Annotated in this window: 52 protein-coding genes, 1 tRNA gene and 1 rRNA gene (1 of these 54 running past the window's edge); 34 read left to right on the forward strand and 20 right to left on the reverse strand. The window is 65.3% G+C overall.

All coding sequences use genetic code 11. The features are described 5' to 3' along the window. Positions 1-139 precede the first annotated feature (139 nt). The 7 genes from rrf (at position 140) to recN (ending at position 5,959) form a co-directional block, all read left to right on the forward strand. Positions 140-253, forward strand: a 5S ribosomal RNA gene (gene rrf, locus EB75_RS16185). 179 nt (positions 254-432) lie between these two features. Further along, positions 433-1,266, forward strand: coding sequence for a tetratricopeptide repeat protein (locus EB75_RS16190; protein WP_073696384.1), 834 nt, complete (start codon positions 433-435; stop codon positions 1,264-1,266). A gap of 1 nt (position 1,267) precedes the next feature. Next, the gene (locus EB75_RS16195) at positions 1,268-2,287 is read left to right on the forward strand and encodes an HAD-IIA family hydrolase (RefSeq protein WP_073696385.1); all 1,020 of its coding nucleotides are present in this window, start codon (positions 1,268-1,270) and stop codon (positions 2,285-2,287) included. A gap of 8 nt (positions 2,288-2,295) precedes the next feature. After that, positions 2,296-2,466 (forward strand): hypothetical protein, encoded by a 171-nt coding sequence (locus tag EB75_RS29315; RefSeq protein WP_168176052.1) that lies wholly within the window; start codon positions 2,296-2,298, stop codon positions 2,464-2,466. Positions 2,467-2,472: 6 nt separating this feature from the next. Next, positions 2,473-3,282, forward strand: a complete 810-nt coding sequence (locus EB75_RS16200; protein WP_073696386.1) for a TlyA family RNA methyltransferase — start codon at positions 2,473-2,475, stop codon at positions 3,280-3,282. After that, positions 3,279-4,202: an NAD kinase gene (locus EB75_RS16205; protein WP_061007160.1), complete on the forward strand. Its 924-nt coding sequence runs from the start codon at positions 3,279-3,281 to the stop codon at positions 4,200-4,202. Before EB75_RS16200 ends, EB75_RS16205 begins: the two co-directional genes overlap by 4 nt. Next, a complete protein-coding gene (gene recN / locus EB75_RS16210) occupies positions 4,202-5,959 on the forward strand; it encodes a DNA repair protein RecN (RefSeq protein WP_073696387.1) in 1,758 nt (585 codons plus the stop codon). Before EB75_RS16205 ends, recN begins: the two co-directional genes overlap by 1 nt. A 3-nt stretch (positions 5,960-5,962) precedes the next feature. On the opposite strand, the gene EB75_RS16215 is transcribed toward recN, so the two are convergent. Then, entirely contained in the window at positions 5,963-6,799 is an 837-nt protein-coding gene (locus EB75_RS16215; RefSeq protein ID WP_073696481.1) for a pyridoxamine 5'-phosphate oxidase family protein, read from the reverse strand. 50 nt (positions 6,800-6,849) lie between these two features. Then, positions 6,850-7,311: a VOC family protein gene (locus EB75_RS16220; protein WP_073696388.1), complete on the reverse strand. Its 462-nt coding sequence runs from the start codon at positions 7,309-7,311 to the stop codon at positions 6,850-6,852. Between the two features lie 139 nt (positions 7,312-7,450). Here EB75_RS16220 and EB75_RS16225 point away from each other — a divergent pair, with 139 nt between their 5' ends. The 7 genes from EB75_RS16225 to EB75_RS16255 all read left to right on the forward strand — a co-directional run bounded on the left by EB75_RS16225 (position 7,451) and on the right by EB75_RS16255 (position 14,078). Then, positions 7,451-7,972, forward strand: coding sequence for a CGNR zinc finger domain-containing protein (locus EB75_RS16225; RefSeq protein WP_073696389.1), 522 nt, complete (start codon positions 7,451-7,453; stop codon positions 7,970-7,972). Positions 7,973-8,072: 100 nt separating this feature from the next. Next, complete coding sequence (gene steA / locus EB75_RS16230) at positions 8,073-9,257, forward strand: putative cytokinetic ring protein SteA (RefSeq protein ID WP_061007164.1); 1,185 nt, start codon at positions 8,073-8,075, stop codon at positions 9,255-9,257. A gap of 9 nt (positions 9,258-9,266) precedes the next feature. After that, positions 9,267-10,208 carry a copper transporter gene (locus EB75_RS16235; protein WP_073696390.1) on the forward strand — a complete coding sequence of 314 codons (942 nt, stop codon included), beginning with the start codon at positions 9,267-9,269 and terminating at the stop codon, positions 10,206-10,208. A gap of 142 nt (positions 10,209-10,350) precedes the next feature. Next, complete coding sequence (gene pyrG, locus EB75_RS16240) at positions 10,351-12,117, forward strand: CTP synthase (RefSeq protein ID WP_073696391.1); 1,767 nt, start codon at positions 10,351-10,353, stop codon at positions 12,115-12,117. Then, positions 12,110-12,724 (forward strand): NUDIX domain-containing protein, encoded by a 615-nt coding sequence (locus tag EB75_RS16245; RefSeq protein WP_073696392.1) that lies wholly within the window; start codon positions 12,110-12,112, stop codon positions 12,722-12,724. The genes pyrG and EB75_RS16245 overlap by 8 nt, the downstream gene beginning before the upstream one ends. After that, entirely contained in the window at positions 12,724-13,683 is a 960-nt protein-coding gene (gene xerD / locus EB75_RS16250) for a site-specific tyrosine recombinase XerD (RefSeq protein WP_073696482.1), read from the forward strand. Before EB75_RS16245 ends, xerD begins: the two co-directional genes overlap by 1 nt. A 32-nt stretch (positions 13,684-13,715) precedes the next feature. Continuing rightward, a complete protein-coding gene (locus EB75_RS16255; protein WP_073696393.1) occupies positions 13,716-14,078 on the forward strand; it encodes a DUF1622 domain-containing protein in 363 nt (120 codons plus the stop codon). On the opposite strand, the gene EB75_RS16260 is transcribed toward EB75_RS16255, so the two are convergent. Then, complete coding sequence (locus tag EB75_RS16260) at positions 14,066-14,800, reverse strand: O-methyltransferase (RefSeq protein ID WP_073696394.1); 735 nt, start codon at positions 14,798-14,800, stop codon at positions 14,066-14,068. The two genes, EB75_RS16255 and EB75_RS16260, sit on opposite strands and share 13 nt — an antisense overlap. A gap of 156 nt (positions 14,801-14,956) precedes the next feature. Between EB75_RS16260 and EB75_RS16265 the strand changes: the two genes are divergently transcribed. The 8 genes from EB75_RS16265 to EB75_RS16300 all read left to right on the forward strand — a co-directional run bounded on the left by EB75_RS16265 (position 14,957) and on the right by EB75_RS16300 (position 21,642). Continuing rightward, entirely contained in the window at positions 14,957-15,841 is an 885-nt protein-coding gene (locus EB75_RS16265; RefSeq protein ID WP_073696483.1) for a ParA family protein, read from the forward strand. Between the two features lie 56 nt (positions 15,842-15,897). Then, positions 15,898-16,710, forward strand: coding sequence for a segregation/condensation protein A (locus tag EB75_RS16270; RefSeq protein WP_174557684.1), 813 nt, complete (start codon positions 15,898-15,900; stop codon positions 16,708-16,710). After that, positions 16,707-17,489, forward strand: a complete 783-nt coding sequence (gene scpB, locus EB75_RS16275) for an SMC-Scp complex subunit ScpB (RefSeq protein WP_073696395.1) — start codon at positions 16,707-16,709, stop codon at positions 17,487-17,489. Before EB75_RS16270 ends, scpB begins: the two co-directional genes overlap by 4 nt. Before the next feature lies 1 nt (position 17,490). Continuing rightward, complete coding sequence (locus EB75_RS16280) at positions 17,491-18,234, forward strand: pseudouridine synthase (protein ID WP_073696396.1); 744 nt, start codon at positions 17,491-17,493, stop codon at positions 18,232-18,234. Beyond that, positions 18,231-18,914: a (d)CMP kinase gene (cmk, locus tag EB75_RS16285; RefSeq protein WP_073696397.1), complete on the forward strand. Its 684-nt coding sequence runs from the start codon at positions 18,231-18,233 to the stop codon at positions 18,912-18,914. Before EB75_RS16280 ends, cmk begins: the two co-directional genes overlap by 4 nt. Further along, positions 18,911-20,317, forward strand: a complete 1,407-nt coding sequence (gene der / locus EB75_RS16290) for a ribosome biogenesis GTPase Der (protein ID WP_073696398.1) — start codon at positions 18,911-18,913, stop codon at positions 20,315-20,317. Before cmk ends, der begins: the two co-directional genes overlap by 4 nt. Before the next feature lie 88 nt (positions 20,318-20,405). Next, positions 20,406-20,479 (forward strand) — tRNA-Pro (locus EB75_RS16295). 179 nt (positions 20,480-20,658) lie between these two features. Further along, positions 20,659-21,642: an abortive infection family protein gene (locus EB75_RS16300; RefSeq protein ID WP_083612342.1), complete on the forward strand. Its 984-nt coding sequence runs from the start codon at positions 20,659-20,661 to the stop codon at positions 21,640-21,642. Between the two features lie 24 nt (positions 21,643-21,666). Here EB75_RS16300 and EB75_RS16305 read toward each other — a convergent pair whose 3' ends face one another. The 5 genes from EB75_RS16305 to EB75_RS16325 form a co-directional block, all read right to left on the reverse strand. Beyond that, positions 21,667-22,896, reverse strand: a complete 1,230-nt coding sequence (locus EB75_RS16305) for a tyrosine-type recombinase/integrase (protein WP_073696400.1) — start codon at positions 22,894-22,896, stop codon at positions 21,667-21,669. Next, positions 22,896-23,102, reverse strand: coding sequence for a helix-turn-helix transcriptional regulator (locus EB75_RS16310; protein WP_073696401.1), 207 nt, complete (start codon positions 23,100-23,102; stop codon positions 22,896-22,898). The genes EB75_RS16305 and EB75_RS16310 overlap by 1 nt, the downstream gene beginning before the upstream one ends. A gap of 7 nt (positions 23,103-23,109) precedes the next feature. Beyond that, positions 23,110-24,402 carry a replication initiator gene (locus EB75_RS30180; protein WP_308207175.1) on the reverse strand — a complete coding sequence of 431 codons (1,293 nt, stop codon included), beginning with the start codon at positions 24,400-24,402 and terminating at the stop codon, positions 23,110-23,112. A gap of 74 nt (positions 24,403-24,476) precedes the next feature. Beyond that, positions 24,477-25,880 carry an FtsK/SpoIIIE domain-containing protein gene (locus tag EB75_RS16320; RefSeq protein ID WP_073696403.1) on the reverse strand — a complete coding sequence of 468 codons (1,404 nt, stop codon included), beginning with the start codon at positions 25,878-25,880 and terminating at the stop codon, positions 24,477-24,479. A 75-nt stretch (positions 25,881-25,955) separates the two neighbouring features. Further along, on the reverse strand, positions 25,956-26,339 hold the full coding sequence (locus EB75_RS16325; protein WP_073696404.1) for an SCO3933 family regulatory protein: 384 nt from the start codon (positions 26,337-26,339) through the stop codon (positions 25,956-25,958). A gap of 161 nt (positions 26,340-26,500) precedes the next feature. On the opposite strand from EB75_RS16325, the gene EB75_RS16330 reads away from it, so the two are divergent. Both EB75_RS16330 and EB75_RS16335 read left to right on the forward strand, forming a co-directional pair. Next, positions 26,501-27,703 (forward strand): NsdA family TPR-like regulatory protein, encoded by a 1,203-nt coding sequence (locus EB75_RS16330; RefSeq protein ID WP_073696405.1) that lies wholly within the window; start codon positions 26,501-26,503, stop codon positions 27,701-27,703. A 29-nt stretch (positions 27,704-27,732) separates the two neighbouring features. Beyond that, positions 27,733-28,440, forward strand: coding sequence for a creatininase family protein (locus tag EB75_RS16335; RefSeq protein ID WP_073696406.1), 708 nt, complete (start codon positions 27,733-27,735; stop codon positions 28,438-28,440). A 192-nt stretch (positions 28,441-28,632) separates the two neighbouring features. Here EB75_RS16335 and EB75_RS16340 read toward each other — a convergent pair whose 3' ends face one another. The 7 genes from EB75_RS16340 to EB75_RS16370 form a co-directional block, all read right to left on the reverse strand. Continuing rightward, a complete protein-coding gene (locus tag EB75_RS16340; protein ID WP_142239647.1) occupies positions 28,633-29,490 on the reverse strand; it encodes a DUF8453 domain-containing protein in 858 nt (285 codons plus the stop codon). Positions 29,491-29,579: 89 nt separating this feature from the next. After that, a complete protein-coding gene (locus tag EB75_RS16345) occupies positions 29,580-30,473 on the reverse strand; it encodes a hypothetical protein (RefSeq protein ID WP_073696408.1) in 894 nt (297 codons plus the stop codon). Further along, complete coding sequence (locus tag EB75_RS16350; protein ID WP_073696409.1) at positions 30,470-31,006, reverse strand: hypothetical protein; 537 nt, start codon at positions 31,004-31,006, stop codon at positions 30,470-30,472. The genes EB75_RS16345 and EB75_RS16350 overlap by 4 nt, the downstream gene beginning before the upstream one ends. After that, positions 31,003-33,099: a UvrD-helicase domain-containing protein gene (locus EB75_RS16355; RefSeq protein ID WP_073696410.1), complete on the reverse strand. Its 2,097-nt coding sequence runs from the start codon at positions 33,097-33,099 to the stop codon at positions 31,003-31,005. Before EB75_RS16355 ends, EB75_RS16350 begins: the two co-directional genes overlap by 4 nt. Positions 33,100-33,117: 18 nt before the next feature. After that, a complete protein-coding gene (locus EB75_RS16360) occupies positions 33,118-37,221 on the reverse strand; it encodes an Eco57I restriction-modification methylase domain-containing protein (protein WP_073696411.1) in 4,104 nt (1,367 codons plus the stop codon). Continuing rightward, a complete protein-coding gene (locus EB75_RS16365; RefSeq protein ID WP_073696412.1) occupies positions 37,218-40,085 on the reverse strand; it encodes a DUF8741 domain-containing protein in 2,868 nt (955 codons plus the stop codon). The genes EB75_RS16360 and EB75_RS16365 overlap by 4 nt, the downstream gene beginning before the upstream one ends. Then, the gene (locus EB75_RS16370) at positions 40,082-45,217 is read right to left on the reverse strand and encodes a DEAD/DEAH box helicase (protein ID WP_073696413.1); all 5,136 of its coding nucleotides are present in this window, start codon (positions 45,215-45,217) and stop codon (positions 40,082-40,084) included. The genes EB75_RS16365 and EB75_RS16370 overlap by 4 nt, the downstream gene beginning before the upstream one ends. A 145-nt stretch (positions 45,218-45,362) precedes the next feature. Here EB75_RS16370 and EB75_RS16375 point away from each other — a divergent pair, with 145 nt between their 5' ends. The 5 genes from EB75_RS16375 (at position 45,363) to EB75_RS16395 (ending at position 51,180) form a co-directional block, all read left to right on the forward strand. Next, positions 45,363-45,974 carry a type IV toxin-antitoxin system AbiEi family antitoxin domain-containing protein gene (locus EB75_RS16375; RefSeq protein ID WP_073696414.1) on the forward strand — a complete coding sequence of 204 codons (612 nt, stop codon included), beginning with the start codon at positions 45,363-45,365 and terminating at the stop codon, positions 45,972-45,974. A 113-nt stretch (positions 45,975-46,087) separates the two neighbouring features. Further along, positions 46,088-47,776, forward strand: coding sequence for a DUF262 domain-containing protein (locus EB75_RS16380; RefSeq protein WP_073696415.1), 1,689 nt, complete (start codon positions 46,088-46,090; stop codon positions 47,774-47,776). Then, entirely contained in the window at positions 47,773-48,990 is a 1,218-nt protein-coding gene (locus EB75_RS16385) for a type II toxin-antitoxin system HipA family toxin (protein ID WP_073696416.1), read from the forward strand. Before EB75_RS16380 ends, EB75_RS16385 begins: the two co-directional genes overlap by 4 nt. A 272-nt stretch (positions 48,991-49,262) precedes the next feature. Next, a complete protein-coding gene (locus tag EB75_RS16390) occupies positions 49,263-50,357 on the forward strand; it encodes a fatty acid desaturase family protein (RefSeq protein ID WP_073696417.1) in 1,095 nt (364 codons plus the stop codon). Positions 50,358-50,361: 4 nt separating this feature from the next. Beyond that, the gene (locus EB75_RS16395; protein WP_073696418.1) at positions 50,362-51,180 is read left to right on the forward strand and encodes an HpcH/HpaI aldolase/citrate lyase family protein; all 819 of its coding nucleotides are present in this window, start codon (positions 50,362-50,364) and stop codon (positions 51,178-51,180) included. 6 nt (positions 51,181-51,186) lie between these two features. Here the strand turns inward: EB75_RS16395 and EB75_RS16400 are convergent, their stop codons facing one another. Then, positions 51,187-51,420: a hypothetical protein gene (locus tag EB75_RS16400; RefSeq protein WP_073696419.1), complete on the reverse strand. Its 234-nt coding sequence runs from the start codon at positions 51,418-51,420 to the stop codon at positions 51,187-51,189. Positions 51,421-51,796: 376 nt separating this feature from the next. Here EB75_RS16400 and EB75_RS16405 point away from each other — a divergent pair, with 376 nt between their 5' ends. From EB75_RS16405 to EB75_RS16415, 3 genes are read left to right on the forward strand one after another with little or no spacing between them, the layout of a single operon-like run. Further along, positions 51,797-52,048, forward strand: a complete 252-nt coding sequence (locus tag EB75_RS16405) for a DUF3297 family protein (protein WP_061007180.1) — start codon at positions 51,797-51,799, stop codon at positions 52,046-52,048. Positions 52,049-52,064: 16 nt separating this feature from the next. Continuing rightward, on the forward strand, positions 52,065-53,237 hold the full coding sequence (locus EB75_RS16410; RefSeq protein WP_073696420.1) for a damage-control phosphatase ARMT1 family protein: 1,173 nt from the start codon (positions 52,065-52,067) through the stop codon (positions 53,235-53,237). 25 nt (positions 53,238-53,262) lie between these two features. Continuing rightward, on the forward strand, positions 53,263-54,012 hold the full coding sequence (locus EB75_RS16415) for an LOG family protein (RefSeq protein ID WP_142239648.1): 750 nt from the start codon (positions 53,263-53,265) through the stop codon (positions 54,010-54,012). A gap of 11 nt (positions 54,013-54,023) precedes the next feature. Here the strand turns inward: EB75_RS16415 and EB75_RS16420 are convergent, their stop codons facing one another. From EB75_RS16420 to EB75_RS16430, 3 genes are read right to left on the reverse strand one after another with little or no spacing between them, the layout of a single operon-like run. Continuing rightward, positions 54,024-54,590, reverse strand: a complete 567-nt coding sequence (locus tag EB75_RS16420) for a dihydrofolate reductase family protein (RefSeq protein WP_073696422.1) — start codon at positions 54,588-54,590, stop codon at positions 54,024-54,026. A 54-nt stretch (positions 54,591-54,644) separates the two neighbouring features. After that, on the reverse strand, positions 54,645-55,289 hold the full coding sequence (locus tag EB75_RS16425; protein WP_073696423.1) for a UdgX family uracil-DNA binding protein: 645 nt from the start codon (positions 55,287-55,289) through the stop codon (positions 54,645-54,647). Positions 55,290-55,349: 60 nt separating this feature from the next. Beyond that, positions 55,350-55,787, reverse strand: coding sequence for an SRPBCC domain-containing protein (locus tag EB75_RS16430; RefSeq protein ID WP_073696424.1), 438 nt, complete (start codon positions 55,785-55,787; stop codon positions 55,350-55,352). Between the two features lie 170 nt (positions 55,788-55,957). Here EB75_RS16430 and EB75_RS16435 point away from each other — a divergent pair, with 170 nt between their 5' ends. Both EB75_RS16435 and EB75_RS16440 read left to right on the forward strand, forming a co-directional pair. After that, positions 55,958-56,530 carry an SOUL family heme-binding protein gene (locus EB75_RS16435; protein WP_073696485.1) on the forward strand — a complete coding sequence of 191 codons (573 nt, stop codon included), beginning with the start codon at positions 55,958-55,960 and terminating at the stop codon, positions 56,528-56,530. Positions 56,531-56,590: 60 nt separating this feature from the next. Further along, entirely contained in the window at positions 56,591-57,079 is a 489-nt protein-coding gene (locus EB75_RS16440) for a TspO/MBR family protein (RefSeq protein WP_073696425.1), read from the forward strand. Between the two features lie 14 nt (positions 57,080-57,093). Here the strand turns inward: EB75_RS16440 and EB75_RS16445 are convergent, their stop codons facing one another. Then, on the reverse strand, positions 57,094-57,671 hold the 3' portion of the coding sequence (locus tag EB75_RS16445; RefSeq protein WP_286150218.1) for an SDR family oxidoreductase. Its footprint extends 922 nt past the window's final position; the window shows 578 of its 1,500 coding nt (coding positions 923-1,500); its start codon lies beyond the right edge, outside the window — the gene reads right to left on this strand; the stop codon is at positions 57,094-57,096.

Below are 57,671 nucleotides of genomic sequence, written 5' to 3' on the forward strand. Positions count from 1 at the left end.
AGTGCGTGTAAACAAGACGAAGAACATTGCACATCGTGCCCGCAACCACATCCACACAACGAGTCAAACAGACCACACCCCACCACCAAATCAACCCAACAGGGTCAAAAGCCGGTGGAGGCGTAAAAATAAATAGAGTTACGGCGGCAACAGCGGCAGGGAAACGCCCGGTCCCATCCCGAACCCGGAAGCTAAGCCTGCCAGCGCCGATGATACTGCCCTGCACGGGCGGAAAAGTAGGACACCGCCGAACACAAATTAGGAATCACCCCCCACATTTATGTGGGGGGTGATTCTATTTGAGGAATTTCCACTTCTCGGCCCTCGAATTTCGCCCTGGGCGGCCCCGATTGGTTCGGTGTGGCCCTCAGATGGCGAGCTTCGCGACTGGGGGCCGTATTCTGACCTGAGATTTCGTAGCGAAAGGTTCTAGTGGTCGACAACAGGCAGGGCGGCGATCGTCGCCCCTCGCGCAGAGACGACGGCGACGCACGGCGGGGACAGCGGCCTCAGCGCGACCGCACGCAGGCACCCCGGCGGCCCGGTTCCGATCGGAACGGCCGGCCGCCTCAGTTCCGTGATGCTGACCCGAATTCGGATCGGCCCGCTGGTCCCCGGCTGCCCGACGATGTCGAAGCAAAGCAGCTCTCGCCCGAGGTCCGTCGTGAACTGACGACGCTGGACAAGGCCACAGCGGACTACGTGGCCAAGCATCTGGTCATGGCCGGCGATCTGCTGGAAGAAGACCCCGAAGCCGCTCTCGAGCATGCGCGTGCGGCCCGGAACCGGGCGTCGCGCATCGCGGCGATCCGAGAAGCCGTCGGCATCGCGGCCTACCACTGCGGTGACTGGGCGCAGGCCCTGTCCGAGCTGCGGGCGGCACGACGGATGGGAAGCAAGTCACCGCTACTGGCCCTGATTGCCGACTGCGAACGCGGCGTCGGCCGTCCGGAGCGCGCCATCGAGTTGGGCCGCAGCCCCGAAGCCGAACAGCTCACCGGTGACGACGCCGACGAACTGAAGATCGTCCTCGCCGGGGCGCGGTGCGATCTCGGTCAGCCGCAACAGGCACTGGCGCTGCTGTCGACCCCGCCGCTGGATTCCACCCGGACCGGCCAGACGGCCGCGCGGCTGTTCTACGTGTACGCCGAGACGCTGCTCGCCCTCGATCGCACCAACGACGCACTTCAGTGGTTCCTGCATGCGGCCGCGGCTGACCTGGAAGGCGTCACGGACGCCGAGGACCGCGCCGCTGAATTGGGCTGACGTGTCCACGCTGGCTCAACTGCACGACTGCTTGCTCCTGGACCTCGACGGCACGGTCTTCCGTGGGCATGAGGCCACAGAAGGCGCTGTTGGCGCACTCGCCGCGGTCTCGGCACGCAAGCTCTACGTGACCAACAATGCGTCGCGCACCCCGGCAGAGGTCGCTGACCACCTCGATGCGCTCGGCTTCTCCGCACACGCCGACGATGTGGTGACCAGCGCTCAGAGTGCGGCACATCTGTTGACATTGCAGCTCCCACAAGGAGCGAAGGTGCTCGTGATCGGAACGGACGCGTTGGCCGGCGAGGTCGCCAATGTCGGCCTGCACCCGGTGCGGCAGTTCTCCGACGATCCGGTTGCGGTGGTGCAGGGACATTCACCGCAGACGGGCTGGGCCGACCTGGCCGAGGCGGCGCTCACCATCCGGGCCGGCGGGCTCTGGGTCGCGGCGAACGTCGACAAGACGCTGCCGTCGGAACGTGGCCTGCTGCCGGGTAACGGCTCGATGGTGGCTGCGCTGCGGACCGCCACCGAACAGGTGCCGCAGGTCGCCGGCAAGCCGCAGCCGACTCTGATGAACGACGCGCTGGCACGTGGCCAGTTCGAGACCCCGCTGGTGATCGGGGACCGGCTCGACACGGATATTGCCGGAGCCAACGCGGCCGGTCTGCCGAGTTTGATGGTGCTGACGGGCGTGAACTCCGCAGCGGACATGGTGCACGCCATCCCCGCGGAACGCCCTGACTACCTGGCTGCCGATCTGCGGTCGTTGGATGCCCCCGCGGAGACGTTGCGCATCGCGCCACACCGCGCCTGGAAGGTGGAGGCCTCGGGCGACGAGGTCATCGTGCACGCCACCGGCGAACCCGTCGACGACGCGCTGTCGGTCGTCCGCGCCACGGCCTGCGCCGTGTGGGCCGCCGCCACCGATGGGCGGGTACGCATCGTGGCCGGGGACGACACGGCACGCTCGGCATTGGATCGGTGGTCGCTGCGCGGCGGCACCGATCCGCTAGCGTGAACATCGCTATGAGTACCGATCCTGACCAGATCCGCGCAGATATCGCGGTCCTGCTGTCCCACCTCCCGGATTTGTCCGGCGAGGGTGACGAGACCCTGGACCTCGAGGCCGTCGCGGCGGGTTTGGACCACGCCCACAATCTGCTGGTCCGGGCGCTGGAATCGGTCGAGAAGGGCTGATCGCACGTGACGCGACGCGCACGTGTTGATGCTGAACTGGTCCGCCGGGGCCTGGCCCGTTCTCGTCAACAGGCTGCCGAACTGATCGAAGCCGGCCGCGTGACCATCGACGGCATGCGGGCGTCGAAGGCATCGACAGCGGTCACCCCCGCCGCCAACCTCCTGGTCGCCGAATCGACCGAACGCAGTTGGGTGTCCCGCGGCGCGCACAAGCTGATCGGAGCACTCGACGCGTTCCATGTCTCGCCGGAGGGTCGTCGCTGCCTCGATGCCGGCGCCTCCACCGGCGGTTTCACCGAGGTGCTGCTGGACCGGGGTGCGCGCGAAATCGTTGCCGCCGACGTCGGCTACGGGCAGCTGGCCTGGTCGTTGCGGTCCGATGACCGCGTCATCGTCATGGAGCGCACCAACGTCCGGGAGCTGACGGCCGAGGCCATCGGCGGGCCGGTTGACCTGGTTGTGGCCGATTTGTCCTTCATTTCGCTGGCGACGGTCCTACCGGCACTGACCGCATGTGCGTCGGACGTAGCCGATATCGTTCCCATGGTGAAGCCGCAGTTCGAGGTGGGCAAGGATCGGGTCGGGGCCGGTGGTGTGGTCTCCGATCCGGAATTGCGTGCCGACGCGGTGTTGACCGTCGCACGGCGGGCCGCCGAACTCGGCTGGCATGCGGTGGACGTCACTGCCAGCCCATTGCCCGGCCCGTCCGGCAACGTCGAGTACTTCCTGCGACTGCGGACCACCACTGATCAGCCGCTGAAGGACGACGCCCTCGTCGCAGCCGTCGGCCGCGCGGTTGCCGAGGGGCCGCAGTGACGCGCGAACGAACCGTCCTGCTGGTGATCCACACCGGCCGCGACGAAGCCACCGAAACCGCGACCCGGGTCGAAAAAGTGCTGGGCGACAACGGAATCGGTTTGCGAGTGCTCGCCGCCGAGGCCGTCGACCGCGGTGCGCTGCACCTGGCACCGGACCACATGCGGGAAATGGGTGTCGACATCACCGTCGTCGATCCGGACAGCCACGCGGCCGAGGGCTGTGAGCTGGTCCTGGTGCTCGGCGGGGACGGCACCTTTCTGCGGGCCGCCGAATTGGCCCGCAATGCCGAGATCCCGGTGGTCGGAGTGAACCTCGGACACATCGGGTTCCTGGCGGAAGCCGAGGCCGAGGCCATCGATCACGTGCTCGAGCGCATCATCAACAAGGACTACCGGGTCGAAGAGCGGATGACGCTCGACATCGGGGTGCGCGTCGACGGCGAGATCGTGCAGCGCGGCTGGGCGCTCAACGAAGCCAGCCTGGAGAAGACCAGCCGGTTCGGTGTGCTGAACGTGGTCCTCGAGGTCGACGGCCGCCCGGTGTCGGCGTTCGGCTGCGACGGGGTGCTGGTTTCCGCCCCCACGGGCTCGACGGCGTATGCCTTCTCGGCGGGCGGCCCGATTCTGTGGCCGGACCTGGAAGCAATCCTGGTGGTACCCAACAACGCTCACGCCCTGTTCGCGCGTCCGATGGTGACCAGCCCCGACGCATCGATCGCGATCGAGGTCGAAGCGGGCAACAATGACGCCATGGTGTTCTGCGACGGCCGTCGCCAGATGGTGGTCCCGGCGGGCGGCCGGCTGGAGGTCACCCGGTGTGACACCTCGCTGAAATGGGTTCGTCTCGACAGCGCCCCGTTCTCTGATCGTTTGGTGCGCAAATTCCGGTTGCCGGTGAAAGGGTGGCGCGGCCAGTAATGCTGACCGAGATTCGCATCGAGGCGCTGGGCGCCATCAGTGCGGCCACTGCCGAATTCGGCCGTGGTCTGACTGTGCTGACCGGGGAGACCGGTACCGGTAAGACCATGGTGGTCACCAGCCTGCATCTGCTGGGTGGCGCGCGCGCCGACCCCAGCCGGGTGCGGTCGGGATCGGCCCGCGCCGTCGTCGAAGGCCGCTTCACCACAACCGAACTCGGCGACGGGGTGTCCGAGCGGGTCGACGAAATTCTGGAGGCCTCCGGCGCGGACCGCGACGATGACGGCAGCGTCATCGCTGCGCGGTCGGTGAGCAAGGACGGGCCGTCGCGCGCGTACCTGGGTGGCCGCAGTGTGCCGGCGAAGTCGCTGGCGACGTTCACCACTGAGCTGCTGGCCCTGCACGGACAGAACGACCAGCTGCGTCTCATGCGCCCGGACGAGCAGCGCGGCGCGCTGGACCGCTACGTCGACGTGACGGGGCTGCTGGCCAAGTACCGCAAGCTGCGGGACGAATGGCTCACCGCCCGAAGGGATTTGATCGACCGACGCAACCGTGCGCGGGACCTCGCCATGGAGGCCGACAGGCTGCAGTTCGGTCTGGGGGAGATCGACGCGGTCGCGCCGGAGGCCGGCGAGGACGACGCATTGGTGGCCGATATCCGTCGGCTGTCCGAATTGGACGCGCTGCGCGACGCGGCGCAGACCGCACGCGCCGCGCTGTCCGGGGAACTCGGCGACGGTCCGTCGGATGACGCGGCGTCGGCGCTCGATGCCGCGGCGCAGGCCAAGTCGGTGTTGTCGGCGACCGACGACGCCGTGCTGCGTGCGCTCGGCGACCGGTTGAGCGAGGCGCTGGCGGTGCTCGGCGACGTGTCCGGCGAACTCGGGGATTACCTGTCCGAGTTGCCCAGTGATGCAAGCACTTTGGAATCCAAGCTGGCGCGCCAGGCGGAGCTGCGCAACCTCACCCGCAAGTACGCCGCCGATATCGACGGGGTACTGCAGTGGGCCGCCGACGCCCGGCAGCGGCTGTCCCAGCTCGACGTCTCCGAAGAGGCCCTGGCCGAACTGCAGAAGCAGGTCGACGAACGGCACGACAAGGTCGTGCTCGCTGCCGCCGAGGTCACCAAGGCCCGCACCAAGGCATCGAAGTCGCTGGCGAAGGCCGTCACCGCCGAGCTCGCCGGCCTGGCGATGGGTGGCGCCGGATTCAGCATCACGGTGTCGCCGTTGGAGGCACGCGCCGACGACAGCGCACCGCTGACGCTGCCCGATGGCACCGCCGTGCACGCCGGCCACGATGGCGTCGACGCCGTCGAGTTCGGTTTCACGCCGCACAGCGGTTCGGACGTGCTGCCGCTGGCCAAGAGCGCGTCCGGTGGTGAGTTGTCGCGCGTGATGCTGGCGCTCGAAGTCGTGCTGTCGGCGTCGGCCGAGGGCACCACCATGGTGTTCGACGAGGTCGACGCCGGTGTCGGTGGCCGCGCCGCCGTGCAGATCGGCAAGCGCCTGGCCCGGCTGGCCCGCACCCACCAGGTCATCGTCGTGACGCACCTGCCGCAGGTCGCGGCGTACGGCGACGTGCACCTGGTGGTGGAGAGCGGCCCGAAGTCGAGCCGCGTGGTGCGCCTCGAGGACGACGACCGGGTCGCCGAGCTGGCCCGCATGCTGGCCGGACTCGGCGACACCGACAGTGGTCGCGCGCATGCCCGCGAGCTGCTCGAGGCGGCGCAGCAGGAGCACGCCGCGCCGTAGACGTCAGGCAGGGTTGGCGGGCGAGAGCTCTGCCTGACCCCACCGCAGCGGACTGACGTCGCTCAGCTCGACCACTTCGTCGACCGTGAACTCGACCGAACACTGTGGGCCGTCGTCCCAGATGATCTCCGCGGTGCCCGTCAGCTGCAGGGCGGTCCCGGTCTGCCAGTCCGGGATCAGCAGTCCACAGCGAGGATTGGCGCTGATGTTGCCCAGCGTCATGAACATCGAGTTGCCGCGGTAGTCCGGCCACCGCAGCCGGTTCGGCGAAAGCACCTGCAGGAACCCGGGATTGCCGCCGCGGTGCGACGCGTCGGCGTTTCCGTCAGGATCGGCCGATCCGATGAAGAAGGTGTCGGTGCGGCCGACGATCTGCTGCAGGCGCTCGTCGAGGATATCGGCGTGGCGGACGGCCGGGCGGTGCGTCGTCTCGGCGACACCGTCGATGTGCCGGCGCGAGATGTACTTCGGGCAGTTCGAGTACACCTGGTCGGGATGGATGCGCAGGCCGTCTCCGGTGGGTCGGGCCTGCCCATTCACCCGCATGCGGCGGCGGGTCTGCGGTTCGATTGCGATCATGCCGACCTGTTCATCCGGCCGGCGGAGAACCTCGTGGAGCGGGTCACCCGGCACCGGCAGAGCGCCGACCGCGATGGTTCCGTCTGCGTCGGCGTGCATGAACCCGGCCGGACCGGTGACCAGGCTGGCCCACACCCGGCCCGCGTCGTCGGTCGCGGCGAGCACGACCATCGGCTGCTCGGCCAGGAAGGCCGCCCCGGCGGCCGGAATCTCCGTACGGATCATCCGGCCGACGCGGACAGCGATCTCCGCCTGGCCCATGCGCCGCTGCACTTCCAGTTCACCGGCGTGGTAGGCAGTCACGGCGCGACTCAGAAGAATCCGCAGGTGGGGGCGGCGCCGCTCGGTGCCGGCGCGCTCTCGGCGCCGTTGGGCGCGTAGATCTCGAGCCGGATGCCGTCGGGGTCGGTGAAGAAGATGCCGCCCGAGGCCGCGCCCTCTCCGTGTGCGACCACGCCGTCGTGCGCGAACGTCACGCCCAGCTCTTTGAGCGCGGCCTCCACGGTCTGGACCTGCTCGATGGTGTCGACCTGGAAGGACAGGTGGTGCAGGCCCGGGCTCCGGGTGGAGAACGCGCCGTCACTCTGCTGCCACAAGGTCAGCCGCAGGGTGCCTTCGGAACCCAGGAAGGCGAAGCGGTGGTCGCCGTCGTCGCTGATACCCAGTTGTTCGAAACCCAAAGCGCGCCGGTAGAAGTCGACGGATCGCGATAGGTCTGTGACGTTGAGCCCGACGTGGCCGGGGGCGAGCTTGGGTGTGATGGCGGTGGTCATCGATTCCTCCGTTGTAACTGGGTATCTGACATTTGAAGGTTAGAATCGGAGTCGCAACGTGTCAACCACTAAAATGAAAATAGACGGTTAGTGGACTATCGGGAGGCTGTCGATGCAGGAGAGGCGGTTAATCTCAGCTATGCGTGATCCGCGCCCGCACGTCGGCGAACCTCTGGCGCTGGACCTGCTGAACACCCGGTGGATGTCAGCGGAGGGGCCGCAGGATCTCCTGATCGACGTGGCAGGACTCCGATGCTGGCTGGTGGCCAACGATCTCGATGACCGTTGCGCAGCCGATGAGAAGACCCGCGCGGCGCTGGTGCGGGCGCGGGAGGCGATCCTGCAGGTGGTCACCGGTGGCTCGGCCGACGACGTGAACGCAGTCCTGGACCGCGGGCGTATCCGGCGTTCGCTCACCGACGCGGGGCCGCAGGATGATGTGGATGTGTCGCGATCCGAATGGTTGCCCGGCTGGCTCGCCGCCGACAACCTCCTGCAACTGCTGGCCGAATCGGCCGGTCGCATCAAGCAGTGCGCGCATCCGCACTGCGTTCTGTGGTTCTACGACACGTCGAAGAACGGCACGCGGCGCTGGCACTCGATGACCACGTGCGGCAACCGCGCCAAGGCTGCTCGGCACTATGCGGCGAAGCGAGACTGAGACCATTCGGCTGTTACGGATGTGACAAAAGAAAACTTCTGAGGCTGTTGTTACGGCGCGCCTCCACCTCTACTTGAGGGTTCATCGACAGAATCGACGCATGAAGATGGCAGCGCTGCTCACCCGAAATGCCGGACCCAAGCCGGGCGTGACTGGAACCGCCCGCGTTGACCGTGACATCGACCGACTGCTGCGACGCGTCGGTCCGGGGGACATCGTCATCCTCGATGCACTCGACCTCGACCGCATCACCGCCGACGCGCTGGTGGAGGCCGAGGTCGCCGCAGTCGTCAACGCATCGTCGTCGATCTCCGGCCGCTACCCGAACCTCGGGCCGGAAGTGCTTGTCGCCAACGGGGTTACGTTGATCGACGAGACCGGGCCCGAGGTCTTCAAGAAGGTCAAGGACGGCGCCAAGGTGCGGCTGCACAACGGCGGCATCTATAACGGAGACCGCCGCCTGGTCCTCGGCAACGAGCGCAACGACGAGCAGATCCACGAGATGATGCACGAGGCAAAGAGCGGCCTCGTCGCGCACCTGGAGGCCTTCGCCGGCAACACCATCGAGTTCATCCGCAGTGAGAGCCCGCTGCTGATCGACGGTATGGGCATCCCCGACATCGACGTCGACGTGAACCGCCGGCACGTCGTGGTGGTGACCGACGACCCGAGCGCCGAGGGCGATCTGAAGGCCATCAAGCCGTTCATCAAGGAGTACCAGCCGGTGCTCGTCGGTGTCGGCGCCGGCGCGGACACGCTGCGCAAGGCGGGCTACCGGCCCGCGCTGATTGTCGGCGATCCCGAGGACATGAGCGCCGACGTGCTGCGGTCGGGCGCCCAGGTCGTGCTGCCGGCCGACGCCGACGGCCACGCCAAAGGCCTTGAGCGCATTCAGGATCTGGGTGTCGGTGCGATGACCTTCCCGGCTGCCGGCTCGGCCGCCGATCTGGCGCTGCTCCTCGTCGACCATCACGGTGCCGCGCTGATCGTCACCGCCGGCCACCGCGCCAACATCGAAGAGTTCTTCGACCGCACGCGGCAGTCGAGCACCCCGTCGACGTTCCTCACCCGCTTGAAGGTGGGGGAGAAGCTCGTGGACGCGAAAGCCGTTGCGACGCTGTACCGCAGCCGGGTTTCCGGCGGCGCCATCGCGCTGCTGGTGCTGGCGATGCTGGTCGCCGTCATCGTCGCGCTGTACGTCGCGCGCGCCGACGCCACCGTGCTGCACCTGGTGACCGACTACTGGAACCGCTTCCTGCTGTGGGCCCAGGGTCTGGTGAGCTAGCTCCGGACGATGATCTCCCTACGCTCGCATGCGATCTCACTGGCCGCGGTGTTCCTGGCGCTGGCCATCGGGGTGATGCTCGGTTCCGGTCTGTTGTCCAACACGCTGCTGTCGGGGCTGCGTGACGACAAACACGAGTTGCAGAACCAGATCAACGGTCTCACCGACGAGAAGAACGCGCTGAACCAGAAGCTCAGTGCGGCAGGCGAGTTCGATGCCCAGATGTCGCCGCGTATGGTGCGCGACGCGCTGGCGGGCAAATCGGTCGTGGTGTTCCGCACCCCGGACGCCGCCACCGACGACGTCGACGCGGCCGCGAAACTGATTGCGGCCGCAGGGGGTTCGGTGACCGGGACCATCGCGCTCACGCAGCAGTTCGTGGACGCCAACGCCTCGGAGAAGCTGCTGTCGGTGGTGAACTCGCCGATCGTGCCGGCCGGGCGCCAGCTCAGCACCCGGACCGTCGACCAGGGCTCGCAGGCCGGTGATCTGCTGGGCATCACGCTGCTGCGGGACCGTAACCCCGCGGTCCTGCCCGTCGACGACATGCAACGCGACACCGTGCTCGCGACGCTGCGTGACACCGGGTTCATCACATATGGCTCTCAGCGCATCGGGGTCGCCGACAGCGCGCTGATCGTCACCGGCGGCGCCCTGGGTGACGACGCCGGCAACCGCGGGGCCACGGTGGCCCGCCTGGCCTCGGGTCTGGCGCCGCATGGCGCGGGCACGGTGGTGGCGGGCCGGGATGGCTGCTCGTCGGGCACGGCGGCCGTCGCCGTCGTGCGCTCCGATGCCGGGCTGTCCGGCGCGGTGGGCACCGTCGACGACATCAACAGCCAGGCCGGCCGGATCACCGCCGTCCTCGCCCTGCAGCAACTCATCGCCGGCGGCCATCCGGCGCAGCTCGGGATCGGTCGCGGCGCCAGCTCGGTGACGGTCCTGCAGTAATCCGAACCGCGGCGAGCCGTGGTGACCGTCACCGGCGCGTCAGTCCCGGCTCGGGCCGGTCGGTGATAGGGTGAAATTCCGTGGGTCGGCAGGCCCCAGGTAGCTCAACCGCTACGTTGCCCCATCACCACGGAGGTCCTTCTTGGCATCGCTACGCAGGCACCCACAGGCCGCGACGAAGCACATTTTTGTCAGCGGCGGGGTCGCTTCCTCGCTCGGTAAAGGTCTGACCGCCAGCAGTCTCGGCCAATTGCTCACCGCGCGTGGTCTGCACGTGACGATGCAGAAGCTGGACCCGTACCTCAACGTGGATCCGGGCACCATGAACCCGTTCCAGCACGGCGAGGTCTTCGTCACCGAGGACGGCGCCGAGACCGACCTCGACATCGGCCATTACGAGCGCTTCCTGGACCGCAACCTGTCGCGGTCGGCCAACGTCACCACCGGCCAGGTGTACTCCGAGGTCATCGCCAAGGAGCGTCGCGGCGACTACCTCGGCGACACCGTCCAGGTGATCCCGCACATCACCGACGAGATCAAGAGCCGCATCCTCGAGATGGCGCTGCCCGACGCCAAGGGCAAGCGCCCCGACGTGGTCATCACCGAAATCGGCGGCACCGTAGGCGATATCGAGTCGCAGCCGTTCCTGGAGGCGGCCCGCCAGGTTCGCCACGACGTCGGCCGCGAGAACGTCTTCTTCCTGCACGTGTCACTGGTGCCCTACCTGGCGCCGTCGGGCGAGCTGAAGACCAAGCCCACGCAGCACTCGGTGGCCGCACTGCGCAGCATCGGTATCACGCCGGACGCGCTGATCCTGCGCTGCGACCGCGATGTGCCGGAGCCGCTGAAGAACAAGATCGCGCTGATGTGCGACGTTGACATCGACGGCGTCATCTCGACGCCCGACGCCCCGTCGATCTACGACATCCCCAAGGTGCTGCACCGCGAGGAGCTCGACGCCTACGTGGTGCGCCGGCTCAACCTGCCGTTCCGCGACGTGGACTGGTCGGAGTGGGACGACCTGCTGCGCCGGGTGCACGAGCCCAAGGAGACGGTGCGTATCGCCTTGGTGGGCAAGTACATCGACCTGTCCGACGCCTACCTGTCGGTGGCCGAGGCGCTGCGAGCCGGCGGGTTCGCCCACCACTCCAAGGTCGAGATCCGCTGGGTCGCCTCGGATGACTGCGAGACCGACCAGGGTGCGGCCGCCGCGCTCGGCGATGTGCACGGCGTGCTGATCCCGGGTGGCTTCGGCATCCGCGGTATCGAGGGCAAGCTCGGCGCCATCAGCTACGCCCGACGTCAGCGGCTGCCGCTGCTGGGCCTGTGCCTCGGGTTGCAGTGCATCGTCATCGAGGCCGCCCGGTCCGTCGGCATCAGCGGCGCCAACTCGGCGGAGTTCGACGAGCACACGCCTGACCCGGTGATCGCCACCATGGCCGACCAGCTCGACGCCGTGGCCGGCGAGGCCGACCTCGGCGGCACCATGCGCCTCGGCGCGTATCCGGCGGTGCTGCAGGCGGATTCGATCGTGGCCAAGGCCTACGACGCGACCGAGGTCTCGGAACGCCACCGGCACCGCTACGAAGTGAACAACGCCTACCGCGACCGCATCTCGGAGAGCGGGCTGAAGTTCTCCGGCACCTCACCGGACGGTCAGCTGGTCGAGTTCGTCGAGTACGACGCCGATCTGCACCCGTTCCTGGTCGGCACGCAGGCGCACCCGGAGCTCAAGAGCCGCCCGACGCGTCCGCACCCGCTGTTCGCGTCGTTCATCGGGGCGGCGCTGGACTACAAGGCTGCCGAACGCCTGCCGCTCGAGGAGATCGACTCCGAGGTGCACGGCGCCGGATCGCATGCGGAGGGTTCGGACGAGGATGCCGAGCAGCTGCAAGAATCCCGTGGCTGATCACGATTTCGCCACGCTGTCGAGCGAAACCGTCTATGTAGGAAAGATTTTCGCGTTGCGGGCCGACGAGGTCGCGATGCCCGGTGGTGGCTCGGCGCGCCGTGAGGTGGTCGAGCACTACGGGGCGGTCGCGGTCGTCGCGCTCGATGAAGACGGCAACCTGGTACTGGTGTACCAATACCGGCACCCGATCGGGCGGCGGCTGTGGGAGCTGCCCGCCGGGCTGCTGGACATGGGCGACGAGCCCGCGCACGTCACCGCGGCGCGGGAACTCGAAGAGGAAGCCGGCCTGGCCGCCGCACACTGGCAGACCCTGATCGACGTCGACTCGACGCCCGGATTCAGCGACGAGAGCGTGCGGATCTTCCTGGCCACCGGGCTGACCGAGATCGGGCGGCCGCATGCGCACGACGAAGAAGCCGACCTGGTGGTCAAGCGGGTGCCGCTGGCCGATGCCGTGCAGATGGTGTTCACCGGTGAGATCGTCAATGCCCTTGCGGTGGCCGGGATTCTGGCCGCCGCGCACCGGCCGGCCGACTTGCGGCCGGCCGATGCGCCCTGGATCGACCGCCCGAATGCCTTCCGTACCCGGCGGGAACAGTGCTGATGACGCCGGCGCCGGCGGGGGTCCGGTCACGGCTGGAGGTGCAGGTCCAGGGCTACCTGAACCACCTCAGCATCGAGCGGGGCGTCGCGGCCAACACGCTGAGTTCCTACCGGCGTGACCTTCGGCGGTACACCGCGCATCTGGCCGGCCGCGGTATCGACGACCTCGGCGCCGTGACCGAGACCGACGTCAGCGAGTTCCTCGTCGCGCTGCGTCAGGGTGATCCGGACAACGGCGTCGCCGCGCTGTCCTCGGTCTCGGCCGCGCGGGCCGTCATCGCGGTGCGCGGGCTGCACAAGTTTGCCGCCGCCGAAGGGCTCGCCGACATCGACGTCGCGCGTGGCGTGAAGCCGCCGACGCCGGGCCGGCGGCTGCCCAAGAGCCTCAGCTACGACGACGTCATCGCGCTGCTCGACGGCGCGGGCGGCGACAGCGACGCCGACAATCCACTGACATTGCGCAACCGGGCGCTGCTGGAGTTGTTGTATTCGACCGGGGCGCGCATCTCGGAGGCGGTCGGCCTCGATCGCGACGACGTCGACACCGAGTCCCGGTCGGTCATGTTGCGCGGCAAGGGCGGCAAGCAGCGGCTGGTGCCCATCGGCCGGCCCGCCGTCACGGCATTGGATGCCTATCTGGTGCGGGGCCGGCCCGAGCTGGCGCGCCGCGGCAAGGGCACGCCCGCCATCTTCCTCAACGCGCGCGGTGGCCGGTTGTCGCGGCAGAGCGCGTGGCAGGTGCTGCAGGATTCCGCCGAGCGGGCCGGCATCACGGCCGCGGTCTCGCCGCACACGTTGCGCCACTCGTTCGCCACGCACCTGCTCGAAGGCGGCGCGGACGTGCGCGTCGTGCAGGAACTGCTCGGCCACGCATCGGTCACCACCACGCAGATCTACACGCTGGTGACGGTCAGCGCGCTGCGCGAAGTGTGGGCCGGGGCGCATCCGCGCGCCAGGTGAGGATGACGATGGGCCGGGGCTAGCATCCGGTCATGGCGTTCTACGACATCATCGAGACGACCGGCAAGGTGATCGACGCCGTCGGTGTCGCGGTGATCGTGGGCGGTGCGGTGCTCGCGCTGGCCGCGACGGTCGGCCGGATCCGCGGCGAGGGCGGTGCCTATGACGCGTTCCGGCGGCAGCTGGGCCGCTCGATCCTGCTGGGCCTCGAATTTCTCGTGGCCGCCGACATCATCCGCACGGTGGCCGTCACGCCGACTGCACAGAGCGTCGCAGTGCTGGCCGGCATCGTCGCGATCCGGACCTTCCTGAGTTTCTCGCTGCAGGTCGAGATGACCGGCTCGTGGCCGTGGCAACGCCCGCTCAAGCCGGCGGACGACGCTCAGCCCAAGTAGTCGGACTCGAGCACCAGATCAGGCAGCGTCTTCTGGTATTCGACGTGGGTGGGGTGCTCGCGGGTGTGCCAGAGCTTGCCCTCCTGGTCCCGCATGTACACGCGGTACGCCGGAGCGCCGGGCACCTTCACGTTGTCCGCCACGACGACCGCACCGCGGCGCAGCCAGCCGCGCGCCAGGATCGACTCCAGATCCTTGAGGTAGGCGGCCTTGTCGTGGTCGATGAACACGAAATCGAGGTTGCCCGGCCCGAATCCGTAGCCGGCGAGGCGGTCCAGCGTGGTACCGCCATCGCCGATGGTGCCGACCACGCAGGTGATCCGGTCCGCGACACCGGCGTGGGTCCAGATGCGGCGCGCGATCTCCGCGTTGTCGGCCGACAGTTCGACGGTGAAGACGTGTGCGTCCGGCACGGTGCGGGCCATCAACAGGGCGCTGTAGCCGCAATAGGTGCCCAGCTCGAGGATGCGCGACGGGTTGGCCCGGATGAGCGCGGACTCGAGGAGTTGACCTTTTTCGTCGCCGACGTTGACCAACATCGACTGTTCGCGGGCGAACGTGTCGATGGTCGCGAGGACATGATCGATGTCGCCGCGGCGGGCGTTGGCTTCCACGTAGGCCGCGGCGGCGGCCTCGCGGCCGTCGCCCCACTGTCCGGTCTGGACGAACTTTCTCATCCCCAGCGCCATCCGGACCAGTGACCACCGCTGCTTCCAGCTCATGGCAGTCACATTAGGACAGCGGGTCTGCCGTCGTCAGCGGCGTGGCACCGTTAAACTTGCCCGGATGTTCGCTATGGGAGTCACGCCGCTGATCGGCGACGCATGACCGAAGTCCCAACAGGCGTGGGGGACCTGAGCCCGGTGGAGCCGGTTTCGATGCCGCTTGATGTCGATGGCGCGTCCGCGACCGCAGATCCGGAACCCGCGATCGGCCTGACCGGACGTCCCGCGCGACACATCCCCGAGCCCAAACCCAAGAGCGTGCACGGCCCGGCCAAGGTCATCGCGATGTGTAACCAGAAGGGCGGCGTCGGCAAGACCACGTCGACCATCAATCTGGGCGCCAGCCTGGCCGAATACGGCCGCCGCGTGCTGCTGGTCGACCTCGATCCGCAGGGCGCGCTGTCCGCCGGGCTCGGCGTCCCGCACTACGAGCTCGAGCACACCGTGCACAACCTGCTTGTCGAGCCGCGGGTGTCGATCGACGATGTGCTGATCAACACCCGGGTCAAGGGCCTGGACCTGGTCCCCAGCAACATCGACCTGTCGGCCGCCGAGATTCAGCTGGTCAACGAGGTCGGCCGCGAGCAGACGCTGTCGCGCGCGCTGTACCCAGTGCTGGACCGCTACGACTACGTGCTGATCGACTGCCAGCCGTCGCTCGGACTGCTCACGGTGAACGGCCTGGCGTGCGCCGACGGCGTGATCATCCCGACCGAGTGTGAGTTCTTCTCGCTGCGCGGCCTCGCGTTGCTGACCGACACCGTCGACAAGGTCCGCGACCGGCTGAACCCCAAGCTCGACATCAGCGGCATCCTGATCACCCGGTACGACAACCGCACCGTCAACGCGCGTGAGGTCATGGCCCGGGTGGTGGAGCGCTTCGGCGATCTGGTGTTCGACACCGTCATCAGCCGCACCGTGCGCTTCCCGGAGACCAGCGTCGCCGGTGAACCGATCACCACCTGGGCCCCGAAATCCGGTGGCGCCCAGGCGTACCGGGCGTTGGCGTGCGAGGTCATCGACCGGTTCGGCGCGTGATTGCCGAGGCCGACAGCGCAAGCGAGGAGCGATCGGACGCAGTCGCTGGTGGTGAGGTGGCCGATCAACCCGACGAGAAGAAGGCCGGGTTCCAGGTCCGCCTCAACAACTTCGAGGGTCCGTTCGACCTGCTGCTGCAGCTGATCTTCGCGCACCGGCTGGACGTCACCGAAGTCGCGTTGCACCAGGTCACCGACGAGTTCATCGCCTACACCAAGGAGATCGGCAGCCAGCTCGAACTGGATGAGACGACGGCGTTCCTCGTTGTCGCCGCCACGCTCCTGGATCTGAAGGCCGCCCGGCTGCTGCCCGCTGCCGAGGTCCACGACGAGGACGACCTGGCGTTGCTCGAAGTGCGCGACCTGCTGTTCGCGCGGCTGCTGCAATACCGGGCGTTCAAGCACGTCGCGCTGATGTTCGCCGAGCTCGAGGCTGCCGCGATGCGCAGCTACCCGCGGGCCGTCACCCTCGAGGACCGGTTCACCGAGCTGCTGCCGGAGGTCATGCTCGGCGTCGACGCCGACCGGTTCGCCCAGATCGCGGCGGCGGCGTTCACACCGCGTCCGGTGCCGTCGCTGCGCGTCGATCACCTGCACGTGCAGGCGGTGTCGGTGCCCGAGCAGGCCATGAAACTGATGGGGCTGCTGGAGAATCGCGGCGTCGGGGAGTGGGCGTCGTTCACCGATCTGGTCGCCGACTGTGACGGCGGGATGGAGATCGTCGGCCGGTTCCTGGCGCTATTGGAGCTCTACCGCGCCAAGGCGGTAAACTTCGAGCAGATTGAACCGCTTGGAGTGCTGCAAGTTTCGTGGACCGGTGAGCGGCCGACGAACGAGCATCTGGCAGCGGCGGTGGAAGAAGACCAATGACAGACAACGACGCGGTGATTGCCGCGGATAGCAGCGTGGGCGAGGACGTAGAGCCCGACGCCGGTGTGACCGACGCGGCCGCTGTCGCCGAAGGTGACGAACTCGACACCGACGCGGTTGCCGGTGAAGACGAGATCAACACCGAGATCAGCGATGACGAGCTCGGATGCGCACTGGAAGCCCTGCTGCTGGTCGTCGACACCCCGGCGCCGGTCGACTCTCTGGCGTCCGCGCTGGACGAGACGATCGAGCGGGTCGAAGACAAGCTGCGCCGCATGGCCGCCGAGCTGGCCGAGCGCGGCAGCGGCATCGACCTGCGCGAGGCCGGCGGCGGCTGGCGGATGTACACCCGCGCCCGGTACGCGCCCTACGTCGAGCGGCTCATTCTCGACGGCGCCCGGTCCAAGCTGACCCGGGCCGCGTTGGAGACGCTGGCAGTGGTGGCCTACCGGCAGCCGGTGACGCGCGCACGGGTGAGCGCGGTGCGTGGCGTGAACGTGGACGCCGTGATGCGGACCCTGGCGGCGCGCGGGCTGATCATCGAAGCCGGCACCGATGCCGACAGTGGCGCAACGACTTTCGCCACGACGGAATTGTTCCTGGAGCGGCTCGGTTTGACCTCGCTGAGTGAGCTGCCGGAACTCGCCCCGCTGTTGCCTGATGTCGACGTCATCGACGACATCACCGAGACGCTCTCTGAGGAGCCGCGTTTCGCCAAACTCGGCGGAACCCCTGCGCCGGCTACGGAGCCGGCCAAATTCGACGTAGATCGGGACTGACATGGCCAACGAAGAAGGCGTGCGACTGCAGAAGGTGTTGTCGCAGGCGGGAATTGCCTCTCGCCGCGTCGCCGAGCGGATGATCCTGGACGGGCGAGTGGAGGTCGACGGCCAGATCGTCACCGAGCTCGGCACGCGGGTGCACCCCGATCGGCAGGTCGTCCGGGTCGACGGCACCCGCGTCCTCGTCGACGAGAACCTGGTGTACCTCGCGCTGAACAAGCCAAAAGGCATGCACTCCACCATGTCTGACGACCAGGGCCGTCCCTGCATCGGTGACCTGGTCGAGCATCGCGTGCGCGGCAACAAGAAGCTCTTCCACGTCGGCCGGCTCGACGCCGACACCGAAGGCCTGATCCTGCTGACCAACGACGGCGAGCTGGCGCACCGGCTGATGCACCCGCGGTACGAGGTGTCCAAGACGTACCTGGCGACCGTGCAGGGGACCGTGCCGCGCGGGTTGGGCAAGAAGGTGCGCGAGGGCGTGGAATTGGAAGACGGGCCGGTCTACGTCGACGAATTCGCGGTGGTCGACATGGTCGCCGGCAAGTCGTTGGTGAAGATCGTGCTGCACGAGGGCCGCAATCGGCTCGTGCGCCGACTCATGGCCGAGGTGGGTTTCCCGGTGAAGGAACTGGTGCGCACGCACATCGGCACGGTGGCGCTGGGGGACCAGCGCGTCAACAGCCTGCGGGCACTGACCCGCAAGGAAGTCGGCGAGCTGTACCAGGCGGTGGGCCTGTGAACGCCCTCGTCATTGCCATCGACGGCCCGGCGGGAACCGGGAAGTCCTCGGTGTCAACGGGTTTGGCGCACGCCCTCGGCGCCAACCACATCAACACCGGTGCGATGTACCGGATCGTGACGCTGGCGGTGCTGCGGGCCGGCATCGACCCGGCTGACGCCGACGCCGTCGTCGCGGTGTGTGAGAAGACCGAGTTCTCCGTCAGCTTCGACCCGGATCACGACACGTCCTACCTTGCGGGTGAGGACGTTTCGGACGAGATCCGTGGCGACGCGGTGACGCTCGCGGTATCGGCCGTGTCGGCGATCCCGGCTGTGCGGACGCTGCTGGTGCAGCGGCAGCGCGAGCTGATCGCGGCGGCGGGCTCAGTTGTCGTCGAGGGCCGCGACATCGGAACCGTGGTCAAGCCCGACGCCGATCTCAAGATTTTCCTGACCGCCTCGGCCGAGGAGCGCGCCCGTCGGCGCAATGCGCAGAACGTCGCAAACGGCTTGGGCGACAACTACGAAGCGGTGCTGGCCGATGTGCAGCGCCGCGACCATCTGGACTCGACGCGCGCGGTCTCGCCGCTGAAGGCGGCCGACGATGCGATCGTCGTCGATTCCAGCGATCTGACCCAGGCCGATGTGGTGGCACATCTGCTGGATCTCGTGCAGCAGAAGGTAGGTGTGCGTCAATGAGCGACGACGACGGTGTGTGGTTCGACGAAGGTGACTGGGAGATCGGCTCGGAGGGTTTCGAGGCCGAGCTCGACGAGTACGCCGGACCCCCGCCCGTGGTGGCCGTGGTCGGCCGCCCGAATGTCGGTAAATCGACTCTGGTGAACCGCATCCTGGGCCGTCGCGAAGCGGTGGTGCAGGACATCCCGGGCGTGACCCGCGACCGTGTGTCATACGACGCGCAGTGGGTCGGGCGCCGGTTCGTGGTGCAGGACACCGGCGGTTGGGAACCCGACGCCAAGGGTCTGCAGATGCTCGTCGCCGAGCAGGCCACCGTGGCCATGCGCACCGCCGACGCGATCATTCTCGTGGTCGACGCGGTCGTCGGGGCAACCTCGGCCGACGAGGCCGCGGCCAAGCGGCTGCAGCGCTCCGGTAAGCCGGTCTTCTTGGCGGCCAACAAGGTTGACAACGAGAAGATCGAATCCGAGGCGGCGGCGCTGTGGTCGCTGGGGCTGGGACAGCCGCACTCGATCAGTGCGATGCACGGCCGCGGCGTGGCCGATCTGCTCGACAGTGTGCTCGAGGTACTGCCCGAGGTCTCCGAGACGTCCGGCGGGACGGGCGGCCCGCGCCGCGTCGCGCTCGTCGGCAAGCCCAATGTCGGCAAGAGCTCGCTGCTGAACAAGCTGTCGGGCGACGAGCGGTCCGTCGTGCACGATGTCGCCGGCACCACGGTGGACCCGGTGGACTCGCTGATCGAATTGGACGGCAAGACTTGGCGTTTCGTCGACACGGCCGGCCTGCGCCGGAAGGTCGGTCAGGCCAGCGGGCACGAGTTCTACGCCTCGGTGCGCACGCACGGCGCGATCGACGCCGCCGAGGTCGCGATCATGCTGATCGACGCCTCCCAGCCGCTGACCGAGCAGGACCTGCGGGTGCTGTCGATGGTCATCGAGGCCGGGCGCGCGCTCGTCATCGCGTTCAACAAGTGGGACCTGGTCGACGAAGACCGGCGCTACCTGCTGGACAAGGAGATCGAGCGAGAGCTCGTGCAGGTGCAGTGGGCGCCGCGCGTGAACATCTCGGCGAAAACGGGTCGGGCCGTGCAGAAGTTGGTACCGGCGCTGGAGTCCTCGCTGGCGTCGTGGGACGCCCGTATCCCGACCGGGCGGCTCAACACCTTCCTCAAGGAGATCGTGGCCGCCACACCGCCGCCGGTGCGTGGTGGCAAGCAGCCGCGCATCCTGTTCGCCACGCAGGCGGCCTCGCGGCCGCCGACCTTCGTGCTGTTCACCACGGGCTTCCTGGAGGCCGGCTACCGCCGTTTCCTGGAGCGCCGGCTGCGTGAAGAGTTCGGCTTCGAGGGCAGCCCGATCAAGATCAATGTGCGGGTGCGCGAGAAGCGCGGGGCCAAGCGCTAGCCGCCGACGCGCCGCCGGACCCGTTTAGGGTCCGGCGGGAGGTCTGAGGTAGGCTTTCCAACCGTTGCCGGTTCGTCCGGCAGCGCCGCGGGCTGTGGCGCAGCTTGGTAGCGCACTTGACTGGGGGTCAAGTGGTCGCAGGTTCAAATCCTGTCAGCCCGACAAAGAGAAGTAGGCTTGACCTGCCCTTTAGCCGGAGGAGGCCAGGTGGGTGCCGGGGGTATTGGGACCACCTTGGGACCAGATTGGCCGACCCTCGGTGGGTGCGCTGGTACCTTGGCCACCACTCGTCCGGTTTGTAATCGGCATTCGCTATCGCGGCGGGGACACTAGGGGACGGTATGTCAGACGACCTGGCACTCGACCGTCCGCTGGGTATCGACGGGCAGGCGTGGGCCGCGATCGTTGGTCACCGCGGTCGCTTGGCCGAAGCTAGGCCTGGTGCCGACAGGTCACTAATTCTTGGGCGCGCTAAGGAACTTGCCGAATCTGTCGCAAGAGTCGTGATCACTGAGCGCGGGGAAGTGGCTCCAGCTTCAACAGATTTTCCGGCACTCATCGATTCCGCTCATGCGGTGCTCAAGCGCCAGCCGGGAGCGCATCTCAGCAACGATCCTGACCTACGCAACCTCGTTCAGAACGCGATGAAGATCGTCAAGAGCGTCGGTGTCATCCGCAACACCTTCGGCTCCGGTCACGGCCGCGCTCGCGAGCCTGTGGTCGAGCAGGAGATGGTCGATGTCGTTGTTCCAGCGACGATGCTGTGGGTGCGCTGGGCTCTGCGCCGACTGGCGCCACTGATCCTCGGCCAACCCGCAACTTTGATCAGTGACCTGCTCGACGGTGCGGTCTTCTACAAAGGAAACCTTGCAGAGCGACTACGGGCTGCCAACATCGCCGGCCTCGACGCGGCGATCCAACAGAAGCTCGGGAATGCGGTAGGTATTCGTGCAATGCGCGATACCGTGCTCGTCCAGGTCGAGGGCGTTCAAGCATGTGCGAATTCTGATTCGCTCGACGACTGGCCGGCGCACTACCGGCGCGGTGTGGTGGACGGCCTACTGTTCGACGAGAACGGCAACGCGCGACCTACACGGTGGGCCTTCGAGCGCGTGCCTGGCGTTCTCGGCCCGATCGAGGACCAGGCCGTCGAGCTGGACAGGCTGTGTCGGCTTCTTGGCAACGAGCATTTCGAAACTGGCGATTACCCAACGGACTATGAGCTGTGGTCCTTCGCTAAGGGACTTAGCGAACGGTTTGGGCTGTCCGCTCGCTCGCATTGGTCAAACATCGTTTCGCTCTTTGATCCGGGCGCGCCATTCTGACCCGGTATTACATCGGGGAGCGGTCTAGATTGCCCGCAGCTTGCGCCCAGCGGTCGACGACAGATGGCGCGTGAGCAACTCACCGGCATCAGCGACGGATTGCCGATCGGGATGTAGGTAGCGCTGGGTGGTGGTGATGCAGCCGTGGCCGGCGATCTTGCGCAGGCTGTGCAGTGGGACGCCAGCATCGGCCATCCAGGTAAGGCCCGTGTGTCCAAGGCCGTGCCGTTTAAGCTGGTCGTAGCCCAGCTTGGTGACCACCTCATCCCATGAGGTCGCGTCACGCAGGGTGGCAGTGGTAATGCGGCCGCCCCGCGGGCCGGTGAAGAGCCGGGCATCCGGCTCGCCGTTGGCGACTTCGATCCGCCGCCGGACCAGATCGCGGATCGACTCGATCAGCGGCACCTGGCGTGCCCGTCGGCCTTTGGTGTTCTTGTCGACCAGCCCGCCACCAGAGGCGCTCGTACCGCAATCTTGGAGTTCACCGGGAGACGGCGTGGTCTGACGACACACGGTCCAGACCCAGTTGTCAGTGTCGATGTCGCGCACCAGACAGCCGGAAACTTCACCGATGCGCGCGGCGGTGCAGGCCTCGAAGATCACGGCGTCGCCCCAGCCTTGGTACTTGTCGGCGGAGTTCGCAACCAATGCGTCAGCGAGGCTCACGAGAGCGGACCAGTCCGGTAGTGCCAGGGCACGCGGGTCGTCGAGCTCATCCTCGGCGAGCTTGTACTCGCGCTGCCATCCGCTGATGCGCGCCGGGTTCCGATCGATGATGCCGTCACGGTGGGCCTGCTCCATGACCCGCACCAGCACGGCGAGACTGTTCTTCACGGTCGACCGACTGCAGTCGTCGGCGATCCACGCGTGGACGGCCCGATCGACCGCTCCGTTGGTGATCATGGCGAGAGGCAGATGGCCAAGCGACGGGACGACTCGCTTGCGCCACCCGGCGAGGTAAGGATCGGTGGTTTTGCTTTCGAGGCCACGCAGCGCCAGCTTCATGTTGCCTGTGCCATAGTCGGAAAGTGTCGTGGTTGCCGCGTTCGGATCGATGCCGCGGCCGGCGGACTGACGCATCCGAGCGATCCACTCCTCGGCGGCTTCGCGCGCGGCGAACGTCTCGGATTTGGAGACTCGCTTTTGGGCCGCCGGATCGACCCACCGGACACGTGCGCGGTACACTCCGCCGGAGCGCGGTTCGATATCGGCCGATAACGAAATGCCCAGTGGCAGGGTAACTTTGTCGGCCACTACGCCACCTCGCTTGGATCGAAGCGCCGACTGGCGAGCCACTTCTCAACGTCGTCCGAGTTGTACATGAACACCCGACCAGATATTTGAACGAATGCCGGGCCCTGCGGCGGTCGCGCGGTTCGCCAACGTCGGATGGTCGACGCGTCGACGTGAAGGAGTTCGGCAAGCTCGTTGCTACTGTACCAACGCCCATCCACAAGCATCGTTGGTTCACGCCCCTTCCTTCAATGCGCTGCGCCCGGCGAGCCGTTGCTCACGAGCGCGAGTAGAAGCCGAAACGACCAGCAGGCGGTCACCGACGTTGTCGTAGCCCGAGCGGTCGAACTCCCACATCAGCGGCTGGACGGTGGTGCCCTCCGATCCCGAGTCGGCCTGCTCGCGGCGCCAGGCAGCGCGCTGGTCACGCAGCGCCTTCATGGTCGTCGAAAACTGTCGGGACTTGCTCGTCACGTGCCCTCGGAAGCCGAGGGTGTGCAGCCAGAGGACCATTTCCTGATATCGCTCTTCGCGGGCGACGGAAGCGATCGTATGGAGTATGCGGCGCACATGGTCCGTCACATCGATTTGATCGATTCCTTCCTCGCTCAGACGCCGGGCATCAAGGCCAAGATCTGTCACGGACTTGGTGACGTACTTGGCCAGATAACCGGCAACGCGGCGGTTGTGGATATCGGTGTCAGTGCCGGCCATACCGGCCCCGCTGATGCACTTGATATCCAATTGCTCGCCGAAGCGCAGAACGGCCTCGTTGCCGATCGCGAGCTTGGTGTCGAACGCCGCCCGCCGCACCAACTCGACGAACGCGCCCATCTCCAGATTGGCGTCCGGAGGAGAAAGCGCTTCTCCCGGAGGCGACGCCGCATCCAGTCGGATGACGGCGTGGAAGTGAGGAACGCCCCTTCGTTGTAGCTCAACAACTTTGACGAAGGACGGCCGTGTACCCATCGGATCGACTCCGCGGGTTCTCAGTTCTTGGGCGAGGAATCGACGGAGACGAATCGTAAATCGACGCCAGAGTTCGGGAGCGTGCCAGGCGAACAGAACGTGACCCACGTAGTCATAGCAATCTATGCATATCGGCTGGCCCACGGCGGGGTCCTCAGCGTGATGAGCGCAGTCGCATCGGACGATTCGTCCATGACCGCACTGTGTCGCCTGCCGACCGCCGGGATGGCACTGCCCGTTGTGTCGGATTGTGTGGACAGCGCCGAAACTCGGCGCGGTGAGCGTGACGAACAACTGGGGGTGGTCGGCCACGGTGTTGGGAATACCGTGATGGCCGCCGTCGAGGCCGGCGTGGATCAGCTGCCAGATGTCGCGGGCATACAGATCAGAGCATGACGGGCACGCCAACGCGCGACGGTTGTTACACCTCGTAAGTACGTGATGCTGTCGGCCGAACTCGTCGGAGGCCTCCAGGCGAATTGGGCTCGCGCAGAACCCGGACCTCTCTGCGGTATCCCACCAGGTGTCGAAACCAGGAGACGAAGCCCGCCGCACCATCTGTGCCAGAAGCGCGGTTCCGTCGACGTCGGCCTGTGCCCCTGGCAGCGTGGGGATGTCCGCAGCGAACCTATTCACCGTGCTGACTTTCCAGGGCAGGGACTGAAATGCTCAGCAAGATAGTCGATATCGTCGTCAGTGACATGGAAAGCGCGCACCCTTAGCGGTTCGGCGCGCCCGTCCTGACAGACATACGCCACACCAGGAGTCGCCGTCGATATCTCATCGCAGAGCGCTCCAGCGTCACGGGCAGCGGCGCCCAGGACCATCGTTGTCTGCGTGGTCTCGGTCATCCGCATCCCGACCCGAACGGAGAACAACTGCCGGATCGGTAACACGTCCTTCGAGGGGTCTTGCACTGCCGCGACCACGGAAACACCAACCGCGCGACCCTGAGAGAGCAACAACCCGAGGAGTTGCTCGACTTCGGAACGAACTTTGCGATCGCTGATATAGGCAGTCAGCGAGGCGATCTCATCCACCACGACCACGAGGAGGGGCGCAGAGGTTGACGGGGTGTGCAAGCGGGTGTGCCCGCGAAGGCGCTGCGCCCGGTGCTGCATGACCTGGGCCGCCGCCCGCAGCAACGCGAGTGTGCGTTCGCCGTTGTCGTAGGCGAATCCGGCGAACAGTCGCTGTCCACGACCAAACTCCATGCCTCCCTTGGGATCGACGACCAAGATCCGGACGGTCCCGGCCCGTATTCCTGGGGCGAGGCCGGAGATGAGCGACCAAAGAACTGATCCTTTACCCGCGCCGGTGGCGCCAGCGACCATAATATGGTGGCCCAAGACCGGTATACGCCAAGGCTTTCCGGACTCGATGATGCCGATATCGATGTTCGTGAGGTCAGCACGGGATTCACGGATCGGCCGTCGCAGCCGGATGGAGACGGCCAAAGCATCGCCGTGATGCACGGTGATGTTGACCTCGCCGGGTTTGTGAGAACGAACTGTCACCCGCTCGGCCCGGAAGGCTTCGGCGAGCGCGAGCGTCTTTTTCTGCCAGTCGGCCGCCGACTGCCCGACAAGAATCTGAACGACAACGACGTCACGGGTCGCACCAATCGATACCGACCGAAGCGTCGGCACTAGCGTGCGATTGGCCATTGAGGCCGTCAGACCATGCAACGTGCAGATGGTCTCCCAGCGGTGTCGATAGATCCACCAGGTCCGCCATCGCGACCGCATCCTGGCGGTAATCCATTCGTCGAACGACTCGGGTGAGAGGCATGCCCACGCCGCCAGAGTTGTCCCCGATGCGACGGCGACGAGCAATCCAAGGATCGGCGCGTACTGAATTCCAACCCAGAGGCTCACGAGCAAGGGCAGGCTGATCATCGGAAACAGCACCGACCACCAAATGAGGACACCGAGTCCCTTCGCCACACCCGTGAGGATCAGCGTGATGGTCTCGTCCCACTCGGACTCAGTGCTGCCTGACGCTTTCGGCTTACGGGCGTTCGAGGAATCAAACATTGCATTCTCCTTCGAGAATCGGGGACTGCATCACCGCTTGACCGCGGTCGATGACGCAGTCCCCGACCAACTCGCTCAGGCGGCCGTCTTGCCGGGACCGGCCGGCGTTCCTGATGGGGGCGCCGATCTCGGCGGGGCGACCACCCCAGATAGCGGTGCACCGGAAGCGCGGATGGCGTCTGCCCGGTAGGCGACACCGCTGCGCCCGTCTTGGTTCCAAGGGGACGCGATGAGGCCGTCAACCTGAACGGGCTGGGCAACGCTCACTCCGGGGTCACCGGCGACGGTGACGGCGATGACCTCGGCACCCGAAACATCGAGCGCCATCAGCTGCACCTGCCACAGCGGCTGGCCGGTCTCGCGGTCGATCCGGGGTTGCCCCGTGTCGAATGCCACGCGCTGCTCCGGTGCCCGCGTGCAGACGAACGACACCCCGGTTGTATCAATCTTCAGTTTCATCGGATTTGCTCCTGACCTGTTATTTGTTGTGGCGATCGCCACTAGGCCAGAACACCAGCGGGCTGCCGATCGGTGTAAGGGAGCTGCAGGGAGACGGGGGGAGACCGAAACCGCGCGCAAAGGTGCAGCTAGCTGTCCGGTTGATCAGGCAAAATCGGAATGTGGCCGACGCCGCAGCTTCACGACCAGCAAGCGCACAGCGACTTCGTGCTGCGCGCGCTGATTGGGGCTGGAGTCAGAACGACCTGACCGCTGAAGTTGCGCGGGTTCGGGCAAAGCAGCGGCTGGAACCCATCGACCCTGATTCGCTTCGGCGGCAGATCGTCGAGTTCGAACGGGGGCGTCAGCCAGGCCCACTGTGGAGGGGGCTCTTGGCCGAAGCGCTTCAGGAGGATGAGGACCGGCTATTCGGTTTGGCCGTCGACACGAATCTTCCGCGTCCGCTGCTGGTTCAAACTGAGTTCGACAGCGACGTGCTCGCCGTCATCTTGGAACAGCGTGCGGCGCACATCAGGGCTGAACACCTGTTCGGACCCGCATACGCCCGAGAACTGGTGGACCGTGACTTGACCACGATTGAGGAACTGATCCGCACTGCTCCGCCAGCCATACGCCCCGAGATGCGTCGGGCCGCGGGGCGCATCGCTGAGCTTGGTGGCTGGATTGCCCAGGACAGCGGTGATGGGCTGAAAGCCCTGGAGCTGACGACACGAGCAGAGGATCACCTCCGGTCTGCGGACCCCTCGTTGCAGGCGACCATCCTCATGCGCCGCTCCAACATCGTGCTGCACTCCGATCCAGGTCTTGCGCTCGAACTGGCAGACGCCGCGGCGCGACTCATCAGCGGGATCTCCGTAGGGCGGCTCGCGGCAAGCATCGCGCGCCAGCAAGCGCTGGCAGCTGCTGCCGATCGCGACCGGCGGGCCTTTGCCCGGCTATCTGCGCACGCAATCCACGTCGCACAGATCGAGCCGATTGCCGACGATCATGCGATTTATGCCTCGCCTGCCTACGTTGCCGGCGAGATCGCCTCGGGGTTGATGATGTTCGGCGATGCGGCGAATGCGTTGGAATTTCTCCGCGAACACCATCGGAGCTGGCCTAGCGGCCAGCATCGCGATTTCGCCGTGGCCTCGGCTCGGTTGCTGCGAGCGACGATCATGCTCGGGGACTACCACAGCGCGGTCGAACAGCTTCCGCGGACGGTCAGCGCGTACTTGTCGGCACCGTCAGACCGGACACGGCGCGAACTACGCCAGTGCCGCAAGCTAATTCGTGACCGATCCAGAGCGGCAACGACTCTGCCTCTGCAAACGCTGCGCAGAAAAATCGAGGATACTTTGCGAGGAGACCTAACCCCGTGACTCACAACCAAGGAGAGTTCGGTTTGGACATGCCGACGACGACAACTGAGGACAGCAGGACGAAGGCCCCAGTGGCGCTGCTTCCGATCGGATCATTCGAGCAGCATGGCCCCTACCTTCCCCTTGTCACCGACACACTGATTGCGACAGCCATCGCCGATTCGATCAGCAGCCAGCACAGCGTTTTTCAGCTTCCCGTGTTGGCCTTCGGGTGTTCGCATGAGCACGCGGACTTTTCGGGGACGGTGAGCATCGCCGCGACGACGTTGAACAGTATCGTCTTCGACCTGATCGACGCACTCAACAGTCAGGGAACCCGCGGCCTCGTCATTGTCAACGCACACGGCGGCAACTATGTGCTGGCGAATGCGGTCCAAGAGGCCAACACCAAAGTCGGGATCCGGGTCGGGTTGTTTCCGAGTCGCGAAGACTGGACAGAAGCGCGAGAAGCCGCCGGTATCACCAGCACGAATCATGACGACATGCACGCCGGCGAACTCGAAACGTCAATCCTGCTCGCCACGCATCCCGGCCAGGTCCTCGACGGATGGCAGACCGCCGATCACAGCGCGCCCGACCGTCGGCACCTAGCCACCCTCGGCATGAGCGCGTACACCGATAGCGGCGTGATCGGCTACCCCTCTCTAGCCAGTGCGGAGAAGGGGCAAGCGGTCCTCGACCATCTCGGCAAAGCAGCTGGCGACCTGATCACGGTGCTTTCCGAGCCGCGAACCTGACGTCAACGCCGTGACGGCTCCCGTCCGCTGGCGCTCCCGTCCGCCGCCACGGACCGAGCTTTCGTGGCTAACAGGAGACCGGTTCCGAACGTCGGCTGACAACAGTGGTGAGAATTTTCTTTACTGGGATCAAGACGGAGGTGGTGACGGCCATTCGGGACGGTGGCACCGACAAGCGGCACGGAGCTCGGCCTACATCACAATGGTCTGGACCTGCGAGTGTGGGCCGTCGTCGTCCTCCCATTCGACCCGGAGTTCAACGCGATCCAGCACGCCAGACATGACCGACAACGCGAATTCGACATGTCCCCCCGCGACCAGCGAATTGATCGGGGCATCGAACGCTCCGTGGACCAGCGGAATGCTGTTGCGGTCTTCGGCAGGGTGATCCCACGCCAACTTGACGTTCCGGGCGTCACCTTCGCCCTTGTTCTCCAGGATGAGGTAAGTGCGCCGATCAACCTTCGGATTGCCCCGTGAGTCAAACCGCTGGCTTTCCCGGCGCTCGACGCGGGCAACCGGACGTGCCCGCTGCGAGGTGGCAACGGGCTCGGTCACCTGCGGAAGGTTGAGTTGGTCCCGTACCGTGGAGAGAAGGTCGCGGCGGGCGTGTTGGACCAGTTCCTCGACCCCCGAGTACTCCCGGTAGATACCCCAGGACTTCGCACGCTCCTTGAACTTCTGGACCTGCTCGAACTGCTCATTGTCGATCGACCCGGGGATTACGGGTGTGTTGGAGAAGTACAGCAGCGCTGGCTTGCCCGCCGCTACGAATCGTTCCAACTCGTGGACGCTTGCAGGGGTCGCGCCCTCGAGTAGCTGTCCGATCCGCGTCCAGAAAATGCCAATGGCGATGTCAGAGGAGTCGACGATCTGTTCATCCAGGATGTCCTGCGGCGCCGCGCCCAATCGAGGCGTGCTGTTCTTCTCCCACGTGCGTGGCAGCAGCACGACCTTGTTGGCCGGGGTGTGCTCGTCGTTGAACTCCCAGATTGCCTCACGGAGGGCTGTGCGTTCGGCAGCAACATCGGAGGGCGACGCGATCAGCACATGGACGACATGGGCGGGGTAGACCATGCCAACAGTCTGATACCTGGGTCCGACAACAATGTGCTCGGACGGTGCGTGTCGTCCAGCAACTAGTGCGACGTCCTGCGCCGCTCAGGTCGGGTCGGTCTCGGAGGTATTTTCACGAACCGAATACTCATCGATTGGTTGTCGGGATTGTTTTCGTCGGCCGTCCCAATTACCTGGTCGATGACCTGCATGCCCTGCGCCATGAGCGGTCCGAGCTGCTTGTAGCGGAAACCGTGCTGATCGAAATACACAAAACTGCTGCTGTGAGAGGGGATGTCGGTGCCATCGAGGTTGCTCATGACGATTCCGTGGCCCATCTGGGTGGATGGAATGGTCACGGCCTGAGCGTCGGCCCCCACCAGCGGATCCTTACGGTGGACCCGCCGCTGGTTCTCCACCAACAGCTTGATCGCACGGTTGTGACCGTTGGCCTTGTCCTTCCGCAAAATGCGCGGGACGTAGCGAGAGAGAAGGCGCTGTTCAAGGTCACCCAGTCCCGCTCCAACAGAGTGGCTGCCGGTCGTTCGTCCGGGCGGAGGCTGGGCATACCTCAGGCGGAAGCTGTCCGGGTCATGGGTGACGTTCGTGGCTGTGTCGAAGTTGGCGATCTCGGCAACGAGGGGAATCTGCCTGAAGTCGAACCCAGCGACGACGATGGCCAGCCTCTTGTCGGCCCAGGACAACTTGGAGACTCGGCTCTCCGCCTCCAGGCGAAGTGCCTGTACACCGGGAACGAACGCTGTGTAGTCGCACAGCACTTCGGCGATCCATTCCGCCGTCGACTTCCTAGCACGCCGGTCAACACGAGCGATGCCGGTGAACCCCGCCGAGAACGTCTGGTTCCAGCAGACTAACTTCGTGTACTCATCATCGAACACCGCCCCGTTCAGAGTGAGTCGGCGGTCCGACACCTGGATGATGCGGTCTCCAGAAAAGACGGTCTGAAGCAGAGTCACCCTTGTTGGTTCCGATCAAGAGCTTTGAACTGCTTGATCTGCTTGCGCCGAGTCATCGGCTTGGTCTGGATCGCATCCAAACCACTTACAATACAACGAATTTCACGGCGTAGAGCGGTGAAATGGTTGGTCAGGTTCGCGCGTTGTTTCGCCTGATAGCGGCCATCGAAGACTTCGTCGCTCGTAGGCGGTATTCGGGTCTCGTCGAATGCGGCGCGGGCCGATTCGAAGGTGTCGATCAGAGTTTGGAGCTGTCGGGGCGTGGGGGCGACAAAGCTGCCCTTGGTGAGAGCGATGGACTCACTGAGCTTGCGAAGCTCGTCACCGATGTCGGCGGCTGGAATCCGGTCCTGAAGCTGGTTGAGAATCTTCTCAATCCGCCAGTAGTCGAACCGATGCAGGTTGTTCCGCAATTCATTACGCAGCGGGGTCTGTAAGTCGCGGACGTACGCGTACCGCGTGTATTGGTAGTTCACGATGCCCAGGAAAAGGGAGCCCAGGCTGATCAGGATTGCCGCGTAGGACACGATCACGGCTCGACGACCGCGGTCAGAAACGGACTCGGCTCGCCGTGCCACGTGACGAGCAACTCCTCGCGCGCCCGCGTGCAGGCCACGAAGAGCAGGCAGCGTTCGCGTTCCAGGTCCTGCTGGTGCGTCTGCTTGTCGTCCTCGATCGGGGTGACGGCGTTGGTGGCGGGCACCGTCGTGGCGCTGACCCCGGCGACGCACATGCATCGGAACTCCAGGCCTTTCATGCGGTGCATGGTGCCGACGCGCACCGCGTCGTCGGCATCGGCGGCCTTCGCGAGGTCGACGCAGTCGATGCGGGCCTTTCGCAGGGCGCTCTCGATCTTTGATGCCGACCACTTCGCGCGCACCGCGATCCCGATCTCAGATGGCGCGATTCCGCTGTCGATCCAGTCCTGCACCGTCTCGGCGATGAAGGCGGCCTCGGTGTCGGCGCTGTCTTGCCCGCTCAGCTCTGGTGGCTTGCCGTGCACGTGGGACTTGCAGCCGGCGATCGAGTCCAGTCCGCCTTCCATGTCGTCGATCGGTTCGCCGCGGAGCAGACCCAGGCTCCATCCGAGGATCTCGGCGGTGGTGCGGTAATTGATGTTCAGCCGCGAAGATCGACCGGCGATGTTGATGCCGACCTCGCGCAGGCTGACTCGGTTGTCGTAGATGCGCTGGTGCGTATCGCCGGCGATGAAGATGTCATCGGGTGCTTCGGCCACCGCGGCGCGTAGCAGCCGGCACTGGTCGGGGCTGAGGTCTTGCGCCTCGTCGATGATGATGTGCCGGAACGGTTTGTCGGTTGATTCGTCCAGCAGCCGGGTCGCCTCACGCCGGATGGTTTCGTGCGTCCACATGCCCTGCCGGGCCAGAGTCTGCTCGAACTCCGAGATGGCCTGCCAGACCTGCGCGCGTTGAACCGATCCCAGGGCGCGACCGCGGCCGGTCCGTTTGGCAGCCAGGTAGGCGTCGGCGGTGCTGATGCGCCGCGCGAGCACTACCTGTCGCCATTCCTCGGACAGGAACACCGGGTTGAAACTGAGCCCGAGCTCGTCAATCAGTCCGGCCCACAACGCCTTCTCATCCTCGGTGCCGAGCAGGTGCGGTGCGCCGTAGGTCTTGCGGAAGACACGGTGGGCGATGCGGTCGACGTGCGACACCTCGATGCGGCTCTCGGCCTGCTCGTCGTCGACGAGCATGTCCAGGCCGGTCTGCAGCGTCTCGGACAGTGTCGAGGTGAAGGTGGTGACGAGCACCTTGCCCTCGCCGCGTTTGGCGAGCATGTGTGCGCGGTGCAGGGCGACGACGGTCTTGCCGGTGCCCGGCCCACCGGTGACACGGGCCGGTCCCTTGTAGGAGGCGTCGACGACGGCACGCTGGGTCGGGTGCAGGTACACCCGCCAGGTGGCGAACGGGTAGGCAAAGACATCCATCAGTTCGTCGGGTCCGCTGACGAGGACGACGCGGTCGCTGCTGCGCAGGATGGCGGCGTCGATGTCCTCCGTGTCGACCGGTTCATCGAGAATCTGCGCGCCGAGGTCGGCCCACACCTCCTCGGCAGTGAACCCGGCGGCCAGGCCGAACAGCACATCCCACTGCGTCTCGGGCAGAAAGGATTTCGCCGCATCCAGTTGTGCGGCGTCGGTGACGGTCCGGGCGAACGCGAGCACCTTCTCGTCGATGCCCAGCTTGGTCAGCTCACCATCTTTGACGTGGGCGAAGATCGGGGCGCCGGCGGCCTTGGCGGCTTCTTCGCGTTCGGGGATCTGGCGGTCGAGTTCGGCTTCGTCGCGGATCTCGATGCCACCCGTGGCGGAATTGACCGATACGTTGCTGCGCTGCGCCCACGCGTAGGCATCGTCGTGGTGCAACACCTTCAGCAGGGTGTAGACGTCGCCGGTGACGGGAGCGAGCACGATGCCACGCCAGGCCTGGTCGATGCGGATCGACCGGTAACGGGGGTTGCGGGCATTGTTGATCTTCTCCAGGTGCAGCCCGGTGTGGGTGGCGGAGTCGAACTCGTCGAAGACCTCGGCGACCCGCTTGGCGACGGGCTTCTCCATTTTGGCGAGGTCGGTGATGAATCCCTTGTCGATCGCGAGTGTCGGCATTGTTCTTCCGTTGCTTGTCTATCCGGGGTGACGGGGGCCGTGGCCGGCGGGTGGATAGGCGAGCGGCTTCCAGCCCTTGCCGCCGTTGGCGATGGCCTCGGCCATGCGGTCGTAGGCCTCAAGGACAAGGCGTTTCGTGCGGAATTCACCGAAGTCGCGCTCGTCGTATTTGCGGACGATGGGAAACGAATCGAGTACGTGTTCGGCCTCGTCACGACTGAGACCGTAAACGTGCAAGAAGCAGGCATCGAGATCGGCGCGAAGTTGTGCTCTGCGCGGGGGTTGCCAGCGGAAGGGCGCTCCGTTGTCACCAAGGTCTTTGGCATAAGGCTGCAACCGCGTCGACGTACACGACAACTCAAGCACGTACGGAATCAGCCATTCGCCGAGTGAGTCATGTGGTTGCCATGGTGCAGGCTCTCCGAATGCGCCTGGTGCGGGCGTAGCGAGCTGGTGGATGACAGAGTAGGTCATATGTGTACCACTCAGCTTCTGGCGTGAAATGTAGTCGAATACGATGCTTGACCAGAGCCCGTGAAGGTATGGAGCACGGGACGCATCCTTCGGGAACACGAGTGGGAAGACGTGCCCTACAGCGGATAAAGGTAATACCGCCGGAACGAATGTGCGCACCTTCTCCATGCCCGTAATATCGCGCCAACCGAGAAGCCATTCGGCTTCCCACCTGCCGTCTACTTTGTCCGCAAGTTCTTTTGAAGCAACCCAGTATCGTGCGAGTGACTCAAGATCTGGATCGTCGTGTTCGTTGTCAGTGATCCGCGGCAGTGTTTGCATCCTTAACTGAGCTGCCGTTGCACCCCTGTAGGTCGAGAACCGATGGTCGAAGTGCCACAGTAGTTTTCCCTCGTACAAAGGAACGTAGTTCGTCCCGCCGCGCCTGTAAGCCCAACCGTCGAATGTCGCGCCGGCAAGATCATCCGCTGAATGAAAGAGTTCAGAGTCCGACGACATGTTGAAGAGCCCTTGGCTGAACGAGAGGCCCCACGGGTTGCCGTCGGGGTCACCCTCGCGGATGAGCACGGGATGGCGGGAGTAGATTCCAAGCGTGATATCCGCGTCCTTGCGGCTGCGGAACATCGGCAGTGTCCCGGTATTCGGGTTCAGCGTCAGAACTTCCTTGGCTGCCAGCTGAAATCGCTTGTCGGGTACATCGGAGAGGTGGCGGCTGAGGAATGCAAACTTGGTACGTTGAACCTTGCGCTGAACTCCAGTTATCGCTGTGACGGCAAATCGGTAGGCGTGATGTACATCTCGAAAGACTTTGGCTTCGTTCTCGAAATCATAAAAAGCATACAGGCGGTGACTGCTCAATGTGTCTGCGAAGAATGATGCCGTGTTGCTGTCGGTAGCAAGGCCGGTCGGAGTGATCACTCCTGCTATCCCGTCGGGGCTCACGACTGTGCGCATCGTTTCGGCAAAGATACTGTAGGTGTTGATCTTTCCCTGTGCAGTGAGCGGGTACCGACCAGCGCGTACCAGATGAGTGGTTGCATCTGACTGACGGCGAGCGCTGTTGTAGAGCTGATACAGTTCTGGATCATTGTCCGCGAGCTTCGCGATCATCTTTTTGCGCGCATCAGCGTTCGCGGCTTTTTCTATGTCGGTTCGCCCAAGGTTGCCAAAGAATTGTTTGTCCTCCAGTTGAAGTGATTCCCACGGTGGGTTACCGACGACGCACGAGAATCCGCCCGTCCATCCGGTACCGGCGTCGGCGCTGCCATCGTCGGGGACAGTGAAGATGCCAGGAAATTCCAAGTGCCAGTGGAAGAACCGGTACTGGCGGGCCAGGGAATTGACCTGGTTGATGATGGTGTCGGGCACTGATTCCGGGGTTTCGGACAGCGCGCGCACGGTGGCGTGAGTGATGCCCTGGCCCGACGTGGTCGACCCGGTCTTGGGTTGCACGAAGGCTGCGCACCAGGCGTCGGCCACTAGTTTGGCGGCGATAAGGTCGGGGTCGGCTTCCAGTCGTCGCCAGGCGTCGGCGCGCGCCCGGAGCGCTGCAACCGTGGCGACGGTACCGGTGTCGGCCTCGTGGGCAGCTTTGGTGAACTGGCTGGTTTCGACGTTGAGGGTTTCGGGTCCGAAGCTGAGGGACAGCTGATTCTCGTCGGTTTCGCGTTCCTTCTTGTTGCGTTTCTTGAGCAGCGAAGTCCACTCGCTGTCATCGTCGCCCAACACTTTGAAGGCCTCGTCAGGAATGTTGTGCCGCAACAACTCCGGGGTGGTGCCCAGCAGAGCGTTGCCAACACGGAAGTGCGCGTCGAGGAACGGGAACGGCCGGTCGGCGTCGAAGGCCTCCAGCCACAACGCCACCTTGGTGATCTCGATGGCCAGGTCGTTTAGGTCCACACCGTAGACGCAACGTTCGATGACGTCGGCGGTGGCCGCCCGCAGCGCACCAGGGGTGGGCTCGGTTTCCCCGGTCCGGACAGTGGCCAGCGCACTGGCGATCCGCCGGGCTGCGGCGACAGCGAAATGTCCACTGCCACAGGCGGGATCGACGACTGTGAGTTCTAGGAGCGCCTGTTCGGGATTTGCTTCGCGGAAGGCTTCGTCGATCAGCGGGTCGAGTGCCTCGTCGAGCACCAGCGCGATCAGGTCCGAGGGGGTGTAGTAGGAGCCGGACTTCTTGCGGTCGTTGCCGGTGGCGACGTCGAGGGTGAACGCTCGCTCGTCGGCGTGGTAGCGCGGTGTGTAGGCCAGCAAGCCCTCGTACATTCCGCCGAGTTCTTCGCTGTCGAGGTTGCGGTAGTCGACCGGGCGCGGCAGCCCTGTGACGGGGTCGTCGATCTGGGCCAGCGCGCGCACCGCGGCCAGTAGTGCTCGGTTGGGTAGCTTGGCGCCGTAGAGGATGCTCAGCGCGTCGCGCGAATACAGGCTGGCGCCAAGGCCACTCAGTCCCAGGGTGGGTAGCCCGTCACCGGCGAGCGCGTCGGTGACGATCTGATGCGCCTCCCACAGATCGGTGTGCCAACCGCCGATCGGCGCAGCCGCCAACCGACGCAACCGGGCCGTGGAGAAGTAATCCGCATACAGGGTGCGGGCGGCTTCGGGGACATCGGAGCGGTGCAGAAGATCGCGGTCCTCGACCACGAACAGCACGATCAGCCGGTACGCGATGCGCAGCAGGGCACGTTGCAGGTCGCGGTCGGCATCGCTGGCCGCGGCCAGCGTCTCCCGCAGCGCGGTGTTGGCGGGGTGCGCGACGAACCCGGTTCCCAGTTCCTGCAACGCGGCCGCGACGCCGTGCTGCAAGTTCAGCAGCGCGCGGGCACCGTCGTCGATGGCGGTGGTGCGCCAGCGTTCCAGCCAGCAGTTGTCGAGTTTGGGTTCGGCCTGCTCAACCTCGGTGTCCCCCCCGGAATCCTCGTTGTCGGCAGCGGCTTTGGCCGCCTTGTCATCGAGGCGGGGCGCGAACCGGCTGGCGTGGACGCTCAGGAACAGAATGCGGAAGTCGGCGTAGAGCTGGTCGGTGAAGATCGCGTCGAGGTCGAACTCGACAAAGGACTGCCGGGTGAGGCTGGAGGCGTCGCGCAGCAGCCGCAGCAGATGGCCGTTGGAGACGACGGCCCACAGTGCGTGGTCTTCCCGGTTGAGATAGTCCTGCACCATGGCCTGCGGCGCCCGGGCGGTCACGCCAGTGGTCTTGGTGTCCAGGTCGACGCCGGCACCGATCAGGTGCAGCGGCACCCAGGCGGTGGCGTTCGCGGCGTCCGGCCAGGCTATGCGATGCGAGATCGGGAAGTGCGGAGCCTCGGTCTCGCCGAGGCCAGGCGGCACGGGCAGCCCGCCGCTGACGACATCGGGGCGGCCCCATCCAAGTTCGTACATCAGCGGCAGTAGCCACTTGTCCCGGGTGAGTTTAGTGGCGGCATCCCCCTCCGGTAGTCGCTCCAGGGCGGTGCGCCAGGCGCGGTGTGCGGCGAGCATCGCCTCCCAGGCGCGGGCGATGGCACCGTTGACCGCCATCCCCGGCGACAGCTGATAGGCCTCGGCGGTCTGACCGGGCATCCGCAGTTCGTTGGCCCGCGGGATCGCCTCTGCGGGCAGCGCGGTGCCGACCGTGCGGACGGCTTTAAAGACATTCAGCGCGGTCATCGGGCACCCGCTTCCGGCAGGAAAACGTAGATGCCGAGGACATCGGCGGGGGGCAGGAACCGCACCGTCGGTGCGCGGCCGCCGGCCTTGGAGGCGCTGCGTACCGCCTGATGTTCGGACACCAAATCCTTCGCCGCGTCTCTACCGGTCATGGTGAGGTGCTCGGTAAGTGCGTCCAGGCGGCCCAGTGCGCGACCCAATTGCATTCGGGCCAGCGAATCATCCACGTTTCCCGACGGTTTCAGTGTCAAGAGCGTGTCGACGTCGGCCTGCGGCAACCAGGTGAGGGTTTCCCCGGTCGCGGTGAACGCCAGGAACTTGGCTTCCTCGGCGACCTGGGTGACGGTGGTGGCCGAGCCTGAGATGGTGATCTCCAGCCGGTGGCGCACCATTAGCAGCGTCGTCACCTTGTCGACGTCGCGGGTCCGCATCACCCCGGCGCGGCGCGCGGGCCGGGCTGCCGGGTCGAGCCGGGAGTCAAGCGCGGCGTCGAGGACGTAGCGCGACAGGGCATCCACCGTGGTGTCGGTTCGGGTCAGCACGCTGTGCCCGGTCGGTACCGGCAGTGAGCGGTGGAAGTGCAACCGACCACGCTTTGCCGGTGGGAGCTGGTCGCGCACCGCGGCGGGCAGGGTGTCGATCACGGCGGTGAACCCGTCGCCGGTGTCGCTGACTGGAGCCCCCAAGAGAGACAGCGCGGTGCGGGTGAAGGTTTCAACGTCAGCTGGCCCGCCCAGAGCGCGTCGCACCTCAGTCAGAGCCTGTTCGACGGTGTCGGGTTTGAGGCCGGCTTGGCGGAACCGCGAACGCGAGACTTTCTCCCGTTCGGCGGCGTTGGTCCATGCGACCTCGACCTGATCGGCCAGCGACTTGGAGGTGGCCGCGCCGAAGTCCAGGGTGAGCTGTTCGGCTTCCTTGCCGCGCAACAGCAGCGACTCCCAGATCGCCTTCATCACGGTGGTGGAATCGACAGGAATCGGCACCGCGACACCGATGCTGCGCTTGATGTTCTCGTGGCGGCGGATGAGGACCTCCAGCACCAGGCCGTCGATGCCGTTGTCCTCGCCGTAGTAGGTCACCGTGCGCACCGTGGGGGCCTGCTGGCCGAACCGGTCGACGCGGCCTTCACGTTGCTCGTGCCGCGTCGGGTTCCACGCCAGGTCGTAGTGCACAACTGCGGTGAAGCCGTCCTGCAGGTTGATCCCCTCCGACAGACAGTCGGTCGCGATAAGCAGGCGGGGGCCGCCGTGGGCGCTGAGGGTCTCTACGCGGGCTTCACGCTCCTCGGGTGGCAGCGTCCCGGTCACGGCGTCGATCTTGAGGTCCTTGACCTTCGATAGAGCCGATCCCAGATGCTCGGCGAGGTAGTCGGCGGTAGGGATGTAGCGGCAGAAGACGATGGGGTGGTAGCCCTGGTCGAGCAGTTCCTTCAACAGCGGGATGAGGCGTTTCAGCTTCGCGTCGGAGCGCGGACCCTTCAGGGCCGCCGCTTGTGCCCCCAACTCGCGGAGCCGCTTTCGTGCCTTGGTGTCGGTGTCGTCGCCCTCGCCGGTGTCGGCGCCGACGGTGACGTCCTCGGCTTCCAGCGTGTCGTCGAGGTCGGTGTCGAGCACGCGCGGTTCGGCATAGGTGTCCACCTCGTTCTGGTCGTCGGCGGCGGCAACCGCGGAGCGGTTGAGCATCGTCTGCTCGGCCGCGGCCGGGCTGGATGCTAGGCAGCGCAGCAGCGCGATCGCCGACCACCAGCGGACCCGTTGGCGCACGGCGCTGAGCTTGGGGTCGGTGACCTGTTCGCGGACGTAGTCCATCACGTCGTCAAACAGTTGGCGGTATCCGGCGGTGAGTTTGTAGGCGGTTTCGGTGGTTTCGCGGTCCGGGAACGGGGTGTCCTCGTTGAGGTATTCGCGGATGTCGGCGCGCTGGCGCTGGATCATGTACTTGGCGAGCAGCTTGCGGTCGTCTTCGCGGTCGCGCCCGGACAAGTCGGCGGGTAGGTCGCCAAGCCCGTCGTCGAGCAGTCCGATCAGCGACTGCCAGGCTGTGTCATCGCCGCTGTGCGGCGTCGCGGTCAGCAGCACCAGGTGCCGATCCTTGTTGTCGGCAAGTTTGCGCAGCAGGGCGTAGCGCAGGTGGGCCTGGCTTGATGTGCCGACCCCCGCCGCCGCCACGCAGGTGTGGGCTTCGTCGACGATCACCAATTCCGGGCAGTGCAAGGCGAACTCGTCGCGCCGGGTTTTCTGTTTGATGAAGTCGGTGGAGATCACCAGATGGGGGTGATGCTGGTAGAGGTTGGAGCCGAACGGGACGCTGCGCATCAGCCGGTTGACCGTGGACGGCAGCAGCAGTTGGGCGTCGATGCCGAACTTGTGCCGCAGCTCGCTTTGCCATTGCGGGGCCAGCTGGGGGGAGCACAGTACTGCCAGGCGCTGGGTTTCGCCGGTGGCCAGCAGCTCGGCGGCGATCAGTCCGGCCTCGACCGTCTTGCCGATGCCGACGCCGTCAGCGATCAACAGCCGGGTGACGTCCTGGTTGGCGGACATCATCAGCGGAACCAGCTGGTAGTTGCGCGGTGTCACGGCCAGGCGCGCAAACGACCGGAACGGGCCGCCGCTGGCACTGAAGGAGAGCCTGAGCGCATCGCGTAACAGGCGGGCCCGGCTGGCGTCGCCACGGTCATCGACGGTGGGCGGTTCGAAGGTGGCGGCGGCGAAGTCATCGATGTCCGGCAGCAGGACGGTGGTTTCGTGCTCGTGGCCGCCGAGGGGGCGCACCAGCAGCGTGCCGTCGGGGGAGCCGGGCAGCACCAGCCAGTCCCGGCCGCGGGCGTTGACCAGGCTGCCGGCCGGGTAGTCGAGAGTCGTCATGCGCTGGCCTTGGCTTCGCCGAAGACGCCGCTATGTTCGGCGATCGTGTTGAGCCAGCCGGTGTCGGCGTCCTGGTAGGGGAATCGCAGCACCAGCCAGCCGGCCTCGTCTTCGAGCTTCATGCGTGCCTGTTCGTCCTTCTCCTGCTGATGGGCTGCGTCATGGTGGGGGCCGTCGACAAAGATGGCGACGTCCATACCATCGACGTGGTAGGCGAAATCGGGCCGGACATAGAAGCCCGTAACGATCTGTTGGGCGTCGTCGGGCAGTCGGTAGCCGTGCTGCACAAGCAATGTCAGGAACTTTTTCTCCAGTTCGCTGTCGCAGGCCTCCTGCAGGCGCTCGAGTTGAGTGTCCGGGGCTTCGCCGCCGGCGCCGACGGCGACGCTCGACGCGGCGAGCCGTTTGAGCAGATCCAGGACGCAGTGTCGGTCCAGGTGCTGGTGGTCCCACTGGTTGCTGTAGGACAGCAGGCAGTCGTAGCACGCTTGTGCGCAGTCTTCGGTCGCGTGTGGGGCATGTTTGACGTCTTCACCGGTGTCGGGGTCGAAGTGCATAATTTCCAATGCTTTTCGTGCCACCTGCGTGAGTTGTCCATCCTCTGTTGCCAGGCGCCGCAACACGCCAGCACCACCTTCGGCGGCTTCGAAGAACAACAGCCGCGACCAGGCGTCGTCTCCGGTGTTGGAAGGCAGGGCCTCGACCGCGAGTTCGGAGCCCTCCAACTGGTAGACGGCTTCGATTCCGCGCTTGAGGGCATACATCGCGGCCATCCGCTGGTCGGTGCCGATCGATGGGTCCAGGTGCAGCAGCAGCGCGTTGCGGTGGTCCTCCACATACGGGATCACCCGCTGATACCGCGGTGCCTCACCGTGCACGTTCTTGGCCAGGTCGGATTCCTTGCACCAGCGGCCTTCGACGGTGTCCAGCACGTAGCCACGGACATCCTTGTCCTTGCGGCGGCGCAGGCCAACATTCATCCGGCGAATCAGCGCGGTGTCGCCGTAGGTCATGGTGCCCAGGTCGTGCCCGTCCTCGGTGATGGTGCTGGTGAGTTGTCCGGCCCGAACCCCGTGCGGCACAAAGCGAATGGTCGTCACGATCTCGTGCCCGGCGCGCTGGCGTTCCTCTTCATCGGCGCTGATGCGGTCACGGCGGCGGGTCTTGACCGACAGCAACCGCATCAGGTTGCCCATGGTGCTCTCGATACCGAATGGGCTGCCGCAGTGCTGGCAGAGGTCCGGCTCGGTGGATTCGTGCAGGTACCCGCAGGCGCCGCAGCGTTTGATTTCGCTGATGTGCACGCCGGTGCCGTCTTCGCGGGCGGGCAGGCTGACCCGGTTGACCTCATACCGTGCGCCTTCGTGGTAGATGAACGCACCGGGCCCGAACTCGCTGATCGCCATGAACCGTGGGCGCTGGATGAAATCTCCCTCCCCGCCACTGCGGGTACGGCGTTCGGCCGGAATGAACGCCGACAGCGGGAGTCGCGGGAAGGAGTAGCCGGGCAGGAAGCCTTCCGACGCGAAATAGCGATAGGTGTAGAAGTCGCCCTGCAGCACGTCGTCGACCTGGCCCTTGAGCAGGTCGAGAGCGGCACGTGCCTCCGAAATACGCCCCCGCGCACGCTGTTTGGAGGCTTCCGACGCGCCGATGGTCTTCAGGGTCTGGTTCGCCTGGTCGAGCTCGTTCTGGGCTTCGTTGTACAGGCCCCGCCAGCGCGCGGCGGCGTTATTGAACCGGGCCGTCGCCTTGTCGACCGTGTCGGTGACCCAGGTTTCGGTCCACCACGGGGCGCTGGTGACCTCGGTGGCGGCCTCCAACACCGCGGTGATGGCGGTGATCGCCTCGGCGCGGCTGGATTTCGATTCGATGGTCGCGAGCACCTCGGCGCGCATCGGTTGTCCCGGTTGGTCGATCTCCAACAGGTCGACCATGCTGGCTTTGAGGTCCAGGCCGCATTTCACCAGCCAGATCGAGTGGGCGTGGGCGCGTACCAGATCCTGGTTGCCAAGCTCCAGCCGCGGCGGTGCGACCGCTCCGGCGACCATGTCCTGACTGCGCCGGAAGTAGTAGGCGTCGTGCGCGTTGCCGGTGGCGCAGTAGGTCAGGGCGATGGCCGGCTGACCGGACCGGCCGGCTCGTCCGGAACGCTGTGCATAGTTGGCCGGGGTGGGCGGAACATTGCGCATGCCAACCACATTGAGACTCTTGATGTCGACGCCGAGTTCCATCGTGGGGGAGCAGTACAGCACCGGAAGCCGGGCGTCGCCGAATTCTTCTTCGCGCTTCTGGCGTTTCGACGGCTCGACCTGCGCGGTGTGTTCACGGGCCTCCAAGTCGAGGAGTGATTTGGCGGTCTCGGCATAGAGGGATTTGAAGTACGGGTTGACGCGGCCTTCGGTCTGATTGCTGCGGATGGGGTCCGGCGCCCGGTGCTTACCGTCGCCGGGAACCCAGGCGATGAGATCAGCGCGCAGCTGGTAGCCGGTTGGCCGCTTGGGCACGGCGATGCGCACCAGAATGCCTGCCTTCGCCATGACCTCCATCAGGTGCTCGATGATCACCTGGGCGTCGGCGGTCTTCAGCGCATGCTGAAACACGGGGAAACGATTGGGACGGCGCAGCCAGCGCCCGAACGCACCCAAGCCAGACAGGTGCAGATCCGCTCCGATCCCAGCCACGTTCTTGGGACGGCCGCCAGGGTAGGCCAGACCGCTGTATGTCCCGGCTTCATCAGAGATGGCCCACGGGTCTTTCAGCCATTCCCGGCTGGCCCTGCGGACGGCGTCGAACTTCTCGTCGGTGAGGAACTCGGTGTCGATGCACAGGTTTCGGCGCAGTTCGTCGAGGAGGACATGCATCACCTCGCGTCGTGTCTCGGTGCCAGCGCCTGCCAAGGGTTCTCCGCAGCTTGCCCATTTGTCGTCGTTGGCGGCAAGCTCGTCCACCCCCTCGTAGGCCAGGCGTAGCTGCCCGGTCTGCTCCAGGTTGGGCATGGTGATGCGCCAGCCGCGCTTGAGGTCGGCCCACAATCGGTAGGTCACGACATCGCGCAGCGCCCGGGTGATCTTCTTACGGGGGATGGGTTCGTCGGCGGTTTCCTCGTCGCGGGCGAAAAATTTCAACCCCTTGCCGCTGAGGGCTTTGACGACTTCGGGTCCAAGGTTCTCATCGGTAAGGGGTTCGCCCTCGCGCTCCTCGTGGTCGGCGGCCGCGCGGAAGAGAGCGGAGCGAATCATCCCGACCAACACAAAGTCGTTGAAGTGACCGGCCTGCAGGCTCGCGTCCTGGCGATTGTCACTGAACGCCAAGAACTTTTGCGCTTCGTCATCGAGATCGTCTTCAGTGCGCAGAGTCCGCACGACAGATTGGGACAGCACCGTCACGGCACTGGCGCGGCCCTCGGTGCCGAGGCTGGCCACCCGGGAGAATTGCGACTGGCGGGTACTTTCGTAACTGGTCTTGCAGGATGGGCAAAATTCGAGGCGCTCGAAGAACGCCACCGGCATCCCGTCGTCGGTGATGGTGCCGAACTCGTCGACACGTAATGAGTTGGGCAACTTGGGAACCCGGGCTTTGTCCAGCACCTGGCCCGACCCGTTGGATACCACCCAATCCTCCGGCACCAGATCGAGCAGGGCCGGATCACTCGGGTCCGGCCACGGCTCCTTGGTCAGGAACAACAGGCCTTCAGCGTCGGGGTGCTCGACCAAATCGGAGTTGGGGATACGGGGGCTGAAGTTCTCACCGCCGCGCTCCAGGTTCACGACCAGGAACTCCTGACCGCACTCGCGGCAGAACGCCAGTGGGAACAGGGGTTGACCCAATGGGCGGTTGGGCGCGCTGCGCTGATACTGCGTGGTGAGGTATCGCTTCTCGGGGGGCTCCAGCGTGGTGTAGACGGTGTCGCCTTTACCGATGAACTGATGCAGCTTGAACGCGAACAGCGCGCGGCCCTGCGGATCGCGCGCGCGGGAACCTGCAAGCAGCAACTCCTGCAACTTCTGCTCGCAGGCAGTTTGGTCTACCCCTGTTTCGGTGTGCAGTTTCTTGGCCGCGTCTTTGAGCTTTGACGGTGGGCGTCGTGCGAGCTTGCCCTCGTCGTCGGTGTGCAGGCCGAAATGGTGTTCGGTCCAGACGGCCAGGGGGTCGCACTGCAGTGCTTGCCAGTCCGTCGGCGCCGATTCGGCCAGGCGGGCCGTGAGCGCGGCGGGGTCTGTGTCGCCGGTGGTCGCGCGGCGGAGGGTTTCCCCGACAATGTTGGCGGCCGGGATCGGGACACCGAAGATTCTGGTTGCCAACTCGGCGACTTGCTGGCGCTGCTCGGCTTTGGTGCCCGGGCCGGCGAGTGTCGCACTGGTGCCGATGCACTGGATGTCGTTCGATGTGACGGCGCTGCGCAGTCGGCGGACCAGCATCGCTACGTCGGCGCCCTGGCGGCCGCGGTAGGTGTGTAGCTCGTCGAGAACCAGAAATGACAGGTTCGCCGCGCTGCTGATGAGGTTCTTGCGCTCCTTCGGGCGGGTGAGCATCAGTTCCAACATGACGTAGTTGGTCAGCAGGATGTCCGGGGGAGAAGCAAGCGTCTTCTCACGCTCTTCCCTGTTCTCCTGGCCGGTGTACCGGGCGAAGCTGACTTTGGGGTTCGTCTTGCCCAGGAACTTCTCCAGCTCATTGCGCTGGCTGTTGGCCAGGGCGTTCATCGGATAGACGATGATGGCCCGCACGCCTTTGCCGGAGCCCTCGCACAGCACCCGATCGACGATCGGAACGATGTAGGACATGGACTTGCCCGACCCGGTTCCGGTGGTCAGCACGTAGGACTCGCGGCGGTTGGCGATCTCGAAGGCGTCGGTCTGATGGCGGTGGAAGGCGATCTCGTTGCCGGCCGGGTCACGGAAGATGTTGGACGACTCGGGGTCGAGAACACCCTTCCCAGCCAGTTCGCTGACCGTACCGCCGGACTCGAACGCCGGATTCAGGGCGAGCCAGGGTTCCGGCCAGAGCAGGCCGTCGGCGATCTCCTTTTCGACCTTGCTGCGGATTTGGCCGTCCTTGATCTCCAGGAAGCCCTTGACGAAGTTCTCGTAATCGCCCAACACCTCGTGCAGGACACCGAACGCGTCCATACGGCGCCCCTTTCCTAGACGTCAAGCACCAAACGAAGCTGACCTTACTTTGCGGGGCCGACAGTGCGGGGGATTGTCACGCTGCCGGTTGGCCAGTTTGTGCGAGCATCGATCCTTCGCTAGTCATGTGTGGTAAGTCTTTGGTTTGTGTGCCGAAACGTATCTAGTTGATACGATTGCGCACATGGCAATCTGGGATCAGCTTGTTGAATTTGCTGCCGAGCGGCACGGCTACGTGACGACTCGTGACGCTCGGGATATTGGTGTGGACCCCGTGCAGCTTCGTATTCTGACGGCACGCGGACGTCTTGAGCGTGCCGGTCGCGGTGTCTACCGGGTGCCAGTCTTGCCGCGTGGTGAATACGACGATCTCGCAGCTGCCGTGGCGTGGACGTTGGGACGGGGCGCGATCTCGCATGAATCGGCCCTGGCGCTTCACGGCCTTGCTGACGTGAACCCTTCGCGCATTCACCTCACGGTCCCGCGCGACAACCATCCACGCGCGGCAGGGGGTGCGCTGTACCGGCTTCACCGTCGCGGCCTCCGGAAAGCCGACATCACGTCGGTCGACGCCATACCCGTGACAACGGTTGCGCGCACCATCAAAGACTGCCTGGACACGGAGACTGATCCCTATCAGCTTCGGACAGCGATCGAGCGGGCCGAAGCGGAGGGCACACTTCGTCGTTCGCCCGCGGCTGAGCTCCGTGCCGCGCTCGATGGGTACACCATTGGGCCGACCTGTTCCCAGTGTTGATAGTCGATTCTGTCGGCTCTGGTCGCTATGGTGCTGGCTAAGGCCGCGTTTGCATGGTCATGCCTACCTCTCCAGTGTGCGAACCTGCCCGAAGACAGTGATGCGGAGGCGTAGTGTCCGACCAGACCACGAGGTCTCGGAATGATCAACTTAAAATCCAGGAGCTGGTACAGCTCGTCGGTGAAGGCCGCATCCGAGTTCCCGAGTTTCAGCGTTCCTTTCGGTGGGCGGCTGATGACGTTCTTGCCTTGTTCGACAGCATTCTCCGCGGCTACCCGTTCGGGAGTCTGTTGTTATGGAAGCGTCCCGCCCCTGCGGCGCACCTCAAAGTTGGCGCTCTCGCTATCGATGCCCCCGCGGTGGCTGATGCGCTTTGGGTGGTCGACGGGCAGCAGCGAATCACCAGCCTGGTCAACGCGGTAGATCCCGTCGCCGGTGACCAGGACGAGCGATTTCGTATTGCCTACTCCCTTAACGAGCGGAAGTTTGTCTCGCCGAGAGATCTGAAGGGGTCTTTAGGAATCCCACTAGCAGATCTGTTCGATCTAAGTAGGGCGTTCGCCTGGCTGCAGAAGAACCCCGATGCGGCCGAGTACGCAGCCGAAATACAGCGGGTGACGGGGCTACTGCGCGATGTCGAAGTTTCGGCATCGGTCATTCAGCAAGCCGACGAAAGCGTCTTGCGAGTAGTGTTCGACCGGATCAACTCCGCGGGTAAGCGGCTTCGAGGGTCAGAGATCTTTGATGCGATCCACGGTTCAACCGAGTCAGCGGACGGGCAGCCGCTGACGGTTGGCGCAATCGCCGACAGATTGGACCAAGCAACCGACTTCGGCCGTCTAGATGAGCAAATTGTGTATCAAGCTATTCTGGTTCGGCGCCACCCGGATGTAACGCGCGACGCGCATATGGAGTTCAGTGCGGAGCGAGCAGCCGTTTCTCCGTTCGGTCATGAATCGAAGTCGGACGCCTATGAGAGGACTGAGGCTGCGCTCGAACGTGTCATTAGATTTTTGCAGGACAGAGCGGGAATTCCGCACTTTACTTTCGTGCCGTTCCGGTTTCATCTACTCGTTCTCACTCGGTTCTTCGGGCTATTTGAGTCGCCGACCGCGCGTAACCTTGAGCTGCTGAGTCGATGGTTCTGGCGTTCCACTGCTGCAGCACCGCGACTCGGCTACACGGGTTCGACAGGCGACATACGAACACTTGCGGGCCTAGTTGCAGCCGGCGATGAAAGTGGATCTGTGCAGCGGCTGTTGGCTGCGACAAACCCAAGTGAACCGGTGCCGACGCCTGCCTTAAATAAGTTTCGTACTAACCATTCTTCAGGCAAGGTCATACTGGCCGCACTATGGGCACGAGGTCCGATTGATCCGGCCACTGGTGAGACGTTGACCATCGGAGACCTCGCACCCTACCTGTCCGGCGAAAGTTCTCCGTCGGCGGTGGCGTTGGAAATCTTCCCCCGAAGATCTCTCGACTCTGAAGCATCCAGCGCCGCGAACCGGGTGATCGCAACTGTCGACCGAGATGTCTTTGTCGGAAGCTTGGATACGCCACACAAACTGGAGAGTCTGCTTCTCGATGATCAGATGCTCGATGCGATCAACAACGGCGATCACGTGTCATTCATCAGTCGTCGGACCGAAATTCTTGCGGGCTACCTGCGGTCGTTTTTAGACGACAGGACCGGCGCCGGGTTTGAAATCACTCCTCCGTTGTCGGAATTCGATTTTGATGATGATGTCTCAGATGGACTGATAGATGACGTGGTTATGGTTGATGGTGATTCCGGTTGATCGAGGCGGTCCATGCTGTTCTGCTTAAGGGCAATCGAATTGGTTCGATCCTCCAGCGCGGGGACGTAGCTCGGTTCATCTTTGAACCCGGCTATTGGGACGATCCGAATCGGCACGTATTGGGACTTTGGTTCGAGGACGACCCCCGTCGTTCCCCGAAAGCTGCATTACGGCTTCCGCCGTGGTTCTCGAATTTGCTCCCGGAAGGGACGCTGCGCGACTGGATTGCACGCGATCAGGGCGTGTCAGCTGACCGTGAACTTCAGTTGCTATTGAGAATCGGCCGAGACCTCCCGGGGGCTGTAGAAGTCGTTGCCTCCGATGCCGTGTTTGATCCGGACCTGCTCAAGGAGCCTCACCGGTCAGCAACGCCAGAGGTCGGTCGAAACGCTCGATGGAAATTCTCCCTGGCGGGGGTTGGTCTCAAATTCTCGCTTCTGAAGCAGAATGAACGGCTGACCATCCCGGCCTCTGATGAGCTCGGTGACTGGATCGTGAAGCTGCCGGACGCTCGCTACGCGGATGTCCCCACTAACGAGTTCGCCACGATGACCTTGGCGCGCGCTGTCGGCATCGACGTTCCCGAGGTTGCGCTCGTTCACCGTGACGAGTTACCGGTGTTACCAGCACGCGCGTGGCCAAGTCCTGAGAAGCTAGCGTTCGCGATAGCTCGCTTCGATCGAACTCGTGACGGGGAGCGCGTTCACATTGAAGACCTCGCTCAGGTACGGGGCTTTTACGACAACGCGAAGTACACGGGGAGTTTCGAGACGGTCGGGGCGCTGATCTACAGAAACCGTGATCTTGACAGTTTGCGAGAGTTCGTTCGGCGCCTGACATTCAACGTGCTGATCGGTAACGGTGATGCACATCTGAAGAACTGGTCTTTGATATACCTCGATGGGCGTGTTCCGACTCTGAGCCCTGCCTACGATCTGGTATCGACCTCCCCGTATGCGAGCCCACACGAACCAGATGATTTCGGATTGAGCTTCGGCGGCACGAAGGTGATGGACCGGATTAGCCGCACTACGTTCCGGCAATTTCAAGACAAGCTAAGTCTCGGCGCAACCGATGTTCTTGATGTCGTCGATGAAACGGTTGCGAGATTCCAGACGGCATGGCCTGACGCGCGGCCGATCTTTCCCACGTTTGTCGATCACTGGATCGAAGGCCGGCGTTCGGCAGTGATAGCGCGCCTGGCGTCGTCATGAGCAATCCATGTGGCCCCTTCGAAGGCTGGGACCATGTTGGGACCATACGTCATGCGCGATGCCGAACGACCTGCGCGTCCATGAACGACATGCATTTCGCTGCCGGCGCGAGAATTGCCAGCGACCTGGGAAAACGTCCTACCGCTGCTACCTGGGGGTCAAGTGGTCGCAGGTTCAAATCCTGTCAGCCCGACAAAGTTTTTGCAGGTCAAAGGCCTCGCGGTGGCCCGGATGGCGCCGTCTTACCGCCGCACCCACCCGAGGACACCTTGATGGCGATCGCCGATATCTCTGCCTACGTGCACCTCAGCCGTGAGGACGTCGAAGAGATCGGCTACGAGCTCGACGTGATCCGCCGGGACGTCGAAGAGTCGCTCGGGGCGAAGGACTCGGCGTACATCCGGCGGGTGATCCATTTTCAGCGGGCGCTCGAGGTCGCGGCCCGGCTGATGATCGCCGGGAGCCGGTCCAAGGTCGGCTGGGTCGCCGGCACGTGCGCGCTGGCGTATGCGAAGTCCGTCGAGAACATGGAACTGGGCCACAACATCTCGCACGGCCAGTGGGATTGGATGAACGACCCCGAAATCCACTCCAATACCTGGGAGTGGGACATGGTCGGGCACTCCGCGCAGTGGCGGTACTCGCACAACTATCGGCATCACCTCTACACCAACGTGCTCGGCATGGACGAGGACATCGGGTACCGCCTGCTACGGGTGACGGCCGACCAGCCGTGGCGGTGGGCGTACCTGTTGACACCGCTCCGAAACCTGGTGCTGGCAGCCACGTTCGAATGGGGTATCGCCCTCCACGGCCTGCACTCGGAGCGGCTCCGGGACGAGACGCCAGACGCTGTCGCGGCGGAGAGGCGGAAATTTCTCGCCAAGAGCGCGCGCCAGTTGGGCAAGGACTATGTGCTCTTCCCGGCGCTGAGCCTGCGCCGGTGGCGTCGCACGCTGGCGGCCAATGCCACCGCGAATGTGCTCCGGAACCTGTGGGTGTACGTGAACATCATTTGCGGGCACATCCCCGACGGCGCCGAGACGTTCGACCCGGCGGTGGTCAAGGACGAAACTCGCGGCGAATGGTATCTGCGACAAATTCTCGGGACGGCGAACTTCAACGCCGGCCCGCTGCTGGCGTTCTCGGGCGGGCACCTGTGCTACCAGATCGAACATCACCTGTTCCCTGATCTGCCGAGCAACCGGTTGCCCGAAGTGAGCGTCCGGGTGCGGGAACTGTGCGAGAAGTACGACCTGCCCTACAACACGGCATCGCTTCCGCGCCAGTACTTTCGGACGCAAAGGATCATCCACGGGTTGGCGCTGCCCACCTGGCTGCTGCGCGTGGGGCGGCGGCGCGACTGACGCCATGACCGTGAACTCGAAGGTTTCGCGCTCCTGGCTGCTCGTCAACCCGTCCCGCGAACCCGACCTCGGGGCAGTCCTGGCGACCACGAGCTGTGACGAGGTGATCCTGGACCTCGAAGACGCCGTCGCGCCCGATGAGAAGGAGGCGGCTCGGGACCGGGTCGTCGAATTCCTGAATGCCGGGGCGCAGGCGTGGGTCCGGGTCAACGACGCGTCGAGTGATTTCTGGTCTGCCGACTGCCGTGCCCTGGCAGAGTGCCGCGGGGTGAAGGGTGTCGTGCTGGCCAAGACCGAGGGCGGAAATCACATGTGGGACACCGCGAACCGGCTCGGCGGCGAGTCGCCGGTGATCGCATTGATCGAGACGGCGCGGGGGCTGGCGCGCGTGCACGACATCGCCGCGGCGCGACCCTGTTTTCGCATCGCGTTCGGCGTCAACGACTACACGCTGGACATCGGGGTCGAGCAGGATCCGTTGGCGCTGGCCTACAGCCGCTCCCAGCTGGTCATCGCGTCGCGCGCGGCGCACATCCCGGGGCCGATCGACGGGCCGACCCGCGATCCGGAGCAGCTGGCCGAGGGCGTCGCGCTCACCCGGCAGATGGGTATGACGGGCAAGCTCGCGTTGCGCTCGTCCGATGCCGAGACCATCAACACCGGACTGAGCCCGTCCGAATCCGACATCAGCTGGGCCCGCGAGTTCGTCGAGCAGTTCAACGCCCGCGGCGGAAAACCGAAGGACGGCAGCGACTTACCGCGGTTGAACCGCGCCCGGATCATTCTCGAGAAGGCGCGACAACTCCGGCTGATACCGAACTGAACGCCGTCAGGTCAGCGGCACCCATCCGCGTGGGTCGACGTCCGTGGGCACGGCGCGGACGTAGAAGCAGTTGCTGAATCCCATTGCACCTTCGCAATGGTTGAAGATGCCGTTGCCGTCGGCTTGCCCGTCGCAGTATCCGCCCCAGGGGGTGTTGAAGCATTGTCCTGGTGTGGCGTGGGCTACGCCGATGGGGCTGAGTGCGAGCGCGGCGGCAGCGATTGCGAGTGCGATTTTCATCAGCCCATCCCTCCTTCTGTCATGAGGTTTGATCTGTCGCGAGGCTCTGGTGAGTGGCCGTCACCAGGCCCATAAATTCCGATGGTAGGCCGACTTTTGGAGTGCTGGCACCGTTATGTGGGCAGGCAAACAGCTATCCCGATGGACTGCCGAGGCTGGTGTGGCGCATGAGATAGATGGGGACGTTGTGCCGGTGTCAGTGCGCAATTGCCCAAGCCGCCAACAGGTTTCGGTGCGGCGCCGTCTGCTGCTCGATCACACCCAGTTTCGGTCACGCGGCCCGTCAAGACCTACGCGGAACCCGCTACCGAGGGGTCGCGTACGTTCTTAGAGAATTACAGCCGAGTACCCAGCCCAGCATTCGACGAAAGCCATCATGTCCCAGGATCAGAACACAGACGTTCCACCGAATCACCTCTCCATCGATCCGCGCAGCCCCTTCTACAACGAAGAGGCGCTCATCCGTGGCGTGGGGATTCGCTTCAACGGCGCCGAGAAGACCAACGTGTACGAGTACGACGTGGCCGAGGGTTGGGTGCGGGTGGAAGTACCGACCGCCAAGGATCGCCGCGGCAACCCGATGGTCGTCAAGCTCAACGGCACCGTTGAACCGTATTTCCGCACCTAGCAAATAGCTGAACCCGGTGGATATCTCTGCTGCGCCCACGATCACGGCGGCGGTCCCTGGGTCCTTCGAGTGGGACGTGTTCCATGAGCGTCATCCAAAACTGATTCGTCAGGTACTGGACTCGTCGCCGTACACCTCGGCAGAAGAGGCGAAGCTGCAACAGCTGCTCGACGAGAGCACCACCGGCGTCCTCGCGCCGCTGCCCGAGACGGCGCACGACCGGCAGGAGTGGCTCGTCTGGGGCGAGCACCTCTACGGACGACCGTGGGGTGAGGTGCCATTCCTCTGGAGCGAGAGCTATTTCTACCGCCGATTGCTCGGGGCTGTCGGCTACTTCGGGACGGGTGCCTGGCGCGGCATCGACCCGTTCGCTCCGGTAAAGAACGCCGAGTTGACGGGACCGGAGGTCGACCGAGAACTGAGCGCCTTCGCCGACCTGGCGGACGCGTCGGAGGACCGGCGGCACGAAGCATTACTGGTCGCCGCGCTGTGGGGTAACCGCGCCGACCTCAGCTTCCAGCTCCAGCTGAACACCGACGGCGCGGACGCCCAGTCGGAGGGCATCCTCGTCGACGACAGCGCCTTGCTGTGGTCTGCCCTCACATCGCGGGACAACGCTGTCGTCTGCCTGGTCGCAGACAATGCCGGACGCGAGCTGCTGGCGGATCTCGTCCTGGCCGACAGTCTGCTCGGTCAGCGCTTGGCGGCCGAGATCGTGCTGTACGTCAAGCCGCACCCGTACTACGTGTCGGATGCGACCATGGCCGACGTCCTGTCGGTCATCGGGCGCCTGCGGGCCGAGTCCCGTCTGCAGCTGAGCGCGATCGGTGACCGGCTCTGGGCCGCTGTGCGTAGCGGCCGACTCCAGGTGCGTACCCACACGTTCTTCTGCGCGCCGCTGGCCTTCCACGACATGCCCGACGAACTCGCCGCGGAATTCGCGACCGCCACGATGACGGTGATGAAGGGCGACCTCAACTACCGGCGCCTCGTCGGAGACCGATACTGGCCCGCGACAACACCGTTCGAGCACACCGTCGACTATTTCCCGTCTCCGGTCACGGCGCTGCGGACGTTGAAATCGGAAGTTGTCGTGGGCCTCACGCCGGAGCAACTCACAGAACTCGATGCCGGTGGAGAGCGGTGGCGGACGAACGGCAGGCACGCGTTGATCCAAGTTCACGTGTAGTAGCGCGCCGCATACGCTGGCCGATGTGACCGAGGACCAGAACGCGGACGACGACAGTGACTTCCAGATCAGCGGCCCGGTGCAACTCCGTCGCGAGCGGTGCGCCACCACGACCGCCGATCAGCGCCTGCTGGACCGGCGCGGACCCAGCGATTGGGTGCACACCGATCCGTGGCGGGTGATGCGCATCCAGGGCGAGTTCGTCGACGGTTTCGATGCCCTCTCGGAGATGCCCCGGGCCGTCACGGTTTTCGGGTCTGCTCGGACGACACCCCATTCGCCCGAATACCGGTTGGGTGAGGCGTTGGGCGCCGCACTGGTGCGGGCCGGTTACGCGGTGATCACCGGGGGCGGTCCGGGCGCGATGGAGGCGGCCAACCGTGGGGCCAGCGAGTCCGGCGGCTACTCGGTCGGTCTGGGCATCGAGCTGCCCTTCGAGCAGCGCCTCAATCACTGGGTCGATCTCGGGATCAACTTCCGCTATTTCTTCGTGCGCAAGACCATGTTCGTCAAATACGCGCAGGCGTTCGTGTGCCTGCCGGGCGGATTCGGCACCCTCGACGAACTGTTCGAAGCCTTGACCCTCGTCCAGACCCGCAAGGTGACGGCGTTTCCGATCATCATGCTGGGCGTCGACTACTGGTCGGGCCTGATCGACTGGATCCGCAACACGATGCTGGCCGACGGCAAGATCTCCGAATCCGACCTGGACCTGATCCACTGCACCGACAGCGTCGCCGAAGCGGTGGACATCATCGTCGCGTCAGCGCACTAGCCGGGCCGTCCTCAGTCGCGCTTCGTCTCGTAGCGCAGCAGGACCGTGCCGCAGGGAAAGGTGCGGTTCTCCAACAGTCGCAACGAGATCCACGACGGCAGCGTCGGGAAGAACGGGGTGCCGCCGCCGACCGCGGTGGGCACGAGCACGATCCGGAACTCGTCGACCAGCCCGGCCTGCACGACGGGCGCGGCGAGCGTCGCGCCGGCCACCTCCAGATTGCCGTCGGTCTCGGCTTTGAGTTTCGTCACCACCTCGACCGGGTCGCCGCGTTCCAGGCGGGCATTCCAGTCGACGGAATCCAGGGTGCGCGAGAACACGACCTTCGGCATGGCGCGCCAGATGCGGGCGAAGTCGACGATCATCGGCGCGGCGTCGGGGTCGGCGTCGGCGGTCGGCCAGTACGCGGACATCAGCTCGTAGAGCCGCCGGCCGTAGAACGACAGGGCCGTCTCGCGCTCGAAGTCGTTCCAGTACTGGTGCAGTTCTTCGCTCGGTTCGGACCAGTCGATGCTGCCCTGTGCGTCGGCGATGTATCCGTCCACCGACACGTTGAAGCCATAGATGAGTCTGCCCATGTAGATCAGACTGCACCCGGACGCAAGACTCATCGGTCGGGAACGGGGCGTGTCTCAGCCGAGTAGTTCCACAGACCTCTGGAGGTCGGTCACCAGGTCTCGGTAGGCGGCGTCGCGGTCGGGCGACGGCAGGCGCAGGATTGACGAGGGGTGCGCGGTGGCGATTGCCACGGCGTCGTGGTCGGGGACCGTGTCAGGCGGTAGCGGCAGCGTCTCGCCGCGATGCTGCGTGAGGCGAAAGTCGTTGCCCAGCAGCGACTGTGCCGCTGTCGCGCCAAGTAGCACGACCACGTGGGGTTCGACGGTGCGCAGCTCGGCCAGCAGCCACGGTCGGCAGGCGACCACCTCGGTTCGGTTGGGCTTCTGATGGATTCGGCGCTTGCCGCGATCGGTGGCCTTGAACTTGAAATGCTTCACCGCGTTGGTCACGTACAGCCGGCCGCGGTCGATCCCGGCGTCCCCGAGTGCGCGGTCGAGAAGGCGGCCGGCCGGACCGACGAACGGTTGACCGCGACGGTCCTCCACGTCACCGGGCTGTTCGCCGACCAACATGATCGCGGCTGCGTCGTCGCCGGCGCCGAACACGGTCTGCTGCGCATGCTGGTACAGCGTGCATCCGTGACACTCGCCGGCCGCAGTCCGGAGCGCCGGGATGTTGAGCACCCCAGGGAGATAATCGGCTGCGCTGGTTTCGGGCATGCTCTTGATTACCCGGGCTCGACCGCGCCAATCGTGCCGTTCCGACGGCACGGCTGGCGCCTACTGGATGGACTCGGCGCGCTTCTTGACGCCGTCGGTCATGCCGCCGAAGCCCTTCTTCAGGGCGCGACCCATGATGCCGGCGACGATCGGTGACACGGGGCCGAACAGCTGGAAGTGCGAGTCGTACCGGGTGCGGCCGTCGGGCAGCGGTGTCAGGCGGTGCGAGCGTTCGCTGCGGAGCAGCCCCAGCGGGGCGGGCTTCATGTTGTAGCTGAACTCGACGCCCGGGGTGAAGGTGTTGATGAACTCGCGCTGCTTCTTGGGCGGACCGATCAGCACCACCTTCATATCGATGGGGCTGCCGGGCTCGAACGTCGACGAGCACTCGGTGACGAACGGATTCCACTCGCCGTAGCTGGCCCCGTCGGTGAGCACCTGCCAGACCACCTCGGCCGGTGCGTCGATCTCTACTGACCTGTCAATCGCGAAACTCACAGACACACCGTACGGGAGCGGGTGTACACCTGCCGACAACTGTCCACTCATCGGCCCCGCTGCCGCAGAGGTATGCGAACGGCCGGGGTCTGGCCATCCGGCGGGGCTTCGGCACCGAACCACTTTTGACGGCTCGGTAGAACGGGAAGGAGCGTGATGTGCTGAATCAGATGCGAACGTTCACTACGCAGTTGTTGGGGCCAGTCACGTCCACGGTCGGGATTCGGAGTGGGGTCGAGGAGCCACCCTACGATGCGGAGACGTTGGCAGGTGAGGTGCAGATTCGCAGGTACGGCCGTCGAATCGCCGCTCAAATCACGGTGGACGGAGATGAGGAAGACGCGCGCAGCGCGGGATTCCGCAGATTGGCCGCCTACATCTTCGGCGCCAATTACCAGGGCGATCGAATCGCGATGACCGCGCCGGTCGGGCAGCGTGGCAGTCCGGCCGGCGGTTGGGTCATCCGGTTCTTCATGCCGGCAGGATCGACGCTGGGGTCGCTGCCGGTACCCGAGGACGAGCGCGTCGAGCTGGTGCAGCTTCCGGCGGAAACCGTTGCAGTGCTGCGCTTCAGCGGCGATCGTGGGGTCGACAGCATCGCCCGGCACACCGATCAGCTGCGCGACACGCTCCGCGACTACGGATTCGCAACGGCCGGCGACCCGTCGGCCTGGTTCTACGACCCGCCGTGGACTCTGCCGTGCCGGCGTCGCAACGAGATCGCGATTCCCATCGAAACTTGACCGCGCTGCAGCCTGCCCGATTGACCACGTCCTCAACCCACCGCACAGGAGCCTCAGACCATGAAACCGAAAACCATGGGCGCCACCGCCGCTGCTGTCCTTGCCACCGCCGTTGCGGGCGGAGCGGCATCGGGCCCAGCTGTTGCCTCGCCGTGGTACGCGCGCCTGCGCAAGCCGAGCTATCAGCCGCCCCGGCAGGCGTTCCCCATCGTCTGGCCGCTGCTGTACGCGGACATCGCTGTCGTGTCAGCCGACACGCTCGACCGCTTGAGCGACGAGGAAGACACGCGAGCCGCCCGCCGTTTCGGTGCCGCACTCGCGGTCAATCTGGGGCTCAACGCCAGCTGGTCGTGGATCTTCTTCAATCGTCATCGGCTCGGTGCGGCGGCACTGACCGCTGCCGCACTGACGGTCAGCAGCGCCGATCTGACGCGTCGCGCCGTTGCGGTACGGCAGCAGCGCGCGGCGCCGCTGGCCGCCTATCCGGCCTGGTGCGCTTTCGCGACCGTACTGTCCACGCACATCTGGTGGATCAATCGGCGCCGCTGACGTAGCGGCAGTCGTTAGGCGGCGCGGGTCCGCTCCTTCTGCGCTTCGGCCGCGATGTTCTTGATCATGCCGGTGAAGATGATGCCGTGAAACGGCATCAGGGCGTACCAATACAGCCGCCCGGCAAGGCCTTTGGGAAAGAAGATGGCGCGTTGGTGAAGTCGGGTGGAGTTCCCGTGGGCCTGTAGTTCCCATTGCAGCCAGGCTTTCCCGGGGGCGCGCATCTCGGCGCGCAGCCGCAGCAGGTGCGGCCGTTCGATGCGCTCGACGCGCCAGAAGTCGAGGGCGTCGCCGGTGTAGAGGGTGTTCGGGTTGCGCCGGCCGCGCGCGAGGCCGACGCCCCCGGTCAGTACGTCGAGCCACCCGCGGATGGTCCAGGCGAGCGGAAACGAGTACCAACCCCGTTCACCGCCGATGCCCTCGACGACCCGCCACACCTGGTCGATGGCGGCGTCGCTGTCGATGCTGCGGTCGTCGGTGTAGATGGCGTCGCCGGTCCAGCTGGGATCGGAAGGCAGGGGATCGGCGGGTGCGCCGGTCGGCGAGGCGTTGGCCCACGTGGTTTCCACTTCGCCGTTCTTGATGCGCCGCA

Source organism: Mycobacterium sp. ST-F2 (genome assembly GCF_001905655.1).
GTDB lineage: Bacteria > Actinomycetota > Actinomycetes > Mycobacteriales > Mycobacteriaceae > Mycobacterium.

Coding starts and splice junctions, on each gene's coding strand:
- EB75_RS16335 (WP_073696406.1), top strand. CDS start 27,733: ATGCCGACGACGACAACTGAGGACAGCAGGACGAAGGCCCCAGTGGCG.
- EB75_RS16400 (WP_073696419.1), bottom strand. CDS start 51,420: ATGAAAATCGCACTCGCAATCGCTGCCGCCGCGCTCGCACTCAGCCCC.
- EB75_RS16395 (WP_073696418.1), top strand. CDS start 50,362: ATGACCGTGAACTCGAAGGTTTCGCGCTCCTGGCTGCTCGTCAACCCG.
- EB75_RS16300 (WP_083612342.1), top strand. CDS start 20,659: ATGTCAGACGACCTGGCACTCGACCGTCCGCTGGGTATCGACGGGCAG.
- EB75_RS16425 (WP_073696423.1), bottom strand. CDS start 55,289: ATGCCCGAAACCAGCGCAGCCGATTATCTCCCTGGGGTGCTCAACATC.
- EB75_RS16260 (WP_073696394.1), bottom strand. CDS start 14,800: ATGAGCTGGAAGCAGCGGTGGTCACTGGTCCGGATGGCGCTGGGGATG.
- EB75_RS16370 (WP_073696413.1), bottom strand. CDS start 45,217: ATGGACGCGTTCGGTGTCCTGCACGAGGTGTTGGGCGATTACGAGAAC.
- EB75_RS29315 (WP_168176052.1), top strand. CDS start 2,296: ATGAGTACCGATCCTGACCAGATCCGCGCAGATATCGCGGTCCTGCTG.
- EB75_RS16325 (WP_073696404.1), bottom strand. CDS start 26,339: ATGAAACTGAAGATTGATACAACCGGGGTGTCGTTCGTCTGCACGCGG.
- EB75_RS16435 (WP_073696485.1), top strand. CDS start 55,958: ATGCGAACGTTCACTACGCAGTTGTTGGGGCCAGTCACGTCCACGGTC.
- EB75_RS16355 (WP_073696410.1), bottom strand. CDS start 33,099: ATGCCGACACTCGCGATCGACAAGGGATTCATCACCGACCTCGCCAAA.
- EB75_RS16405 (WP_061007180.1), top strand. CDS start 51,797: ATGTCCCAGGATCAGAACACAGACGTTCCACCGAATCACCTCTCCATC.
- EB75_RS16265 (WP_073696483.1), top strand. CDS start 14,957: ATGCCGCTTGATGTCGATGGCGCGTCCGCGACCGCAGATCCGGAACCC.
- recN (WP_073696387.1), top strand. CDS start 4,202: ATGCTGACCGAGATTCGCATCGAGGCGCTGGGCGCCATCAGTGCGGCC.
- EB75_RS16215 (WP_073696481.1), bottom strand. CDS start 6,799: ATGGGCCAGGCGGAGATCGCTGTCCGCGTCGGCCGGATGATCCGTACG.
- EB75_RS16255 (WP_073696393.1), top strand. CDS start 13,716: ATGGCGTTCTACGACATCATCGAGACGACCGGCAAGGTGATCGACGCC.
- scpB (WP_073696395.1), top strand. CDS start 16,707: ATGACAGACAACGACGCGGTGATTGCCGCGGATAGCAGCGTGGGCGAG.
- EB75_RS16225 (WP_073696389.1), top strand. CDS start 7,451: ATGCGTGATCCGCGCCCGCACGTCGGCGAACCTCTGGCGCTGGACCTG.
- EB75_RS16280 (WP_073696396.1), top strand. CDS start 17,491: ATGGCCAACGAAGAAGGCGTGCGACTGCAGAAGGTGTTGTCGCAGGCG.
- EB75_RS16310 (WP_073696401.1), bottom strand. CDS start 23,102: ATGCTTGTGGATGGGCGTTGGTACAGTAGCAACGAGCTTGCCGAACTC.
- EB75_RS16320 (WP_073696403.1), bottom strand. CDS start 25,880: ATGTTTGATTCCTCGAACGCCCGTAAGCCGAAAGCGTCAGGCAGCACT.
- EB75_RS16220 (WP_073696388.1), bottom strand. CDS start 7,311: ATGACCACCGCCATCACACCCAAGCTCGCCCCCGGCCACGTCGGGCTC.
- EB75_RS16360 (WP_073696411.1), bottom strand. CDS start 37,221: ATGACCGCGCTGAATGTCTTTAAAGCCGTCCGCACGGTCGGCACCGCG.
- xerD (WP_073696482.1), top strand. CDS start 12,724: ATGACGCCGGCGCCGGCGGGGGTCCGGTCACGGCTGGAGGTGCAGGTC.
- EB75_RS30180 (WP_308207175.1), bottom strand. CDS start 24,402: ATGGTGCGGCGGGCTTCGTCTCCTGGTTTCGACACCTGGTGGGATACC.
- EB75_RS16440 (WP_073696425.1), top strand. CDS start 56,591: ATGAAACCGAAAACCATGGGCGCCACCGCCGCTGCTGTCCTTGCCACC.
- EB75_RS16420 (WP_073696422.1), bottom strand. CDS start 54,590: ATGGGCAGACTCATCTATGGCTTCAACGTGTCGGTGGACGGATACATC.
- steA (WP_061007164.1), top strand. CDS start 8,073: ATGAAGATGGCAGCGCTGCTCACCCGAAATGCCGGACCCAAGCCGGGC.
- der (WP_073696398.1), top strand. CDS start 18,911: ATGAGCGACGACGACGGTGTGTGGTTCGACGAAGGTGACTGGGAGATC.
- EB75_RS16365 (WP_073696412.1), bottom strand. CDS start 40,085: ATGACGACTCTCGACTACCCGGCCGGCAGCCTGGTCAACGCCCGCGGC.
- EB75_RS16390 (WP_073696417.1), top strand. CDS start 49,263: ATGGCGATCGCCGATATCTCTGCCTACGTGCACCTCAGCCGTGAGGAC.
- EB75_RS16235 (WP_073696390.1), top strand. CDS start 9,267: ATGATCTCCCTACGCTCGCATGCGATCTCACTGGCCGCGGTGTTCCTG.